We start from the raw sequence: 56,387 nt of genomic DNA, 5'->3' as shown, positions 1-56,387 counted from the left end.
GCAGCGCAGACGCCCCGGCCATTTCCCCCGCAGCTATCCAGCTGAAAAAAAGACGGATAGCCTGCCCTACCCGCTCCATCTCGCCTCGTATGGACACGGCATGCCCGCCTGTGTTTGGTTTGATAGTACGAAAATAGAAAAAAAGCAAAATTTTCCTACAATAAAAAATCACTGCCGTTCAGCCCATGCCACCAGGCTGGACCCTCCCCCCTCCCCGGGCAAGCCATGTCCAGGTGCTGTATCCCAGAGGGGCGAATACTATGACTTGCTGAAGATAAAATGTTATCGTCAGGAACGAAGCCTGCTGGCCTTGCTGCCTGCAACCATAAGGGAAAAATCGCGAATGGCCCCCAGCAGGTACCGTGTCAGACTGCAGGCCCTTGCAGATACCGACAGAGGAAAAACGGATTCCCGCCTCCACAGAAAGTGACATTTGCCTCCTGGCCGCAAGGTGGGCAGCACTGACCGGGCACGGCAGCCCAAGTATATCCGCTTCCTGAAAACGGACCGGGGCCAGTGCCTGCGCATGCCGGTTGTGCCATCCCCCAAACGACAACCGGACTAACAAAAAAGGCGGGAAAAAACCGCCCCGCCTTTTGCTGTTCCACTGCCGATACGCGCGCAAATTGCTGCCAGTAGCGCCGCAAACTTATTCAAGAGCACATGCGACCTTGATCTTGCTAGGACCTTTGACCGCTTCGATGCAACAAGAAAGGCCGGGAGGGGCATCCCCTTCCCGGCCGGCAATAAAAAAGCGATTTAGCACATGATGTAACACACGTCTAAACGACTTTCATGATCAGGAGATATTTTTGCATATACCCCCTCGCTCTCGTGATTTGGTGGGCAGTACAGGACTTGAACCTGTGGCCCCCGCCTTGTAAGGGCGGTGCTCAACCAGCTGAGCTAACTGCCCGGGCTGTCTTTTCCAGAGCGGAAAAGGCATGCCGTCTTCTAATATAACGTCGTATGCGTGTCAACCGCACTCGCGGATCAGCTGAACTGCAAGGGCTTTGCCATCAGCGCTGCCATGTCGCCGGCCAGCTTTTCCTTGAGGGCCGCCGCACGCACGGTATCCTTCATGATCATGTCCACCTGGCGGCTATGGATGAGCAGGTAGCCGATCAGGCGCGTCCGGCGCAGGGTCTCTTCGGCGTTGTACGCCTCCGCCACGGCAAACATCGAGTCGTTCTTGATGTCCACGCGGAAACCGTGGGTCTCCAGCAAATCGGCCAGCATCCTGGCGCGCAGGATGCGGCGGCTGACATCCGCTGCCCCGCCCTTGAACTGGAAGCTGACGAAGTTCTCGTGTTCATTCTCGCCCGCAAGGCATTCCACCGTGCAGAAATGATAGCCGTACCGGGCCTGCAGGATCATATAGCGCGAGGCGATGATGAAGAAGTTCTTGTCAGCCATGGCCGTGGGCGCCGTACTTTCCAGCTCGCGGTTCATGGTGCTCTCGAACACGACGCTCATGAAGCCCGAGGCGCTGGTCGCCGGCGGCCCGGCCCAGGGCACGGCCACCATGCCGTTCCACAAGGCGAGCATGGGCTTGCAGGCAATATCCCCCAGCTCCACCAGCGGCCCGCTGATGCTGCGCTTGAAGCCGTCATCCATGTCGATGACCCAGTACTGCAGCTTGACACCCACCTTGAGCTGTTTGCCCATGTTACGGCTGAGGGCCGCCTCGCTGTCGAACATGAGGCCCACGGCCTTTTCATGGCAGAAACGCGTGATGTCGTGCAGGCTGGTGCAGTTGGCCGGTGAAAAATCCGGCGAATCAGGATCCAGCAGGTGCAGGGGCGTCATCAGGGCCGCCAGTTCCTTGAGGCGCTGATAGACAGGGCTCCCGGCCATGAGGTTGGGAGGCGTCGTCCCCGCCGGGATCAGTTCGGGATGGCTGCCGGCCAGCACCGTGCCCCGGTCGGCCAGCAGCGTGACCTCACCGGCGTTTTCCAGCAAACGGCCGGCATTCTTCAGGCTGAACAAGGCCGGGAGCTTGTATTCCCGCGCCACAGAGGCCAGATGGCCGGCCATGCCGCCCGTTTCGCTGATCAGGCCCGCAGCCCGGGAAAGCAGCGTGGCCCAGCGGGGCTGGGCCCGCTCGATGACCAGGATGCCGCCCCGCGGGAAAGAAAGCATGTCCGCATCCTTGCGGGCCACGAAAACGGGCCCCACGGCGACCCCGGAACTGACGGCCATCCCCCCCTGGGCCAGGACGGGCAGATCTCCCGGAAGATCGTCCCCTGCCACTGCCGCCGGGGGCTCCGCCGCCTGGTCGGACACGCTTTCGAACAGCGGACGGCTTTGCAGGACCACGATGCGCGTGTTGCCTTCATAGGGCTCCAGCGCCCATTCCACGTCCTGCGGCTCGTTGTAGAATTCTTCCAGCGCCAGGGCCACCTGCGCCAGCTCGCGGGCCTGGGCATCCGTCAGACTGGGACGGACAGCTGCCTCGCCTTCCAGATCGGAACGGACGACGCCCTGTAGCGCCTCAGGAGCACAATCCAGGCGAAAGGCCTTGTGCGCGATGTGCTTTTCGAGCAATTCCGGCGGATTCTGACGGCTGAAGGCGAACACGTCGGGTGTGACGGCCCCGTCCACCACGGCCTGGGGCAGCCCGGGGACGGCATTGAGCGTCACCTGGCCCCGTCCCTGCCGGCTGGCCACGGGATCACGGCTGTAGGCCACGCCGCCGGCCAGTGCCTGCACCATGCTGAGCACGCCCACACTCATGGGGGCCGCCTCATCCGGGATGCCGCGCTGGAAACGGTAGCTCATGGCCGTGACGGCATATTTGCTGGCCACGATCTCCTTCCAGACCTCGCAGGCTTCTTCAGGCAGGACATTGAGTTCAGACCGGTACTGCCCGGCGAAGGTCACGCCCAGGGCATCCTCGCCCACGGCGCTGCTGCGCAGGGCAAGGCGCAGTTCGCTGCCGCAGCGTTCCACCATGCCCGCCACGGCCGCTTCAATGGCCTGTTCCAGCTGCGGCGGCAAGGGCGCGTTAAGGATGCACTGCTGCAATGCGGCCGACAGACTGAACAGGTCATCCATGCTCTCCATGTCCGCGCTCTGGATGCGGCGGGATATCTCGTCGCGCAAGCCATTGTATTCCATGAAGGCATGATAGGCATTGACCGTCACGGCAAAGCCGTCCGGCACGGCCAGCCCCACATTGGCGGACACTTCGCCAAGATTGGCCATCTTGCCGCCGACCTGCGGCATGTCCCCCAGGCGGATGTCCGGCAGGGGCAGCAGCAGGGGGCCGTCCGTGACCAGGCTCTTCCGTTCCAGCACGCCGGTGATGCGGCCGCTGATGTCATTGAAGGCGGCCTGCAGATCTTCGTACTGGTTGTCGGAAAGCGCATTCAGCTCGCGCACCATCTGGTATACGGCCGTCGCCGCCCGCGTACCGGCACCGCGAACATAACTCATGCCGAAGGGATGCGAACCGGCCAGGGCTTCTTCCACTTCGCTCATGATTTCGAGCGCGTTCTTGTTGGAGGACAGCAGGCGACGGAAACGGGCGCAACGCTCGCGGAGCTGCTTTTTCAGCTCTTCCTCGTGTGCCAGATCCTCGGGGCTCAGCTCTTTCTGCCCGCCCAGCAAGTGTCGCAGTCGTGTGAATATGGACATATCACGCAGCGGCGCGAACCGCCTCCTCCATCTTGATGATCAGCTCGTTGATGGCCACGGGCTTCAGCATGTAGTCGTAAGCGCCCAGATCCATACCCTGCACGGCCACGCCGAGGGAGGCATGGCCTGTCAGCAGCAGGACCGGCAGCTGGGGGGCGAGCTTTTTCATATGCCGCAGCGTTTCCAGTCCGTCCATACCGGGCATGCGCACATCCATGACCACCACCTGAAACATGGTCTCGGGCTGCTTCATGGCCTCCGTGACGATATCCAGTGCGCTCTGCCCGTCAGGAGCCGTCACGATGGTCATGCCGCGACGGGAAAGACGTTTTTCCATCAGCTGCAGGAATTCCACTTCATCATCAACAAAGAGTGCGTGCATGGCATTCTCCTAAGCGTCTTCACTGGTTTCAAGGGGTTGGCTCGGCGGTTCCGCGGGCAGGCTGATGCAGAACGTCGTCCCCTGCCCCACAACGCTGCTGACCTCGATACGGCCACCAAGTTTTTCCAGAATCGTAAAGCAGATGGCCAGGCCAAGCCCTGTACCCTCGCCCACTGCCTTTGTGGTGAAGAAAGGATCGAAGATGCGCTGCATGGTCTCTTCGTCCATGCCCGGCCCCGTATCCTTGAAGTAGATGCGTGCGCCATTTTCCCAGGGTTCGGTACGCACGGTGATGGAGCCATTCTTGCCGATGGCATCGATGGCATTGTCGATGATGTTGATGAACACCTGCTCCAGCTGGGCCGAATCGGAAAGGATGACAGGTACATCGGCAGAAAAATCCTTCGTGATGGTGATGTTGCGGCCGCGGGCCTCGGTCTTGAGGAATTCCGTCGCCTGATCCACCAGCACGTTGACCATGATCTCCGAACGGCCGGGGTTCATGCGCCGGCCAAAGCCCAGCATGCGCTGCGTGATCCCCTTGGCCCGCTGCACATGCTTTTCGATCTTGTCCGTGCTCTCCATGATCTCGTCATAATTGACCATGTTCCCGGGGTTCTCATCCTGCAGCAGGTCCCGGATCCAGCCGGCGTTTTCCTGGATCAGCATGAGGGGGTTGTTGACCTCATGGGCCACGCCCGCGGCCATTTTGCCGAGGGCCGCCATTTTGCTGGACTGCAGCATGCGGGCGTCGATATGGGCCTGCTTGCGGTCGGCAGCGGCCAGACAGGAAACGATGTACCGCGTTCCCAGAAAGGCCCCCACCGTGACCAGTACGGCGCCCAGGCCCACGAAAAGCAGGATGTAGATGCGCAGACGGTGCAACGGGGCGAGGCTTTCACGCACATCGTCCACCACCACCAGCAGCCACGGCATGGAATCCAGGTGCATCATGGCCGCCAGGGGCTCCTTGCTGCCGCTGTCCCCCGGCTGGGACGGCAGGGGCACCAGGGCGATACCCTGACGCAGCACATTGGGCAGCGTGACATTGAACTGCTCCATGATGCGGCCGTAGTCACGGGAATCCGTCTGCAGCACGCCCTGTTCATTTATCAGGAACGCATCGCTGCGCTCGCCGGAATAGACGCGCTGCAGCAGGCTGTTGATGGCCTCCATGTCGATGGTGGCGCGCATGATGAAGCTCTCGCCCCCTTCATGACGCAGGACGGCGATGATGAAGTGCGGCACATTGCGGAAGCCCATGAACACGTCGCTGACGAACACGCCCTTGCGCAATACCTCCGTGAACCAGGGCGCACTGACGTAATTGGCATCGCGCAGGTCGAACGGCCCCACATAGGAGATGTGACGGCCGTCCATGCCGATGATGCCAAGATCCACAAAGGAGCGTCCGCTCTGCTGCATGACCGTGAAGATGCGGCTCAGACGGTCGGGATCCCGCAATTCGGCAAGGCCATGCGTGAAGGCCAGTGTTTTTATCTGGGAAACACGCTCATGCAGAAAGGTATCCAGGGCCCGGTGCTTACTGCTGCACACGGCTTCGATACCGGCAGAGATCTTTTCATCATAGATGGAATTGATGCGGTCTATGCTGAAGATCCCCAATGCCACCAGCGGCAAAAGGGCAAGCCCCAGATGCGTGACGAACAGACGGCGGAAGATGCGTCTGTATTCCCGTGTGGAAGGCATCTACTCCTCCTTGGCTGAAATCTGGGAAAGGTCTCCGCCAGTCAGCAGGATACGGCAATGATTCAGCATGGTCTTGCGGGTCGCTGCCACCTTGGCGCTGTCCTGCATGATCATGTCCAGCTGGCGGGTGTGGATGGTCAGATATCCCGCCACAGCCAGCAGACACTGGCCTTCTTCCATATCCATGCCCTCAAGGCGGGCGGTCACGGCATCGTTGCGGACCACCGGCGTCAGACCGAATTCCCACAGCAGATCGGCCACAAAGCGCACCCGCAGGATACGGCGCTCGATGTTGGCGGCCCCGCCGCGCAGCTGGAAGGCCACATAATTTTCCGGCGTACGGTCCCCCAGCCGGGATTCCACGGACACGAAATGGAAGCCGAAGCGCGAATGCAGGCTGCAATAATCGCGCGACACCATGAAATAGTTCTTTTCCGTGAAATAGGCTGTCTGTGCCGCCGGATCCAGATTGGGATTGGCCGTAGCCTCGAACAGCACGGAAAGGAAGCCCTTGCCGTCCACCGGCGGGGGCCCCTGCCAGGGATAGGCGTTCATGCCGCGCCAGATAGCCTGCATGGGGATGGAGGTGATGTCCTCCACATCAATGACCGGCCCTGGCTGGACCTTGCCGAAACCGTCATTGAGGTTCACGACCCAGAACTGCTTGAGGACCTTGTCCCGCAGCTGTTTGATGCGCTGGGCCGCATACTGCTTGTCGGACCCCAGGGTGAACATGGCGCTGACGGCCTTTTCGTGACAGTAACGGGCGATATCGTGATACGTCTGGCAGTTGGCTGCCTTGAAGTCCACGCTGTCCACGTCGATGGTCAGCGGCAGGATATGCTCCGCCGCATGCTGCAGCACCCGGTAGACGGGGCTGCCGGGCAGGTAGTCACGGGGCGGACGGGCCTGGGCCAGGAGCTCGTCCAGCTGGCCGGTGAAAACACAGCCCATCTCCGTGCAGACCGTCACTTTTTCTCCCGGTGTCAGCTTTTCCGTGGCACCGGCCAGGCCGAACATGGCCGGGATGCCGAATTCGCGTGCCAGGGAAAAGAGGCGGGACCCCAGCAGGCCGTCCTCGGCGATGATGGCTCCGGCCCTGTCCACCAGCGAAGCCCACAGGTACAGGTCGCGCTGCACCACAAGGATGCCGCCGTCAGGGAAATCGAGCACATCGGACCACGAACGGGCGATGACCACCGGGCCGCAGGCCCGGCCGCGGCTGGTGGTGACGCCGCCGGTCAGCAGGGGCGCAGGCAGGCTGTCGTCCGCGCGGGACTCGGCCTCTTCCTCGCGTTCTTCCCGGGTCCGGGCCTTGATGACCATGGGGCGGGCCATGACCACCTGCGTCCGTCCTGAGGGGGTACGCAGCCAGACCATGGACTGGGGGCGGCCGGAAAGGCCTTCCAGCTCCATGGCCAGGGCGGTCACATCCGCAGCGGCCTGGTCGGAAAAGGAGCTGCCGTCCTCGGCATCATGCATACATCGGGCACTGACCCTGTAGGGCGGCGTCCGGGAAACGTGCATCACGTTGACGGGCACCAGGGAATATTCCATGTCCTGCGGCAGGCCGCTGCAAAAATAGATATGGACGTTGCCGCCCTTCAGGTCGATGGGATTGGCCGTATGCGCCATGCCCCCGAAGCTGCCCTCCTCCACGGCAAGACAGGTGATGCAGATGCGGGCATTGGTTTCCATCAGACCGCGGGCACGCCGGTAGACCAGGGCCTGGGCCTGCTGCTTGCGGGCCAGCGTCGTGTGCAGGCACGCCAGGATGTCCATGTCGGAGGCGTGCAGGGATACGGTGGGCCCCCAGACCAGCAGTCCGGGATCCGTGCCCTGCGTGTCTTCCCCGTCATCCATGCAGGGCCACAAACGTCCCTTGAACAGCAGGCGCATCTCTCCCGGACACCGTTTGCGCAGCGCCGCCAGTGCGGCACAAAATTCTTCCACCAGCCGCTCCGGCAAGGGCGTGCTTTCCGTCAGCTCGCGCAGGCTTTCCGAAAGCTCCTGCAATGTCTCGGGAAGACAGCCCCCCGCAGCCTGTATGCGCCGGTTTATCTCTTCCAGCATGCCCGTACCGGCAAACAGGCTCATGCAGCCCGCGGCCGTCACGACGAAACCGTCCGGGACCACATCGGGGTTCTGCCGGCGCAGCTCGCCCAGGCGGGCAGTGGACTTGTCGGCCAGATGGGCCTCCGCTGCCCGGCCCGCTTCTGCCAGCGGGATGACATACGGCCCCTCCAGCAACGGCACATGCGGGTAGACCTCACTGGCCACCGCGGTCTGCAGATGGTCGAAACGCTCATACAGCGCCTTGCACGGGGAAGGGTTGAGCCGTTCAAGGTGCTGGATGCACTGGTACACCTGCGTGGCCACGCTGGTGCACAGGGCCCGCACCCGGTGCAGGCCGAAAGGGTGGTCGCAGCACAGGGTATATTCCAGTGAGGTCATATTCTCCTGGAACTTGTTCCAGGCCGTCAGGAACAGCTTGAAGCGATGGTGGCGGACAGCAAAGGTATGCTCAGGACTGCCGTCGCTCGCGGAAGTGCCCTGTTTGTCACTGGCAAAGCGTTTGAAAAACTTGCTTAAAAACATTCTTCTCCTCGTCCGGGAAAACAAGGGATGACAGAGGTCCGCCGGTTTGCAGAAAACAGGGAAAGCGATCTGCAGAATATTGTGCATAATATCCCAAGCAAGCCGCAGATTCAAGCCCGGTCAGGGATTTCGGCAAATTTCCCGCCCGGCTTGCGCCATGCTGCCCGCCGGGTGGGCCGCCGCCCGCTGCAGATCCTGCGGAGTGTTGAGATTGAAAAAAACACGGGCATCTTCCGCACCGTACGGCTCGAAGCGCTGCCGCTCCGGGGGCACGGCCTCCCGCATCTTGAGGCGCCCCTGAGCTGCGGCGGCTTCCAGGAACGGCACGGCCTCCACCCGGTAGATGGCGGCCAGGGATTCCGTCCAGCCGTTGGGCGCCATGAAGGCCGTCATCAGGGCCTCTGGGGGAGAGGCGGCCGCTGCCGTCACCAGCCGCCGCAGCATCGCCGTATGCATGAACGGCATGTCGCACGAAAGCACCAGCACCGCCGGAATCCCCCCCGCACGGGCACGGACCAGCGCCGCATGGACACCGCAGATGGGGCCGGAAACCGGCAATATGTCCTGCACGCAACACTGGCCGGCAAACGTCTGCCCTGTCCGGCACGATACCCAGACCGGCGCGCACAGCGGCCGCAGTACGGCCAGGCTCCGTTCCAGCAGGGTCGGGGCCCTCTCCCCGCCCAGACGCAACAGGCTCTTGTCCCGGCCCATGCGCCGGGAACGCCCCCCCGCCAAAACGACACCGGCGATCCGTACCACGTTCCCTCCTGCCACTGGCGGCCACAAAAGGCCTTGCCAAGATGTCTTCCTGCCAGCATAATGCCCGCCGGAGAGGCTGGCAAGTCTGTGGTTGACAGACAGCTAAGTTCTTTACTAGGCTTTTTGAAAATCATTTTCGGATTTATCCTATGCACGCACTCGCACCCCGGCACAGCTCTCGAACGGCTGCAAGCCTCCTGATCCTGGCCCTCCTCTCGCTGCTGGGCCTGCCCGCGCAGGCGGCCTCCCGGCCCGTCCACGTTCTGGCCACGACATATCCTGTCTGGCAACTGGCCCGTCCCCTGGTGGCCGGACTGGAAAATGTCCGGCTCGACCTGCTCATCCCCGCCGCCACCGGCTGCCCGCATGACTATGCGCCGACCCCGGCCGATCTGACCAAGGTCGCCACTGCGGACGTGATCCTGATGAACGGTCTGGGGCTGGAAGCGGCCTTCGCGCCGGCGCTGGCCCAGGCGGACGCCCGCAAGGCCGACTGCAGTCAGGGAATCGCCCTGCTTGCCGGCCGCTCCGGCCATGAGGAGGAAGGGCACGACCATCCGCATGATGCCAACCCGCATATCTTCACTTCTCCTGCCGCCGCCGCCCAGATGGCCGGAAGCATGGCCGAAGTCCTGATCCGCGCCTGCCCGAAACAGACGGCGACCATTCGGACCAATGCGGCTGCCCTGCAAAAGAATCTGCTGGATCTGGAAAAACGGCTTGCTGCCCTGGGTGCCGCCCACCCCGGCGCCTGCGTACTGCTGCAGCACGATTCCCTGGCCTACATGATGCGTTCCGCCGGCCTGCACGTCATGGATGTCCTGCAGGAAAACGAAGAACAGGCCCCCTCCGCCGCCAGGCTGCTGGAGTGCATTGACCATATCAGGAAAGAGCGGCCCGTCCTGCTCATAGGCGAGCCCCAGTTCTCGCCCCGCCCCCTGGAAACGCTGGCCGCCGAGACGGGCATCCCCGTCATCCGGCTGGATTCCGTGGCATCAGGACCGGAGAATGCTCCTGCGGACTACTTTGAACAGCAAATGCGCAACAACTGCCAGATCCTTGAAGATGCCCTCTCCCGCTGATCAGGCTGCCGCCATCACCATCGCCCATGTGGACGTCCGCCGCGGGGATCTCCATATCCTGCAGGACATTTCCGCTGCCATCCCCCAGGGAAGCAGCACGGTTCTGGTCGGCCCCAATGGTGCCGGGAAAAGCACCCTGCTGCACTGCATCATCGACGAGATCGCCTATACCGGCGAGATCCGCATGCAGGGACGCAACGGCCGGCCGCGCCTGGCCTATGTGCCGCAAAACCTGCAGATGGACAGCGCCCTGCCCCTGACCGTGGCCGAATTCCTCTCTCTGGGGCATCAGCGCCGTCCCCTCTGGCTCGGCATCAAGGGCAGCGCCTCCCGGCGTGCCCGTACGGCGCTGGCGCCCGTCCATGCGGAACACCTTATCCGGCGCCGCATGAGCGATCTTTCCGGCGGGGAGCTGCGCCGCGTCCTGCTGGCGGCTGCGCTGGCCCGCGAACCCGAGATCCTGCTGCTGGACGAGCCTGCTGCGGGGGTCGATTTCCAGGGAGAGCGCCTTTTCTGGGAAGTCCTTGACGCTGCCCGGCGGCAGCAGGGCTTCACCCAGCTCATGGTGACCCATAACCTGCCCCTGGCGGCCCATTACGCCGATCACGTCATCGGGCTGAACAAAAAAATCATCGCCCAGGGACCGCCCCAGCAGACATTGCTGGCCCCTACCCTGATGAAGCTGTTCGGCGTGCCCATCCATCTTTATCCCAACCAGTGCGAACACCCTGAAGCCGCCTGCGACAAGTGCGGCGCCCTGTGCCACGCCCTGCGCATGGCCCCTTCGGGCAGGAAAGACAGGGGGCAGCGCCATGCCTGATATCTCCTCCATCTGTCATGTGTTTTCCCTGCTGCCGCTGGACTGCCTCAAGCTGGGGTTCATGCAGCAGGCCCTGATGGCCGTCCTGCTGCTCATGCCCATGACGGCGGCCCTGGGCGTGGAGGTCATCTCCTTCCGTATGGCCTTCTTTTCCGATGCCATCGGGCACTCGGCCTTTGCCGGTGTGGCCCTGGGCCTGCTCCTGTCCGTGGATCCGCACTGGTCCATGCCTGCGTTCGGCGTGCTGGTGGGACTGGCCGTCATGGCCGTGCGCCGGGGCAGCGCCCTTTCCTCGGATACGGTCATCGGCATCGTCTTTTCCGCTGTGGTGGCTTTCGGTCTGGCGGTTGTCAGCCGCCAGCCGGGCATGGCCCGCACCATGCAGCAATTTCTTTACGGGGATGTGCTGACCGTGAGCCAGGGCGAGATCCTGTGCCTGGCCATTCTTTTCATCGCCCTGCTGGTCTTTCAGATCATCGGTTACAACCGCCTGCTCTATATCGCCCTCAATCCTGTCATGGCGCGTGTCCACGGCATCAATGTCTGCCTGTGGCAATATGCCTTTTCCGGCCTGCTGGCCCTGGTCGTCATGTTCTGTGTCTGGACCGTTGGGGTGCTGCTGGTCACGGCCATGCTCATCGTACCGGCGGCGGCAGGCCGCAACTTTGCCCGGACGGCGGGCGGCATGTTCTGGTGGGCCCAGGTGGTGGCCATCACGTCCGGGATAGCCGGACTGCTGCTCTCGGCACAGGAATGGCTGTCCACGGCCAGCGGCGCCACCATGATCCTCGTGGCCTGCGTCTGGTTCGCCCTCAGCAGTATCTGGGCCCGGCTGCGTCGTCCCCACCGGCTCTCGTGACACAGGAGCCCTGTCCATGAGCATGCACGTTCTCGTTTTTACCGGCACGCGTTCACAATTGCTGCAACATGTCCCTGTGGAACGTACGGTACGAACGTTCCGGGCCTGGGAACCCCGTCTTGTCCTCTCCGCTGAAAAGGGGGATCACGCCCTCTGGCCCCCCTGCTGGAGGACTACGCCATCAGCCCCTGCCACCGGCTGGGCCCCGCCCCGGCATCCCTTTCCGATGCGAGCCTGCTGGCCCACATCATGGGCAGGGCCAGTCTGCTGATACAGCGAGAAGCCCCTGCCGCGGTGCTGGTCTACGGCCATTCCGTCACGACGCTGGCGGCGGCTCTGGCCGCGGCGGAACACGGCATCCCGGTCATCCACGTGGGAGCCGGGCAGCTGCCGAGAGACATGAACTGCCCGGAAGGGCGGCATGCCGGCCTCACGGACCGCCTGTCCAGCCTGCTCTGCTGCCTTGACCCTGCTGATGAGCAGCGCCTGCATGCCGAACTGATGGAGCGGGGGAGCTGCGTCACGGGGGACACCCTCTATGACCTGTTCGAAATGGACCGTCCCCGCCTGCGGCCCTTCGAGGAGGCGGAGCGCCACGGCATGGCTGCTGGCACGTTCATCCTCTGCTATCTCCGGCATCCGGCGACCCTCCGCAGCCCTGAGCGCAGGCGCCTCCTGCTGGAAGGCCTGCAGGCACTGCACGCCCGGCAGGGCCTCTCCATCCTGCTGGTACAGCATCCGTCCGCCCTTTCCTGTTTCCAGGATCCTGGCCGGCAACTCCCGTCTGGTATCCGCATCCTGCCCCCCTTGACGCATGTTGCCTTCCTTTCGCTCCTGTGTGCCTGCGTTTTTGCCGTGAGTGATTCTCCCTCGCTGCTGCGGGAGGCCCTGTATGCCGGCAAGCGTGTCCTGCTTCTGCCCCCGCTGCGTCCTGATCAGGTCGCTGTCCATGACGGCTGGCACAAGGCCTGCCCCTCTGCTGCGGATCTGGCCGCCGCCGGTGATGCGCTGCTCCGGCCCTGTCCGCATCCGGGCCTGCCCGGGACCAGCGGCCAGGCATCCCGTCGGGTCGCGGCCGCTGTGATGGCCATCCTCGCCGACATCGCCGACGGCATCCCCCACGGGGCCGGAGGGACCTCCCCACAGGGGGATTGATGCTCTCTGTTTTCGCAACCTGTTGACAATCAGTGAAAAAAACGAAAAAAGACTGCCCTGGTGTTTTCACCGGGCAATTTTTTTCGGGTCCCGCACAAAAGAGCACAATCCCCGGGAGGAGCGATGGATGCGCTTACGCTGAGTCAACCGGAAACCGTGGCCTTCGGTATAGCCGCGGGAGAAAAGAAGGCCGGAGCCTGCTGGCTGCGCCAGCTCGTACTGGGCTTCTGGGCCGGAGCCTTCATCGCCTTTGCCGCGGAAGGGTCAAACATGGCCGCATTCAACCTGCTCGCCCGCCCGGAGACCTATGGCCTGGGCAAATGTCTGGCAGGGACCCTTTTCCCCGTGGGCCTGATGCTGGTCATGCTGACAGGCATGGAGCTGTTCACCGGCAATACGCTCATGTGCATGGCCCTTGCGGAAAAACGCATCACCCTGACGGCCATGCTGCGCAACTGGCTGTTCGTCTACCTCGGCAACTTCCTGGGCAGCGTCTTCGTTGCCCATATGATCGTCATGTCCGGCCAGCTTGCCAGCGGCGCCGGACTGCTCGGCGGTGTGACCCTGCGCATCGCCGCAGGCAAGGTGGCTCTGGATTTCCTGCCTGCCTTTTACCTGGGTCTGATGTGCAACTGGCTCGTTTGTCTGGCGGTCTGGTTCTGCTGGAGCGCCCGCAGCCAGACCGGCAAGATGCTGGGCATCTTCTTTCCCATCTGGCTGTTCATCACTTCCGGCTTCGAACACAGCGTAGCCAACATGTATTACATCCCTGCAGGCATCATGGCAGCGGGCAATGAGCTTTTTGCCACGGCGTCGGGCCTGTCCGCCGACGCTCTGGCCAGCCTGACCTGGAGCAACTTCGCGCTCCGCAACCTCATCCCCGTCACCCTGGGCAATATCGCCGGAGGTGCCCTGTTCGTCGGCATGCTCCACTGGTGGACGCACCGGAACACGCTGCCGGCCGGGCAGGGCCACTAGTACAGCAGCCGTGCGGAAACCTGCCCGGGAGATGCCGTATCCTTGAGGCGACGAGGCGGTCCCTCTGCTGCCGGGCAGGAGGACTGGCGGTCCTGTTCCCGCGCTGCGGATATCCGCTGCGGCCTCCTCTGGCCCATCATAAAAACGGACAGGGCGCGCTCATCCACTCCCGACGGATGTCCGCCCTGCCCTCTGTCACAGTCTTTATGCCGGCAGGCCCCGGGCTGTGACGCCCGTGGCGGTGATGCGCCCCTGGTCAGCGCCCGAGCGGGGCAGGGACATGCCGGCGGCCGGAACGTGTCCTCCCCGCATGGCAGGAAAGGCACGGCTGCGGGGGCTTTCCCCGCACAGTTCATTGCCACTCTATGCTGTCGATCAGCTCTTCCATGGCGGCATGTCCTCCGGTGAGGGAGATCACGCGCAGGTCCGCGCCGGCAGCATGCACGACAGCCATGCCATCGTTCCCGAACGTGAACCTGTAGACGCCATCCTCTTCCACAGGCTCACTGCCTCCCAGCCCCCGGGCCATCTCCGCAGCGAAGGACGCCGGATCGACATCCCTGGCCGAGGCCACGGTCACGGTCACTACGGCTTCCCTGCCGGGCGACACAAAGCCCACCACAGCGTCCTTTTCCCCGATGACCTCCCATCCCGGAGGCACATCGGCCCTGAAGCCGTTGAAATCCCTGGCCATGCCGGCCACAGGCAGAAACAGCAGCAGGGCGACGAGGGCACGCAGTGTTTTTTGCATCGGCATCTCCTTGGCGGGGAAGGGAAAAAGACGGGCCGTCTGCCCGGACGGCCGCACACGCTCCTGAAAGCCAGCATAGCCAGCCCTCTGTTCCGTGGCAACAGCCAGACGCCAGATAGGCTTTGACAAGATAAGGACCTGCGCCTAGCATGACAGGGCCATCGGAATCAGAAATGACATGCCCTGCCGTCATGCGCCCGATGCCAGAAGCCGGATCACGTTTTTATGGACAGGTTGCTCCTTTCCCTTTGCCTCATTTTTCTCAGCCTTGCCGCGGGTCATGCCGTGCAGCATTTGCTGCGCATTCCCCGCCCCCTGCTGGAACGTGTCCGGCAACGCCTGCAGTCCCTTGCGGTTTTCTGCCTGATCCCCTGCTCCGCCATGCTCTCCCTGTGGGGCCTGCCCTCACCGGATTCCCGTCTGCTTGTCCTGCCCTTTCTGGGCATCGCGTCCTGGATCTGGGGCGGGATACTCTCCTTGCGGGTCGCCCGTGGCCTGCATCTGGATGGGCCGCGTACCGGCAGCTTCTACTGTTGCGGTACGTTCGCCAATCTGGGCGCGGTAGGTGCACTGGTCTCTGTCCTGTTTTTTGGCGAAAAAGCCATCGCCATCGTCGCCTTGTTCCGGCTCTGCGAGGAAATGTTCTACTTCGGCATTTCTTTCCCCGTGGCACGCCGGCTTGGAGGCGGCGAAGGGGTCTTCAGCCTGCGTTCCTTCCGGCCTGATCCCGTACTGCTGCTCATCCTGACGGCTCTGGGGCTTGGCCTGGCCCTCAACGTCCTGGGGGTGCCCCGGCCCGCTCCGCTGGGATCCCTGGCTGCGGCCGCCATGCTCCTTGCCACCGTGCTTTTCCTTTTTGCCATCGGGCTCGGGCTGCGCCTTTCCCGCGTGTCCTGCTACGCACGCGAGGCCGCGGCCCTGGCGGCCGTCAAATTTGTCGGCGTCCCCGTGCTGCTGGTACCGCTGGCCGCCCTGGCCGGACTCGGCAGCATAGACGGGGGGCTGCCGCTGCGGGTCGTGACGGTGCTTTCCTGTATGCCTGTCGCCATGACGGCCCTGGTTCCCCCGGCCCTGTTCGGGCTCGATGTGGACATGGCCAATGCGCTGTGGATCTTTTCCACCCTGGCCCTGGTCGTCATTTTGCCTGCGCTGTCTTTCGTCCTGCCGCTGTTGTGAGATGCTGCCGCGTGTCGTGGGGACCTGTGGCCACGACAGGACGTTCTATCCTGAGGAGGATGTTTCATGAAAGCTTTCTACCGCTGGGCAGTCATGGCCGTGTGTGCCTGTCTGCTGGCCCTGCCGGCGACGGCAGCCCCGTACAAAAGCGAGTACAAACTGAGCGTCGTGCCCGGCGCCACTTCCGGCTGGGGCATGACCGGCACGTTCTTTGCCGATCTGGTGCGCGAGCGCAGCCAGGGACGCATCAACATCAAGGTCTACCACTCCAGCCAGCTGCTGGCCGGCAAGCAGACCTCGGAATTTTTGCTGCTGCGCAACGGTGCCATCGATTTTGCCCTGGCCTCCACCATCAACTGGTCCCCCCAGATCAAGGAACTGAACCTGCCTGCCCTGCCTTTCTTCCTGGCCGTGCAGCCCGACCGCTACAAGGCCATGGATGCCATCCTGGCCGGCAAGTCCGGCAAGATGATGACCCAGGCTGTGGAAAAGAAAGGTGTCAAGATCATTGGCTGGACCGAGAACGGCTTCCGGGAACTGACCACCTCCAAGGGCCCCATCACCAGGCCTGAGGACCTCCGCGGCCTGAAGATCCGCGTGGTGGGCAGCCCCATCTTCATCGAAACGTTCCGCGCCCTGGGCGCCAACCCCGTGAACATGAACTGGAGCGAAGCCACCACCGGCTTCCAGCAGGGCGTGGTGGACGGTCAGGAAAATCCCACCAACGGCATCAATATCCCGCTCAAGATATGGGATTACCACACGTTCCACTGCGACTGGCACTACATCATCGACCCCCTGATGCTGGGCGTCAATCCCCGCGTCTGGAAGTCCTTCAGCCCTGAAGACCAGAAACTGCTGCTGGAATGCGCCGCCGAAACGGAAAAGTACGGCAAGGCCCTTTCCCGCCTGGGCATGGATGACGGTTCGGCCCTGGCCTATCTGAAGAGCATCGGCAAGCTGCCCGAGACCACGGATCCCTATGCGGTCATGGAAGCCAACGGCATGACGGTATCCCGCCTGAGCAACGAACAGATCGCCGCCCTGGCCAAGGCCACGGAAGGCGTCCGCAAGGACTGGACCGCCAAGATCGGCGCTGACCTTGTCAAGGCCGCCGAGGAGGACATGGCGTCTGTCCGTTAGGGAAAGCCCCCCGTACGGCAGGCATTGCTGATCGCTGTTTTTTTGTTTTGCGGGGGAGGGTCCGCCCTCCCCTTTTCAACCACCGGATGGATTCGATGCTGCGTTTTCTGGATACACGCCTGGAAGAGCTGCTGGGCGCGCTGCTGCTGGCGGTGATGGTGACCATCGCCTTTGTCAATGTGGTCGTGCGTTATTGCACACCGTTCTCGTTTGCCTGGACGGAGGAGCTGACCATCAACTTCTTTGTCTGGATCGTCCTGCTCGGTTCGGCCCGTTCCTTTCGCGACGGCAGCCATCTGGGCATGAGCATCCTGTATGATGCCCTGCCCAAGCCGCTACGCTTTTGCTGCTATCTGTTCTCCATAGCGCTCTGTCTCGTCTTTTTCGGGGCCCTGGCCTGGACGGGCTGGCTGGAAGTACGGGACGAGTACGAACTGGAGGTCATTTCCGAAGCGCTGGCCATCCCTGTCTGGTGGTATACCATCGCCACCCCGCTTTTTTCCGTACTGATCATTTTCCGCATGTTGCAACGTGCCTGCGCCGACCTGCGCAGCGGCAGCTATTAGGAGGCCCGTGTGGAAACCACATCCCTGCTGCACGATCCGGCTTTCTGGCTGCTGGTCCTGTTCGCCATCCCGCTGATCCTGCGTGTGCCCATCGCGCTGGCCCTGGGCTTTTCTGCCCTGGTCGTCGTCTGGCAATGGGACCTGGGCTTCAGCATGCTCTCCTACAACTTTTTTGCGGGCGTGGCCAAATTCCCTCTGCTGGCCATCCCCTTCTTCATCCTGGCCGGCTATATCATGGAGCGTTCCGGTATCGCCGCACGCATCGTGGCCCTCATGGAGACCCTGGTAGGCTCCATGACCGGCGGTCTGGCCCTGGCCACCGTGGCCGTCGCCACCTTCTGGGGAGCTGTCAGCGGTTCGGGGCCTGCCACGGTAGCCGCCCTGGGCCTGATCCTGATCCCGGGCATGGCCAGGGCCGGGTATGACAAGGCCTTTGCCGCGGCCACCGTCTCCGTCACATCCGGCCTTGCCATCGTCATCCCGCCCAGCATCGCCTTCATCGTGTACGGCAGCGTGGCCGATGTCTCCGTACCTGCCCTGTTTGCTGCCGGTTTCGTACCGGGCATCGTGGTGGCCCTGTTCATCATGGCGGCCGTGCTCACCATCTCCCGCAAGCGGGGCTACAGGGGGCACGCCAGCGGCAAGGCCGTGGGCACGGCCCTGAAAGAAGCCTTCTGGGGGGTCATGACGCCCGTGGTCATCCTGGGCGGCATCTACGGCGGCGTGTTCACCCCTACGGAAGCCGCTGCCGTGGCCGTGTTCTACGGCCTGTTCGTGGGAGTGTTCATCTACCGTACCATCAACAGCCTCAGCATCCTGATCGAGATCTTCGCGGCCAGCATCCGGGCCACGGCCGTGGTCATGCTGGTGGTGACCTGTGCGGGGCTCTTCTCCTGGGTGGCCTCCACTGTGGGGCTGGTGGAAAAGGGGTCCGCCGTGCTTCTGGCCGTTTCGGACAACCAGTGGGTCGTCCTGCTGATGATCAACATCATCCTGCTGCTGGCGGGCATGCTGCTGGATGCCATCTCCATCTATTATGTTTTCCTGCCCTTCATGCTGCCCATCATGGCCCATTTCAACTGGGATCCGGTCTGGTTCGGCATCATGATGACAGTCAACCTGGCTGTGGGACAGGTGACGCCGCCCGTGGCCGTGAATCTGTATGTAGGCGCCAATATCAGCGGCATCAGCATGGAACGCATCAGCAGGGCGGCCCTGCCGCTGATCTTCGCCTCCCTGCTGGCCCTGGTGGTCATCATCATCTTCCCTGATCTTTCGACCTTCGTGCCGCGCATGCTGGGACAGATGTAAACCGGCAGGCAGCCCTTGCTTTTCCCGCGGCTGCCTCCTGAAGGAGATCCAGAACATGAAATTTGCCATCATCTATTACAGCAAGACCGGCCATACCCGTGAAATGGCCGAAGTCATCGCCCGCGGCCTGGCCGCCGCAGGCGGCGAGACCCGCTTTTTTTCCGTGGAAGACACCGTGGATGCCGACTACATCGACCAGTGTGCCGGTGTCATTTTCGGCACACCCACCTACCTGGCCAATACCTGCTGGCAGATGAAACGGTGGTTCGATGAAGGCTGTCGCGGCATCAGGCTGGCCGGCAGGCTGGGCGGGGTCTTTGCCACGGCCCACTATGCCCAGGGCGGCGCGGATGTGGCCATCATGACCCTGGTGCCCCACATGCTGGTCAAGGGCATGCTGGTCTATTCCGGCGGTGCTGCCCACGGCAAGCCCTACATCCATCTGGGACCTGTGGCCCTGGATGCCGTGGGCAACCATTATGAAGAATGCAAGGCCGATTTCGAGATCTTCGGCCGCCGCTTCGCGGAAAAGGCCCGGGAGCTGTTCCCCGAAAAATAGCTCCGTGACCGGAAACAGCAAAACACCGCTTTATTCCGTATCCCTGCTGTAAACCTGCGCCGAAAGCGGCCTGCCCGTAGAGGCAGGCCGCTTTCGGCCTTCTGGAGGAACAGCCGCATAACCGCAAATTGTCTCCACCCGCATAGCGGGTGGTTTGCTCTGGCCCTGTAAGGGCCTGTTACCGGCTGCGCCTAAAGACGCTGGCTTTCACGCTGTTCAAGCCCAGTGCCCTTGCCGCCTTGGCTACCCCTTAAAGGGGTCTTGATATTCGCGTGATGTCAGCTTGTCTCTCATAATGTCGTGGCGTTCCTGATCCTGGATATATTTTTTGATCGTTGCCTCATTAAGCCCCACCGTACTGACATAATATCCTTCGGCCCAAAATTTTCTGTTGCCGAACTTATACTTCAGATTTGCGTACTTATCGAATATCATCAACGAACTTTTCCCTTTCAGGTAGCCCATGAAATTTGCCACACTGATTTTAGGAGGGATGGACACCAGCATGTGGACATGATCCGGCATCAGATGCCCTTCCAGAATCTCAACCCCTTTATATTTGCAGAGGCATTGCAGAATTTCTTTTATACTTTCACGGAGCTGTGTGAAGATTATTTTCCTTCTATATTTTGGAGTAAAGACGATATGATACTTGCACAACCATTTCGTATGCGCTAGGCTATGAGCCTTGGTTCCCATAACAAAAACACCTTTCCGTTAATGTTGCGATGGGCTTGAACAACTTCATCGTAGCGGAAAGGTGTTTTTGTGTGTATAACGTATTGTTTCCACCCGCATAGCGGGTGGTTTTTTGTTTCGCGCCTGCCAGGCGCTCACCAGGCTAAAGCCCATAAGAAAAGGGCCGCCCCCGAAGGGAGCGGCCCCAGTATCAGCTTTGAGCAAAAGCCTTATTTGAAGGCCTTTTCAAAGTTGGGCACGACCTGCTTTTTGCGGCTCATCACACCGGGCAGCCACACGCTGTCGCCGTCGGGCTTCACGCCGAAGGCCTTTTCGACCACGGCGGGATCGTCGGAGACGATCAGCATTTCAGAGCCTTCCTTCATGATGTCGGTCAGCAGCAGGAACACGCTGTGGCGGCCTTCGCCCTTGACCTTGGCGATTTCGGCTTTCAGGCCGTCTTTCACCTTGTCGAGGATGGACAGGTCGACGACTTCCAGCTGGCCGATACCGACCTTGTGGCCGTTCATGTCGAAGTCCTTGTAGTCACGGAAGACCAGGTCGGACATGGAGGCGCCGTCAACAGCGCTCTTCACGGTGAACATTTCCATACCGAGGGCCATGACGTCTTCCACACCGGCGACCTTGGCCAGGGCTTCCACGGCCTTCTTGTCAGCTTCGGTACAGGTGGGGGACTTGAACATCACGGTGTCGGACAGGATGGCGCACAGCAGGCCACCAGCGATGGCTTTGGGCAGTTCCACACCGTAGAAATCGTACATGTTCTTCAGCACGGTGCCGGTGCAGCCCACGGGCCAGATCCAGGCTTCCAGCGGGCTGGAGGTGGTCACATCGCCCAGCTTGTGGTGGTCAACGATACCCAGCACGGTGGCGGAGTCCATGCCCTTGGGGGCCTGGGCGAGGTCGGAGTAGTCGACCAGGTACAGGTCCTTACCGGCCACATCTTCCACGACCTGAGGAGCGGTCAGACCGAACTTTTTCAGCACGAATTCGGTCTCAGGGGTAGGAGCACCCTGGGCGGCGGGGGTGACTTCGAAGCCACGCTTGCTGTACAGGTCAGCAGCGGCGATGGCGGAAATGATGCTGTCGGTATCGGGGTTCATGTGACCAAGAACGAGTGCAGCCATGGTATATCTCCTCTTTGGGAATTTCGTTGCACAGTTACGTGTGTAAGTTGCCTTACGCTTGTTACCTTTAGCACAAGACCTGGGCCTTGCCAAGCCCCCCATAAAAAAAAACCTGACCGGATTTACTGAGAAATTATTGTTATTATCCTGATTTTCATTACTTTTTATTTTCAGTAACGAACTTGTGATTTTTTTATTTTTTTTGTGCCCGCGGATGCGCCTCATCATACAGGTGCATCAGTCGCTCCAGACTGACCCGCGTGTAGCGCTGCGTGGTGGTCAGGCGCTGGTGCCCCAGAAGCTCCTGCACGCTGCGCAGGTCGGCACCGGCATCCAGCAGATGTGTCGCGAACGAGTGGCGCAGGGCATGGGGCGAGACAGGGTCCACGCCCGCATTGCGGCACAGCCTTTCTATGCGGCGCATGGCTTCACGGCGGTCGAGACGGCCGCCCCGTGCCCCCACGAACAGGGCCTGCTCTCCCTCGGGCGCCAGTGCGCCCCGCTGCCCGAGCCAGGCCCGCAGCGCCGTCACGGATGTATCCGACAGCGGAGACATGCGCTCGCGCGCCCCCTTGCCGAAAACGCGGACGACGCCCTCTTCCAGCCGCAGATCCGCCATATCGAGCCCCAGGGCTTCGGAGATGCGCAGCCCGGAGCCGTACAGCAATTCCGCCAGGGCATGATCCCGGGCCGCAAGGGCATCCCCGGTGGCGGGGGAGACACGCGGGCAGCCGCCCCCGGCCAACGTATCGGGAGTGTCCAGCACGGCAAAGACCTGATCCACGTTGAGCACACGGGGATGGCGCTGCTCCTGTTTGGGATTGCGCACCTGGGCCGCCACATTGTTTTCCGTGCGCCCCATGCGCTGCTGATAGCGGAAAAACGTCCGCGCCGCCGCGAGCTTGCGGGCCATGGAGCTTTTGGCTTCGCCCAGCGCGTACAGGCGGGCCACCCAGGCCTGGATATGTTTTTTGCTCACCTCGGCCGGCCGGGCAAGGCAGGCGCCGCGCTGCGCGAGAAAAAGAGCCAGCTGGCGCAGATCCGTCCCGTAGGCGATCTGCGTCGTGGGCGAAAGGCCCCGCTGCACGTCCAGCCAGGCCAGAAAAGATTCTATCTCCAGAGTAGTGCGGGGATCAAGCTCCTCTTCCACCGTGCTCCTCCCGGTATGCCGTCCCATCTTATACAGCCTCGTAACGCGCGCCCGGCAGGCGCCGGATGCGGCCCATGATCTCCAGACCCAGCAGCACCGGGGCCAGCTCGGCGGGGCTGCGCCCCAGGGCGGCCCCCAGGGCATCCACATGCAGGGGGCCCTGCTCCCGCAACAGCGGGACGATATTGTCCTGTGCCGGAGAGGCGGCGTCCGCATCCCCGTCTTCCCCGTGCGCCGGCACTTCTCCTCCCCTGCCGGGGTCGTCCTTTCGTGGCGGTTCATCCGTCTCCGGCGGCATGCAGGCAAAAAGCGTGCGGGACAGGCCCGTGCCCTCGGCTTCGGCCCGGCGGCGGCGTTCCGCGGCTTCCCGTGCCAGATGTTCGGCCTGTACACCAAAATCACGCAATGCCCCGGCAAGATCCTCCAGTACGTCCTCCGGTGCGAACACCGGCTTGGCCCCCTGCCGGACAAGCTCCTGACAGCCGAGGCTCTGGCCGGACAGGGCCGCCCCCGGCACAGCATAGACCTCACGTCCCTGCTCCAGGGCCAGCCGGGAAGTGATGAGGGTCCCGGAGCGGCTGGCGGCCTCCACCACGACGACCCCCAGGGAAAGCCCGCTGATGATGCGGTTGCGGACAGGAAAATTCTCCCGCAGGGCCGGTGTACCGGGAGCGAACTCCGAGACCAGCAGGCCCTTTGCCGCCATCCTGTCATACAGGCGGGTGTTGGCCCGGGGATACGGGATGTCTATGCCGGTACCCAGCACGGCGATACTGCTCCCTGTCCTGTCCAGCGCGGCTTCATGCGCCGCCTTGTCGATGCCCCATGCCATGCCCGAGACCACCGTGATGCCCCAGGAGGCGAAGGCCCCCGCCATATGTCCGGCCAGAGCCTGTCCCCGGGGCGTCGCCTTGCGCGAGCCGATGACGGCCACGGCCGGATTGGCCAGCAGAGAAAGATCCCCCAGGCAGTACAGCAGCACAGGGGCGTCGGGCAGCGTGCGCAGCAGGGCCGGATAGGCCGCCTCATGCCACTGGACGACGACGGCATCCAGATTACGGACGGCATCCCACTCCGCCCGGGCCGTGACGCGCCACGAGCCCGTGGAGAGCTCGGCGCCCTTGCCCCTGTCCACCCCGGCATCGGCCCATCTTTCCCTGCCTTCCAGCGCAGCGAAGGCCGAGCCGAAATGGCGGAGCAGCCGGCAGCAGGAACGGGCCCCCAGCCCGCGGCAATGCCGCAGGGCAAGACCGGCCCAGTATTCACGCCGGGCGCGGTCATCCATATGGGCCCAGCGGGCGGACAGGGGCGCTGCGGCATCCGTCATGGCTGCACGAGTCCTTTTTTGCGGATGAGATCGGCCGCTGCGGACGAGGGGAAACGCTGCACCACCTGCCGAAAAGCCTTGCCGGCGCCTGCCGCGTCTCCCTGCCGCTTCAGGATCATCCCCGTACGCAGCAGGGCATCGGCATTTTTATGGTGCCGGGGATACCGGGCCTCCACATTACGGAAATGCGCCAGAGCCTCTTCGTTCCGGCCCTGGCTGGACAGGGCCTCTCCCAGCCAGTATTCGGCATTGGCCGCATACGACCCGGAAGGATACTGCTCCAGCAAGGCCTGCATACGGGCCATGCCTTCGTCCAGACGGCCCGACAATATAAGCTCCAGTCCCGCCTGATAGGCAGCCTTTTCGTCGATGACGGGCGCGGACGTGTCCCCCGCTGCGGTACCGGACGGGCTGTCTGTGCCGGATACAGGGGCCGCATCTCTGGCCGCAGCAGGCTTTGGCGCCGGCGCGGCCCCGGACACCGTGCCTGCCGCCTGTCTGGAAGTGGTGACAGAAGTGGCGGACTGCCTCTTTTCGGACGGATCCCCGGAGGACGTCTGCGTGGAGGGATCTCCCTTTGTCCGGGCCGCCATGCCCTTTCCGGCGGCAGCGGGACTGCCGGTCGCGGCGGTCGCGGATGGTGTTTTTGCCCGGGACGGGATTCCTTGCTCCGCATGTGCCTCCTGCCCTTTTGCAGCCGGCGGGCCCTTCTTTTCCCCAGCCCTGCCCCGCGCCACAGGCTCATCCTGCCGCAAGGACGCCGCAGGCGCCACGGCAGGCGGCAGCGCTCCGCCGGTTCCGCAGGCCGGGGCGGTTCCCTCATGGACGGGCAAAGGACATTGCCCCCGCTCACATTGCAGGAACTCTTCACGAACGGGCCCGCGATATGAATGCACGGGCCCGCTGCCGCCCTCTGCCCACGGCAGCTGCCAGCTTTCCTGCAGTTGCCGCGCATCCGCGGCCGGAACGGCCGGGGGATGCGACAGGGCAGGCAGGACCGCGAGCAACAAGGACAGACTGAGGGCATGTGCTTTCATGGAAGACTCCTGTCTTTTTTCTGCCCGATGCGCTCCGGCAATGCAAGCGCTGCTTGCAGCACGGCCATTTTTGAGGCACAACCAACACGAACCCGGCGTCTCCCCGCCAGAGGGCCGGGATCCGGTGAATCTTTGGAGGAACAATGGGGAACTTTTTAGAAAGCGTGCGCGCCTTCATCGCTGACAATCCGCTGCTGCAGACAGGGCTGGACATGGGGAGCATCATCGTGCCCTTTGCCCTGCTCTATGCCTATTTCGGTCTTACCTTCATCGCCATCTGCGGCGAGATTATAGCCCTGCGGCGCAAACGCTCCGCTTACAACAAATGCGCGCGGCAGCTGGCCTGCCTGAGCATGCTGCTGGGCTGGCTCATGCTGCTGGGGGGCCGGTTGTGGCTCATCCTGGCGCTGGACGGTTTCGACTCCTACAGCATCATCGTCCTGCTCAGTGAAGCCACCTGGATGATGTTCGGTTTTGCGGCCATCGTTTCCTGCTGCTACTTCATGCTCTGGAAATTCCTAGCCAATTATCCCGTACTGCACATCATCCTGGGCGCCATCGCCTTCCTGCAGGGCCTGATGACCTGCGCGGGGGTCATGGCCGTCACCCGCCTGTACAATGCCCTGTCCCTGCCCGAGGCCAGCAGCATCACCATCCCGCAGCTGTTCACGCCCCAGTTCGGTCAGGCCTACCTGAGCGCCCTGTGCTATACCCTGCCCCTGATCTTTGCCCTTGCCGGAGCCTTTGGCGCCGTATGGCTGCTCCTGCGCCGCAAGGCCGATGACTTTGGCCGGGACTATTACAATACCATGGTCCCCTGGTGCACGCGCTGGGCCCGCAATGCCTGGATCCTGCTCTGGCTGCTGCTGGTGGCGTCCAGCGGACTGGAGATCTGGCAGACCTGGCAGACCAGCGGCGTGTTCATGCAGCAGGATGCCGTTTTCCAGAGTGTCCGGGTACTGCTCTGGCTGTTGCCGGCCCTGCTCTGGACCCTGGTCGTGCGCAGTGCCACGCCTCTGCGCCAGAAGCCTGCCCTTGTGATCGGCCTGCTGCTGTCCATGGGCTTTACCCTGCCCTATTTCATGGAACTGATCCGGCTCTAGCCGACATGACAGCCAGCGTGCCATCTTTCTCTGATGGGTGAAGGCACGCTGGCTGTCGTGCGTCCGGGCCGCCGCCGGGAACATTGCCCATGTCTCACCAATCTTTGGAAAAAAATTTTTATCCCCTTTTTCTGGACCTGAGCGGCCTGCACTGCCTCGTGGCCGGACTGGGGGGGGTCGGCAGCCGCAAGCTCCAGGGGCTGCTGCAATGCGCACCGGCTTCGATCCTGGCCCTGGACATGGAAGCCCCTGCCGCCGGTCTGCTCCCGCTGCTGGAGCGGCCCTGTGTCCGTTTTGAGCAGCGGCCCTTCCGTGACGATGACCTGGCCGGCCGCCAGCTGGTCTTTGCCGCCACGGGAAATGCCGCGGTCAACAGGCATATCGCCCTTCTCTGCCGGGAACGCCACATCCTGTGCAACTGTATAGACGCCCCTGCGGAAGGCTCGTTCATCGTGCCCGCCGTGGCCCGCTCCGGCGGCATGGCGCTGGCCCTTTCCACCGGCGGGGCCAGCCCGGCCCTTTCCCGGCGCTGGAAGGACGAACTGGCGTCCTGGCTGGACGCCCGCCAGAAAATGGTCCGTCTGATGGGACAGTTGCGTCCCATGGTCCTTGCCTTGCACGACGAGACAGGGCACAATACGGCCCTGTTCCGCGCTCTGGCCCAGTCGCCCCTGCAGGATCATCTGCAACAGGGCGACCGGCAGGCGTGCCTGCGCTGTCTGCAGGCCCTGCTGCCGCCAAAGCTGCACGACCGCATCCCGGAGTTGCTTGATGTTATCGCCTGAGACCTCCACCCTCCTGACCCTGTGTTGTTACGGCGCTGCCACTGTGGCCGGCCTGGCCGGCATGCTGCTGCGCAATGCCTTCTGGCGGCGTCTGGGCTGCTGGCTGGCGGGGCTGGGATTCGTCTGCCAGACGCTTTCCCTCCTGCTCGGCTTCCACAAGACCATGCCCACGGGGCTGAGCCTTGGCGGCTATCTGCAGATGCTGGCCTGGTTCGTCCTGCTGTGCGGGCTTGTCAGCCGCCTGCGGTACAAGCAGGAGGCCCTGCTCCTGCTGGCCACGCCGCTGGCCCTCATCCTGTTTGCCGTTTCCGCCCCTTACCTTTCCGCCGTGGTGCAGGTGCCTCCACAGCTCAAGGGCTCCTTCTACGCACTGCATGTGGGGGCGCTCTTCCTCAGCATGGGCCTCATGACCCTGGCCTTCGCCGCCAGCTCCCTTTTCCTGTTCCTGGAACGGCGCATCAAAAACAAACTGCGCATGGAAGGTTTCTGGCAGGACATGCCGGCTCTTTCCCTGCTGGACAAGATCAATGCCTTCGGCGTGGCGGCCTCGTTTCCGCTGTACACGCTGGGTGTCGTCTCCGGCCTGTTCTGGGCCAAGCCCGTCTACGGGGCCACCTTCACCGGTGACCCCAAGGAAGTGGTCAGCATCATCGTCTGGCTGCTCATGGCCTATGTGTTCCACGGCCGCCTTGCCACCGGCTGGCGCGGCCGCAAGCCCGCCCGTCTGATGGTGCTGGTCTTCGGCCTGAGCCTTTTCTCCATCGTGGTCGTCAATACCCTGATGGAAACGCATCATTCCTTCATCAAACCTTAATCCACCGACGTTGCTATGGATTGTGATATCGTACTTGTTGGCCTGAACCATCGCACCGCCGGTGTGGACGTGCGCGAACGTTTCGCCCTTGTGGATTTTTGCAGCCGGGAAAACTGGGCCCTGCCGTGTGACGATGTCATCGGCGAAGCCATGATCCTTTCCACCTGCAACCGTGTGGAGCTGCTCGCCACCGGTCATGGGGACGTGGCGGGCCGTATCCTGGAGCGCTGGGCCGCCGCGCGCGGTACCGACCCCGAAGAACTCCGGCCCTATGTCTACGTCTACAAGAACATGGATGCCGTGCGGCACCTGTTCTCCGTGGCTTCCAGCCTAGACTCCATGATCCTGGGCGAGCCCCAGATCTTGGGGCAGCTCAAGAGCGCCTACCGCAAGGCCGCCGCCTGCCACGCCACCGGCGTGATCCTCAACCGTCTGCTGCACAAGGCCTTTTCCGTGGCCAAGCGCGTGCGCACCGAGACCGCCGTGGCCTCCAGCGCCGTTTCCATCAGTTATGCCGCCGTGGAGCTGGCCAAACGCATCTTCGGCGAGATGCAGCACCACAAGGCCATGCTGGTGGGTGCCGGCGAAATGGCCGAACTGGCCGCCACCCATCTGCTCCAGGCCGGCGTGGACGAGATCCTGGTGGCCAACCGTACCTTCTCGCGCGGTGAAGAACTGGCCCGGCAGTTCAACGGCCGGGCCCTGCCCTTCGAATCCCTGGCTTCCCATCTGACGGAAGTGGACATCATCATCACGTCCACCGGTTCGCCGGATCCCGTCATCCGTGCCCGCGACATCCGCGGTGTGCTCAAGGCACGCAAGAACCGGCCCATGTTCTTCATCGACATCGCCGTCCCCCGCGACATCGACCCCGACGTCAACGGCCTGGACAACGTCTATCTTTACGATATCGACGACCTCAAGGAAGTGGTGGAAGAGAACCTGGCCACCCGTCGCGACGAAGCCCAGAAAGCCGCCGAGATAGTGGGCGAGGAAGTGGACATCTTCCGGCAGTGGCTGTGCAGCCTGGATGTGCAGCCCACCATCGTGGACCTCATCCAGCACGGCGAGAACGCCGCCCACGAAGAAGTGGCCCGCACCCTGAAACGTCTGGGCCATGTGGACGACGCCACGCGCGAAGCCATCGAGGTCATGGCCCTGGCCCTGGTCCGCAAGCTGAACCACGATCCCATCATGTTCCTCAAGCGCGGTACCATGTCGCAGGAAGGCAGCGCGCCGCGCATCAGCCTCATGCGCCGCATCTTCAACCTTGACCAGGGCTGTACCTGTAGTGCCCGGAACAACGGAGAGCACGAATAATGCGCTATTTCCTCATTGATGACCTGCGGGCCGAAGAAACCAGGCGCCTGTGCGAACATCTGGACGCCATGGATCTGGGTGCCGGGCTGGACGGCATTTACTGGCTGCCCATCCCCGCCCATATGCTCAGCGCCGTGCAGAAGGAACACGAAAGCCAGTGCGGGCCCTATGTCATGGCGCTGGAATGCGAAGAGACCAGCCTGCGCCTGGAGCTGCTGGTACGCGCCCGGGGCCGTATCCGCTGCGAATGCGTGGCCTATGCGTCGCCCGAGCTGCAGCGGCACATGATGGACTACATCACGGATACCCTGAAAGAACTCCATATTCCCACCTAAGTGGCGATGCCCTGCGGCATGATCCCCGTCCCCGAACTGCGAACGCTCCCTTCCCGGCTGGCCCGCCTGTGCCTGGATGTGGAGCGTTTTTGCCGTGACCGCCTGAAGATGCAGGACAGCAGGGCCTGGCTGCTGGCTGTTTCCGGCGGTGCGGATTCTACGGCTCTTTTATGCATCATGACCCTTCTGGCGCCCCGGCATGGCTGGCTGCTGCATGTGGCGACGGTGGACCATCAGCTGCGGCCGGAATCCGCCGGGGATGCCACCTTCGTGGCCGGACTCTGCCGGACCTGGCACATCCCCTGCCGCATCCTGACGGCGGATGTGTCCCGACTGGCACGGCAAAACGGCCTGGGGACGGAAGAGGCGGCCCGGCGGGCACGCTATGCCCTGCTGGAGCAGGCCCGGCGGGCATGCGGCGCCACAGCCATCCTGCTGGGGCATCACCGGGGCGATGTGGCTGAAGACCAGATGCTCCGCTTCCTCCGCGGCACCGGCTGGCCGGCCTTGGGCGGCATGCGGGCCGAAGATGCGGAACGCCACCTGCTGCGCCCCCTGCTGTGTACGGAAAGCCGTGTCTTGAAAGAGCTGCTGCATCATTGCGGCATCACCTGGCGGGAGGATGCCAGCAATGCGGACATTCGCTATACCCGCAATCGCCTGAGGCATACCCTTCTCCCGCTCCTGCGCACGGAAAATCCCCGCCTTGAGGAAACCTGTCTGCATCTCTGGGAGCTGGCCGGCATTGACGGCGATTACTGGCGGCAGGAAATGGAGCGCCATCTTGCCCGCTGCCCCTGGCAGGAAACCCCCGGCAGCGTCACCCTGCCCCGTGCCCTGCTGCGGGGAATGCATGCGGCCCTGCGGCTGCGTCTTTACCACAGGGCTGTGGCCAGGCTGGCCCGCATCTTCGGCGGCCAGGCCCGTTCAGCCACCCTGCTGGCCCTGGATCAGGCCTGGCAGGAAGGCCGGGGCGGCACCACCTTTCAGCTGCCCGGCAATATCATGGCCCGTCTCAGCGGAGGCAGTATCCGCTTTTATGTCGAAAAACGGCAGGCAAGGCAGAAAAGCTGAGGAGCGGCAAGGGCCAGCCCTGCGGGACCGCCCTGCCCCGGGCCCTACGCAGCGCTCCCGTCTCCCGCCTGCGCTTTCCTAGGCCCCCTGGAGGGCCTTCTTCTGTCTCTCTGCCGGAACGTCATTCCCCCTGTGCTTTCCCCGCATCCAGAGGACCTTGCCTCCTCCCTCTTCCGCAGCATGCAAAAAAGGCGCACCCGCCACAGGTACGCCCCTTTCGTCTTCGTCGCCTCGGTAAAAGGCTCAGTCCTTCAGGACCAGTTCCCGAACGGCACGGATGATGTCCGGCGCCCGCAGGCCCACCAGTTCGCGCAGCTGGGCCTGGGTGCCGTGCTCCACAAAGGCATCGCCGATGCCCAGCCGGCGGATGCGCTGGCCGCGCAACAGGCCGTCGTCGGCCCAGCGCTCCAGCACGGCCGAGGCGAAACCGCCTGCCAGGCAGCCTTCTTCCACAAAGACGATACGATCGAACGCCCGGGCTATCCCGGCCAGCTGCGCCGCGGGCAGCGGCTTGAGCCAGATGGGATCGAAGACCAGCGGCCGGAAGCCGAATTCCTTTTCGATGGCCGCCGCAGCTTCCAGGGCCGGGCGCACACGGTTGCCTACGGCCACGATGGCCACCCGCTCCCCTTCCTGCATGATCTCGCCACGGGCGGAGGGCAGCAGGCGCAGTCCGGCTTCCAGCGGGACCCCCATACCGGCACCGCGCGGATAACGGACGGCACAGGGCAGGCCGGATGTGGTGGCCGTCAGCAGGCAATGGCGCAACATGTTCTCATCCCGCGGGGCCAGCAGGGTCATTTCGGGGATATGGCGCAGATAGGCGATGTCGAAGACGCCATGATGCGTGGCCCCGTCCTCGCCCACCAGACCGGCCCTGTCCACACAGAAGGTCACGGGAAGTTTCTGCAGGCAGACATCATGGACGATCTGGTCATAGGCCCGCTGCAAAAAAGTGGAATAGATGGCCACCACGGGATGGAAGCCGCTGGCCGCCAGACCGGCGGCAAAGGTGACGGCGTGCTGTTCGCAGATGCCCACGTCCACGAAGCGCTCCGGGAACCTCTCCTCAAAAAGGTTCGTCCCGGTACCCTCGGGCATGGCCGCCGTGATGGCCAGCAGGCGGTCATCCTTTTCCGCCAGCTCCACCAGTGTCTTGCCGAAGATGCCGGTAAAGGAAGGCGTCTTGTTGCCGCTGGGGATGAGCAGGCCCGTTTCCGGCTCGAAGTGGCCCACGCCATGGAAATGGGTGGGGTCTTTCTCCGCCGGGGCATAGCCCTTGCCCTTGCAGGTGCGCACATGCAGCAGCACCGGCCCGTCCTCCACGGCCGCCGCCATCTGCAAATGACGGCACAGGGCGGGCAGGTCGTGCCCGTCCACAGGCCCGATGTAGGTGAAGCGGAAGGCCTCGAACAGCATGCCGGGCGTGAAAAAGGACTTGAAGCTCCATTCACCGCGCATGGCGTACAGGGCCAGTTTCTGCCCGATGCGGGGGATGGAGCGCAACAGCTGGAGCACATCCTTGCGCATCTGCCGCACCCAGCGCCGGGACAGGGTCCGGCTCAGGAACAGGGACAGTGCCCCCACATTGGGCGAGATGGAGATCTCGTTGTCATTGAGCACCACGATGAGCCGGCGCCCCATATGCCCGGCCAGGTTCAGACCTTCAAAGGCCTCGCCCGCCGTCAGGGAGCCGTCACCGATGACGGCCAGGACATGTTCCTTGCCGCCGGCCAGATCGCGGGCCATGGCCATGCCCAGGGCCGCGGAAATGGAGGTGGAGGAATGCCCCACGCCGAAGCGGTCATAGGGGCTCTCGCTGCGGCGCGGGAAGCCCGCGATCCCTCCCAGGGTACGCAGGGTATGGAACCGGGAAGCGCGTCCGGTCAGCAGCTTGTAGGCGTAGGCCTGGTGCCCCACGTCCCAGACGATCTTGTCCCTCTCCATGTTGAAGGTATGCAGCAGGGCCAGGGTCAGTTCCACGACCCCCAGCGAAGGCGCCAGATGCCCGCCGTTCTTGGACACCACGTCTATGATGCGCTTGCGCAGCTCCGCGGCCAGCAGCGGGAGCTGTTCGTCAGAAAGATCCATCACCTGTTTCGGTGATGTCAGGCTGTCCAGCAGGGACTGTGCAGTGTTCTCCGTCATGTCTCAGGCCGCTCTCGTGATGGTGTACCCGGCAAGGGCACGCAGGAATTCGGCTTCGGGCCCGCGGAAACCGGTCAGCGCGGCGCAGGCGGCATCCGCCTGCTCACGGGCCAGGCGGCGGCTCTCGTCAAGCCCCACCAGCGCCGGATAGGTGTTTTTGCCCTGTGCGGCATCACTGCCGGCAGGCTTGCCCAGGGTGGCCGTGTCGGAGACGACATCCAGGATATCGTCCGCGATCTGGAAGGCCACCCCCAGCGCGGCACCGTACCGGCCGATGCGTTCGCACACATCGTCGGCAGCGCCGGCCAGCAGCGCACCGCATACGCAGGAGGCCCGCAGCAGGGCCCCGGTCTTCATGGCGTGCATGCGGCGCAGCTCCGCCATGCCCACAGGCGGCAGGCCGGTATAGAGCATGTCCCATTCCTGCCCGCCCACCATGCCGGACGAACCGGCGGCACGGGCAAATTCCGCCACGGCCCGCAGCACCTGGCCGACGGGCAGCTCCACCCGGCACATGTGGGCAAAGGCATCCGTCAGCAGGGCATCCCCGGCCAGGATGGCCGTAGCCTCGTCGAACGCCTTGTGATTGGACGGCTTGCCGCGGCGCAGGTCATCGTCATCCATGGCGGGCAGGTCGTCGTGGATCAGGGAATAGGTATGGACCATCTCGATGGCGGAGGCGAACGGCAGCACGGCCGCCGGCTGCAGGCCGCACAGGGCGGCACAGCTCAGGCACAGCACAGGACGCAGGCGCTTGCCGCCCGCCTGCAGGCTGTACAGCATGGATTCCCGCAACCGGGGCGGCATCTCCTGCCCGTCAAGGCAGGTCGCCAGATAGCTTTCCACCAGCTTCCCTCTTTCTTTCAGCAGGGCTTTCATGGCTTCTGTAGACATCATCATCGTTGCTCCACACTCTGTTGCAGGGGATCTTCCGCGCTCTCTTCCGGCCGGAACGCCCGGACCTGTCCGTCCTGCCAGACCGTCAGCTGTTGCCGGGCCTGCTCCAGCTGGCGCCGGCATTGCAGGGAACATTCCATGCCCTCCCGGTACAGGGCCATCCCTTCTTCCAGTGACGGCTGTCCGTTTTCCAGGGTTTCCACTATCTCCTGCAGGCGCGCCATGCGCTCTTCAAAAGTCAGGTTTTTCTTGCTCGTTCTGGCTTTCATGATGCGTTATCTCCGGGCAGCGGGACGGTCTTCCAGCAGGGGTTCCGGGTCCACCGCCTGCCCCAGGACGATCAGGGAAAGATGCAGATGCGGCCCCGTGACCCGTCCCGTGGACCCAACTTTACCGATGACCTGGCCACGCCGGACCACATCGCCCGGCCGGACAAGGATACGGGACATGTGCAGGTAGGAAGTGAACACTCCCTGCCCGTGGTCAATATATACGGCATTGCCGGAAAAATACAAATCGTCGGCCAGCACGACCCGGCCGTCGGCGCAGGCCAGGATGGGCGTCCCTTCCGCACCGCGCAGGTCGAGCCCGCGATGCACTCCGCGCGGCTGGTCATTGAAGACCCGCCTGAGTCCGAACCTGCTGGACACGCCCCCCGGCACGGGCCGCGCAAAAGGAGCCGTCCACAAACGTTTCGGGCTGTAGTTGTCCAAAGCCTTGCCGGCCTTTTCCCGATCCCTGCGGATACGCTCCTGCACCTCTGCCGGTGGATCCACATATTTTTTGTCCACCCGCAGGGCCTGCACCGGACGTTTTTTATCGAACAGGACCACACGGGCCTCCGCCTGCTGTCCGTCGTGCGTCCGTACTTTCAGAACAAGGCTTTTGGCGCTGCTGTCCAGCGGCACGGGCAGCAGGAATGCCGCCTGCCAGCCGCCCTCTGACGGCTGCGCCGCCATGACATGCTCCCGCTCCAGCCAGGAGACGGTCACAGGCAGGACTGGCCCGTCACCGGAGGTCTGCACGCGGATGGCATCGCCGCGGGCTGCCCTCGCGGGAAGCTCCAGATGCATGGCCGCCACTGCCGGGACGGCCCACAGCAGGAGCAGGATCACGGTCCCCAGGATGCCGCTGCCCGGCCGCTGGAAAAAAGAAGACTGCTCAGACATGTTCCCCTCCCTGTCCGTCATACGGATGCACAGCGGTGACCCTGGCTTCCAGTTCCCCGTCCCGCAGCAGGATACGCACGTCCTGCCCGGCACTGCCCTGCCCGGTCGAAGACAGCACACGCCCTTCGGCCGTGCGCACCACGGCATAGCCGCGCCCCAGCGGCGCCAGAGGATTGCAGGCCGCCAGGCGCAGCTCCAGACATTCCAGCTCGTGCCCGCGACGCGAGACGGCTTCCTGTCCCAGACGTGCCAGATCACGCGTACAGTCCCGCACGACCTGCTCACGTCCGCGCACCATCAGATGCGCGGCGTTGCCAAACTTCTGTTCCAGCAGCGCAAGACGCTGCTGCAGATGTGCCAGCCGTCCCGGCCCCGTGAGGGCCCGCAAACGTTCCTGGTGGTGCTGCAGGCGGAGTTCGCGATCCCGCAGCAGGCGTTCCCCGGCCTGGAGCAGGCGCTGCTGCCACTGCTGCCATTGCAGCGCCGCCCCTTCAAGACGGCGGGCGGGCGAACACAGGCGCAGGGCACGCTCGCAACGCTGGAGCCGGTCTTCCTGCCGTTGCAGCCATCCCTGCCGTGCGCGTTCCAGTGCGAGGGAAAGTTCATCCAGCCGCTGCCAGTATTCACGCCGCAGGGGCCAGAGCAGCTGGGCCGCATGGGACGGGGTGGCCGCACGCACATCGGCCGTCATGTCGGCCAGGGTCACGTCCACTTCATGGCCGATACCGGCCAGCACCGGGATCTTTGAGGAAAAAATGGCTGTCGCCACGTCTTCCTCATTGAAGCACCAGAGGTCTTCCAGCGAGCCGCCGCCCCGGATGATCACCACGACCTGCGCCCAGGCCTGACGGTTGATCTCGTCCAGGGCCCGGCAGATCTGCCCGGCAGCGCCCTCCCCCTGCACCCGCACCGGGAACAGGCGCACTTCGGCCCCCAGGCCCCGTACGGAGGCCAGTTCCATGAAGTCATGGATGGCGGCCCCGGCAGGCGACGTCACCAGCGCCACGCGGCTGGGGCAGGCAGGCAGCGGACGCTTGCGCTCCGCAGCGAAAAAACCTCGGGTAGCCAGCGCCTGCTTGCGTTCCTCAAAGGCCTGGGCCAGCAGGCCCTGCCCCCCGGCCTGCACCAGTTCCACGATCAGCTGGTACCTGCCGCGCGGCCCGTAGACACTGATCTGTCCGGCACAGAACAGTTCGGAGCCCTGCCGCAGCAGACGCACGGGATCCGGCCGGGGCTCGGCAAAGATCTCGCCGGTCAGAGGGTCGAAGTTCCGGCCGCGCATCTGGCGGTCCCGGAACCAGACGCATTGCAGCTGGGCACCGGCATCCTTGAGGGTGAAATAGACATGCCCGGAGCCGGGGAAAGACAGTTCGCCTATCTCGCCCCGGACCCAGACGAAGGGAAATGTCCCCTCCAGAGTACGACGCATCCTGTCCGTCAGTTCGGTGACGGACAGGATGCGCTCTTGTTCGCACGCAGCGGGCATGCAGGGGCTCCGCTGTCAGCCGTCCTAGGCGCGGCGTTCGGCCCAGGCCTTGCGCACGCCTTCCATCCACTGGGGCAGCGCGGTTTCCAGGGCATCCACGGGCAGCTCGCCCTTTTCGCCCGTACGGCGGTCCTTGCATTCCAGCACGCCGCGGGACAGGCCCTTGCCGCCCAGCACCAGCTGCATGGGCGCGCCGATGAGGTCGGCATCCTTGAACTTGACGCCGGGACGTTCTTCGCGGTCATCCAGCAGCACGGTCACACCGGCCCTGCACAGCATGGCGTAGATCTCTTCGGCCTTGGCGCTGACCTCTTCCTTGCCGGGGTCGAGGTTGAGCAGGATGCATTCCACAGGAGCCACGGCGGGCGGGAAGATGATGCCGTGCTCGTCGTGGTTCTGCTCGATGGCAGAGGCCACCACACGGGAGATGCCGATGCCGTAGCAGCCCATGATCATGACGTTTTCCTTGCCGTTCTCGTCCAGATACACGGCATGCATGGCGTCGCTGTACTTGGTGCCCAACTTGAAGATGTGGCCCACTTCGATGCCCTTGGGCAGCTCGATGGCGCCGCCGCAGCGCGGGCAGGGGTCGCTCAGGGTGATGCAGCGCAGGTCGGCGTAGGCCGTGACCTTCACGTCACGGCGCAGGTCCACGTGCACCAGATGCGCGTCAGCGGCATTGGCGCCCACCACGTAATCGGTGGCACCCTGCAGCTCAAGGTCGGCGTAGACGGGCACATCCAGGCCCACAGGACCGGCAAAGCCCAGAGGCGCGGCCGTGACTTTTTCCACAACAGCGGCCGGAGCCAGTTCCACGGTGGTGGCGTTGAGCAGGTTCTTGAGCTTGATGTCGTTGACTTCACGGTCGCCGCGCACCAGCACGGCCACGGTCTTGCCGTCCACCACGAAAAGCATGGTCTTGACCACCTGCGAAGGAGCCACCTTGAGCATGGCGCTCACTTCTTCCACGGTGTGGGCCGCAGGCGTGGCGACCTTTTCGTAGGGGGCGCAGGTCTCGGTGCAGGGCGTGCCGTTCCAGACCACTTCGGCGCGTTCCACGTTGGCGGCGTAGCTGCATCCGGTGCAGGCGGCGATGGTGTCTTCGCCGGTATCGGCCAGCACCATGAACTCGTGCGAGAAATTGCCGCCGATGGAGCCGGTGTCCGCCTCCACGGCGCGGAAGCGCAGGCCCAGGCGCCTGAAGATGCGGCAGTAGGCGTCGTACATCAGCTTGTAGCTTTCGCCGGCACCGGCATCGCTGGCATCGAAGGAGTAGGCGTCCTTCATGACGAATTCACGGCCGCGCATCAGGCCGAAGCGGGGGCGGATCTCGTCGCGGAACTTGGTCTGGATCTGGTACAGGCGCACGGGCAGCTGGCGGTAGGAGCGCACTTCGCCGCGCACCAGGTCGGTGATGACCTCCTCATGCGTGGGGCCAAGGCAGTAGTCGCGGTCGTTGCGATCCTTGAAGCGCAGCAGTTCCTTGCCGTAGTACTCCCAGCGGCCGGTCTCTTTCCAGAGGTCGCCGGGGATGACCATGGGCATGAGCAGCTCGGAGAAACCGGCGGCGTCCATTTCCTCGCGCACCACGCGCTGCACGTTTTCCAGGGCCTTCAGGCCCAGAGGCAGATAGATGTACACGCCGGAGGTGAGCTTGCGGACCATGCCGGCGCGCAGCAGCAGCTTGTGGCTGACCACTTCCGCTTCGGACGGGGATTCCTTGAGCGTGGGGATGTAGGTGGAGCTGAAACGCATCAGTGAGCTTCCTTTTCTTTAAGCAGTCGTTGAAGTTCTTCCATAAAAGCCGCGAGCAGGGCGTCCTGTCCCCTGACGGAACGGATGACTTCCCCCTTGCGGAAAATGATGCCTTTGTCGCGGCCGCCGGCCACGCCCAGGTCGGCCTCGCGGGCCTCACCGGGGCCGTTGACCACACAGCCCATGACCGCGACCTTGATGTCCGCCGTGGACTCGGCCAGCGCATCCTCCACGGCACGCGCCAGGCCGAAAAGGTCGATCTCCGTGCGGCCGCAGGTAGGACAGGAGATGATCTCCGGCCCGCGACGGCGCAGGCCCAGGGCCCGCAATATCTCCCAGGCCACGGTCACTTCCTCGGCAGGATCGGCCGTGAGCGAGACGCGCAGGGTGTCGCCGATGCCCTCATGCAGCAGGATGCCCAGGCCCACGGCGGACTTGACCGTGCCGCGCATGAGCCCGCCCGCCTCGGTGACGCCGATGTGCAGCGGATAATCGCAGGATCTGGCCAGCAGGCGATAGGCCGCGATGGTATCGAGCACCGAAGAGGACTTGAGGGAGATCTTAGTATCGTAGAAGCCCCGGTCCTCCAGCATGCGCACATGGCTGAGCGCGCTCTCCACCATGGCTTCCACGCAGGGGCCGCCGTATTTCTGCAGCAGATGCTTTTCCACGGAACCGGAATTGACGCCCACCCGGATGACGGCGCCGTTGGCCTTGGCGGCATCCACCACACGGTCCACATGCTCGCGTGGCCCGATGTTGCCGGGATTGATGCGCAGCCCCTCCAGCCCGGCCTCCAGGGCAGCCAGCGCCAGACGGTAGTCGAAATGGATGTCCGCGATGAGGGGCACGGGCGAACCGTCATGCAGGGCCCGCAAGGCCCTGGCCGCCGTCATGTCGGGCACGGCCACGCGCACCGCTTCGCAACCGCGGCGCACAAGGCGGTCGATCTGGGCCAGCGTGGCTTCCACGTCACGGGTATCGGTATTGGTCATGCTCTGCACCATCACCGGCGCGCCGCCGCCGATGGTCAGCTTGCCCAGCCTGATGCCCCGGCTGATACGTTTTTCCTGCATGGCAGACCTCGAAAATTTGGGTTTGCAGCAAAAGTGCCGCCAGTGTCTTATGCTATTTCAGCAGGCAAGCCAAGTCCTGTCCGGGGCGGAAACACGGCGGCGCCACTTTCCCGCCCGCCGGGCTGCCGCACCACGGCGTGCACCCGGTACCGGCTGCCCCGCTCCGGTACGGACTGTGCGGCTCCCGCTGCCGCCATACTTGCCAGCCGTACGGCTTTTGCCTATAAACTCCCCATTCCAACGACATGTTCCGGGCGCTCCTGCGCCTTTTTCCGCCTGCGCCACCGGCGCATGGCCCTGAACTTCCAAGCCCGCAAGGAGAGGCCATGTCCCTCAGCATCGGCATTGTGGGTCTGCCCAACGTGGGGAAATCCACCCTGTTCAACGCCCTGACCAAGGCGCAGAACGCGCAGGCCGCCAACTATCCTTTCTGTACCATCGAACCCAACAAGGCCACCGTGGCCGTGCCCGACGAGCGCGTGGACGCGCTTTCGGCCAAGGTCTCGCCCAAAAAGACCATCCACGCCAGTGTGGACTTCATCGACATCGCCGGCCTGGTGCGCGGCGCCAGCAAGGGCGAAGGCCTGGGCAACCAGTTCCTGGGCAATATCCGCGAATGCGCCGCCATCGTGGAAGTTGTCCGCTGCTTCGAGGATGAGAACATCACTCATGTGGACGGCAGCGTGGACCCCCTGCGCGACATCGACACCATCGAGACCGAACTGCTGCTGGCCGACCTGCAGAGCGTGGAACGCCGCCTGGAAAAGCTGCAGAAGATGGCCAAGGGCAGCAAGGACGCCAAGGCCGCCGCAGAGATCATGCAGGGCCTGCTGGAGCACCTCAATGCCGGTAACGGCGCCCGCTCTTTCGAGCTGCCCGACAACGAGACCTTCCTCCAGTCCTGGCGTGAACTGGGCCTGCTGACCGCCAAGCCCGTCATCTACTGCGCCAACGTGGACGAAGCCGCCGTGGCCGACGGCAACGACTTTGTGGCCCGCGTGCAGCAGCTGGCCGAAGAACGCCATTCCGGTTTCGCCTGCATCTGCGCCAAGCTGGAAGAAGAGCTGCAGGGCCTTTCCGCCGGGGAACAGGCAGAGATGCTTGCCTCCTATGGCATCTCGGAAAGCGGTCTGGTGCGCATCATCCGCACCGGCTACGACACGCTGGGCCTGTGCAGCTACTTCACCGCCGGTCCCGACGAAGTGCGCGCCTGGACCATCCACAAGGGCTGGAAGGCTCCCCAGGCCGCCGGTGTCATCCATACCGACTTTGAACGCGGTTTCATCCGTGCCGAAGTCATCTCCTATGCCGACTACATGAGCCACGAAAGCGAGGCCGCCTGCCGTTCCGACGGCGTGCTGCGCGTGGAAGGCAAGGAATATGTGGTGCAGGACGGCGACGTCATGCACTTCCTGTTCAACGTCTAGCCGCATCAGGCCAACGATCTTCACAGGGACGGCAACAGCCGTCCCTTTTTTATGCCGCCCGGCGGCCGCCATACAGGCGCCCATCCCCGCCCCGTGAGCGGATGGCCGCCTTTCCTTCCTTTTTTCCGTCTTTCCTCCGTCGTTGCGACGATCAGACAATTTTTAGCGTCGATCGGATATTTCCCCCCCGCCGCGGGCGCGCTAGGTTCGTTCCATGATCTTCCTCAAGGAGCTTGCCATGCGACGCAGATACCTTCTTCCCCTCCTGGTCATCCTCATGTTCCTGTTCCCGCTGCTGCAGGCGGAGAACAGCCCGGCCAAAGGCCTTGACGGGCGGCAGCAGAGCATGGTGCTCGTGTCCGCCTACACCGCCCGCGGCGATCTGGACCGCCTGCGCCCTGCCCTGGACCAGGCGCTGGATGCCGGGTTGAGCATCAATGAGATCAAGGAAGTCCTGACCCATCTGTATGCCTACATCGGCTTTCCCCGCAGCCTGAACGGGCTGCAGGTCTTCATGGAAGTCCTGGAGCAGCGCCGTGCCCGGGGCATCACGGACACCGAAGGAAAGGCCGCCTCTCCCCTGCCGCCTGACCTGGACCGGGAGGCGTACGGCGCCCGTGTCCGGGCCGACCTTGGCGGACAAAAGGAGATCCAGCCCCCGTCCGGCGTCCTGGCCTTTGCCCCGGTCATCGATACCTTTCTGAAGGAACATCTTTTTGCGGACATCTTCGCCCGTGACGTGCTCGACCGCAAAGAACGCGAACTGTGCACCATCGCCGCCCTGGCCAGCCTGCCCGGGCTGGGAGGCCAGCTGCAATTCCATATGGGGGCAGCCATGAACTGCGGGCTGGACCAGCAGGAGCTGGAGGGCTTCCTTGACCTGCTGGCGGCCCGTGTCGGCAGGCAGGAGGCGGATGCGGCCCGCGTTGTGGCCCGCAGGGTGCTCGCCTTACGCTGATGTTCCCACACCCAACGACGGAGGAAATACCATGTCCGTGAACAGACGACAGTTCATCAAGGCGGGCGGCCTTGCCCTGGGTTCCCTGGCTGTCCACAGTCTGCCGCTGCAGGCCCGACCCTCGGAAACGAAGGCCACCGTGTACTTCACGTCCGAGATCACGACGGAGAGCCTGCTGCGCATCTATGAAAAGGTCTGTGCCCCGTTGCAGGGGCGCATAGCCATCAAGCTCCACACCGGTGAGCCCCACGGCCCCAACATCCTGCCGCGCGACATGGTGCGGGCCCTGCAGGCCCGCATCCCGGACAGCACCATCGTGGAGTGCAACGTCCTCTACCCCAGTCCCCGCCAGACCACGGAAGGCCATCGCGAGACCCTGCGGACCAACGGCTGGACCTTCTGCCCGGTGGACATCATGGATGCCGACGGCGACGTCTCCCTGCCCATCCCCGGCGGACGGCACCTCAAGGAAGTGGCCGTGGGCAAGAACCTGCTCAACTATGATTCCATGCTGGTGCTGACCCACTTCAAGGGCCATACGATGGGCGGTTTTGGCGGTTCGCTCAAGAATATCGCCATCGGCTGCGCTTCCGGCAAGACCGGCAAGGCGCAGCTGCACAGCGACGGCACCAATCTGTGGGCGGGCGGCCCGCTGTTCATGGAGCGCATGGTGGAAGGCGGCAAGGCCATTACCACCCACTTCAAAGGACATATGGCGTACATCAATGTCCTGCGCCGCATGTCCGTGGACTGCGACTGCGCGGGGACCGGCGCCGCCGAACCCACCGCCCCGGATATCGGCATCCTGGCCTCCACCGATCTGCTGGCCGTGGACCAGGCGTCCGTGGACATGGTCTATGCCCTGCCCGAAAGGCAGCGCCATGATCTCGTGGAACGCATCGAAAGCCGCAGCGGTCTGCGCCAGCTGGAATACATGGAGGCCCTGGGCATGGGCCATGCCCGCTACGATCTTGTTTCCCTGTCCTGACAGGAGGTCATGTCATGCGACGTTTCCTTTCCCTGCTTGCCCTGTGCGGCGGCCTGCTGGCCGCTGTCTGCACCGAGCCTGCCAGCGTATCCGCCCAGGAACGCGGCCAGACGATCATCCGCTGCGGGCAGCAGACGCCCGTCAAAGGTTCTCCCCGCTTTTTCACCGGGACCGTGCGCATCGATCCCCTGTACGCCGCCAACAACGCCATGCGCTCCAGCGGCGGCAGCGTCACCTTTGAGCCCGGCGCCCGGTCCCACTGGCATGTCCACCCTGTGGGGCAGGTGCTCATCGTCACCGCCGGGATCGGCCTGACCCAGGAATGGGGCAAGCCCATCCAGGAGATCAGGGCCGGAGACGTGGTCATCTGCCCGGCCAAGGTCAAGCACTGGCACGGAGCCGCCCCCGGCAGCGCCATGACGCACATCTCCATCTGCGAAGAAACAGAGCCCGGCAAGGTCGTGGAATGGCTGGAACCCGTTACCGACAGCCAGTACGCCGGCCGTTGAGCACAAAGGAGATCGACATGGAAAAGCACACCAACGGACGCCGTCAGATCCTGATGGCCCTCGCATCCCTCGCAGGCGGCCTGCTCCTTCCGGGCACGGGCCGCGCTGCCCTTCAAACGCAGGAGGCACACCACATGCTTGTCGTCTTTTATTCCCATACGGGCAATACACGCGCCATCGCCCGGCATATCCAGGCCCTGACCGGCTGTGACCTGCTGGATCTGGAACCTGTCACGCCTTATCCCCGCGACTATGACACGGTCGTCAGCCAGGCCAAGAAGGAAAAGCAGCAGGGCTTCCTGCCGCCGCTGAAAAATCCGCTGGACATGGTCAGCCGCTATGACGTCATCCTTGTGGGATCGCCCAGCTGGTGGGGCACCTTTGCCGGTCCGGTACGCACCTTCCTGTCCACGGCGGCCCTGGACGGAAAAACGCTCGTCCCCTTCATCACGCACGAAGGGTCCGGCCTTGGCAGCGCTCCTGCCGACCTGCGCCGCCTGTGCCCTGCCTCGCAGATACGCGAAGGGCTGGCCGTGCGCGGCAGCCGGGTGGATGGCGCCCGCCAGCAGGTGGAATCCTGGCTGCGGAAGACGGGACTGCTGTCCGCCCAGTAAGGATGCCTGCGGGACATCCCCTGCTGTTCCGCGCGCCTCTGCCCCGGAAAAGCGGAGGACAGCGGGCGGATACCGGCCATTCCGGCAAGAACCGGCATGCCTGGACAAAAAAGGATGCCGTCCTCCTGAAGAGGAAGGGCGGCAGGATGTCTCCTGCCGCCCTCTTCGTCACAGTTCCATGCTTTTGGAAAAAAGATGCATGACGGCCACTCCGGCGATGATGAGGCCCAGTCCGATCATGGCCGGTGCATCCAGCTTCTGGTGGAAGAAAAACCAGCCCACCAGGGAAACGATGACCACGCCTATGCCTGACCACAAGGCATAGGCGATGCCCACGGGCACATATCTGACCACCACCGAAAGCAGATAAAAAGCCAGGGCATACCCGCCGATACAGAGCAGCGACGGCAGCAGGCGGGTAAAGCCCTGCGTTTCTTTCAACAGCGATGTGGCCACGATCTCCGAGCCGATGGCCAGCAGGAGCAGCAACCAGTGCACGGCCCTTCCCTACCCCTCCTGTGCCAGCAGCGCGGCCTCATACAGGCCTTCGGCCAGCGTGGGATGGGCATGGATGGTATGGGCCACCTGCTCCAGGGTCAGGCCGTTGGCCACGGCCAGGGCGGCTTCCGCCACCAGGTCCGAGGCATGGGCACCCGCGATGTGCGCCCCCAGCAGACGGCCGCTGTCCGTGGCTGCCACCAGTTTGAAGAAGCCCGGCAGCTCGCCCATGGCCTGGGCCTTGCCCAGCTCGCGCATCTGGAAGGTGACGCAGCGCACGTCCAGGCCCTGTTCACGGGCCTGCTGCTCGCTCAGGCCCACGCTGCCCACTTCGGGCGAGGTGAACACGCCGGACGGCACGGCATCATAGCGCATGGCACGCGGCTTGCCGCACAGGCTCTCCACCACGCACAGGCCTTCCATGGCCGCCACATGGGCCAGCATCACCCGGGAGGGGCCCAGCAAATCGCCGATGGCGTACACTCCGGGCAGGGACGTCTTCAGGGCATCGTCCACCACGACCCAGCCGCGGCGGTCGGTCGCAATACCGGCCTCGGCCAGTCCCAGGCCTTCCGTGGCCGGGCAGCGACCCACGGTCACCAGCACCATGTCGGCTTCAACGGGCACTTCCTTCTGCTGGGCGGGCGTGGGCTTGTCCACGAAGGGAGAGGCCGTCAGCGTGGCGCGCACCACGCCCTCCTCTACCCGCACATCCCTGAGGGTACGGCCCAGCTCACAGGCGATGCGGCGCTTCTTCATCTCGCGCTGCAGCAGGGTGCTGACATCGGCATCCATGGACGGCATGGGCAGCAGGCGGTTCTGGCCTTCCACCACGGTCACCTGCGCGCCGAAGGCGCGATAGATAAAGGCCATCTCGCAGCCGATGACGCCGCCGCCCACGATGACCAGGCGCCGGGGTACACGGTCCAGCTGCAAGGCATCGTCGCTGCTCAGGATGTGGGTGTGGTCGAACGCCAGGCCGGGCAGCTCCGCCACCCGGGAGCCGGTCGCCAGGATGAGGGCGTCGTTCTCCACCACTTCCACGCTGCCGTCGGCCATGCCCACCTCCACATGGCGGGCATCCAGCACCCTGCCGTGACCAGTGCACAGGCGCACTTTGAGGCGGGCACAGGTCTTTTCCAGACCGCCGCGCAAAATGTCGACGACCTTTTCCTTGCGGGCCAGCACAGCGGCCGGATCCACGCGGGGCGTGCCTTCGCAGGTGATGCCGAACTCGGCCAGACGCAGGGCGGTCTCCAGGGCCTCGGCCGAAGCCTTGAGGGTCTTGGTGGGGATGCAGCCGGCATTGAGGCAGGTCCCGCCCAGACGGGCGGCCTCCACCAGCGTCACTTCCATGCCCGCACGGGCAGCGGCAAAAGCCGCCGTATAGCCGCCGGGGCCACCACCGATGACGGTCAGACGTTTCATGCAGCCTCCTGTTGCGCTGATTTGTCTTTTCAATATCCTGAATTTTATAAATTTCACTGCAAGGATAGTGACCCATCCCATCTGCCCGGTCAAGGCCCGCGGCAAAACGGATGCCCCCATGCGGTGCGCGCTGGCATGCGGCAGCCCGCTGGATGCCATGCCCGCAAACGGACCGCCAGGCCGGCGTCATGCGCTCGCCCGGCGCATGGTACCGTATGAGAAGCGGAAAGCCATCCACATGCGGGGCCCCCGCAGCCATCACCTACTTGCCGTGCCTGGCATGCCACTGGTCGGAATTGGGGAAGAACAGGGGCTGACCGTACGTGTCCTTGCCGAAATCACGGATGATGGTCTGGGCTTCATCCTCCACCAGCCAGTCCGCGAACTTCAGGGCGGCATCCTTGTGGACCTGGGGGAACTTGTCGGGATTGACCCGGATGATGGCGATGAGATTGAGCATGATGGGGTCGTTCTCCACCAGCGGCACCACCGTGACCGTATCCTTGAGGGTCAGCCAGGTGGCACGATCCATCAGGGTGTAGGCCTGCTTTCTGTCCGTATACAGCGTCGTGGCCTTGTTGCCCTTGGCACCGTCGGCATAGACCTCATACCAGGTGCCTGCGGGCTGGATGCCGGCAGCCTGCCAGATGTCCATTTCCTTGACGTGGGTGCCGGACCTGTCCCCGCGGGAAACGAAGGGGGCACCGGCCCTGGCGATGGCGGCAAAGGCTGCGGCAGCGCTCTTCATGCCCTTGATGCCCGCCGGGTCACCGGCAGGTCCCAGGATGACGAAGTCATTGTACATGACATCGCGACGATCCACGCCGAAACCGGCGGCCACAAAGGCGTCCTCAAGCTTGCGGGCGTGGACCATCACCAGGTCGAAGGCCCCGCTCTCGGCCTTTTTCAGGGTCTTGCCGGTCCCGGCTTTTTCCATGCTGATGGTGATGCCGGTCTTTTGGCTGAAGGTGTCGGCCAGCAGCGGCAGGATGCCGGCATCCACCGGGCCGATGGTGCTGGAGATCCTCAGGCTGTCCGCAGCCTGGGCGGGGATGGAGAAGGGGAACAGACACAGCAGGCAGACCAGGCTGGCCATGCGGGAAAACTTCATGCTTTTCCTCCTGATGGGCTTGCAGCCGGACGGGATGCCCGGCCTTCCGTCACTTCCGGTCACTGTGCCCCAAAAAAAACTTTCGGACAATACGCCGGTCGCATGCCGGCTCATGACCGGCAGGGACACGGGGGCATTCATGTATCCCTTCCGGCTTTGCCGGTCCGGGCAGCTGTGCCCGCAGGCGATACATTCATGCTCTTTTTTTGCCAAATCCTCTCTTTCACTGTTCAGGTCACGGCAACTTGCTTATATTTGAAACGTTACGGCCTTTTTCAACGAAGGATGTCCCCATGCTCGACCCGCACGCCGAACTGCTCCGCATCAATGCCCGCATCAAGGAGATCCTGCTCCGGCACATGCCCGACACGGGCACATATGACAGTCCCGTGCCCGGCCTGGTCACGCGCAGGCTCGAAACCTGCCACACCACCACATGCCTCGGCAAACCTTCAGCATCCATCATCGTGCAGGGAGAAAAGATCGCCATGCTGGGGGACAGGGAGATCCATTACGGAGAAGGACAGTGCCTGGTCACGGGTATCGACATGCCCAACGCCTTCCGCGTCCTCAAGGCCTGCCGTGAGCATCCTTTCCTGGCCATGTCGCTGGAGCTGGACAGGAGCCTGACCGGCCAGATGGTCAAGGACATGGCCGATGCCGCCCCGCCCCCGGCCCGCCCGGACAGCGGTGTCAGCCTGGGGACGAGCAGCCCTGAACTTCTGGACGCTTTCCTGCGGCTGGCCCGGCTCCTGGACACACCGGAAAGGATCCCCATCCTTGCGCCGCTGGTCATCCGCGAGATCCACTACCTGCTGCTCATCGGCCCGCAGGGAGCCGGTCTGCGCCAGCTCAACACCCACGGCACCCAGGCCAACAGCATCGCCCGGGCCACGGACTGGCTCCGCAAGAACTACCGCACCCCCCTGCTGGTGAGCCAGCTGGCCCGCCAGGTCAATATGGGGACATCGACCTTCCACCGGCATTTCAAGGAGGTCACGGGCATGAGCCCGCTGCAGTACCACAAACGGCTGCGCCTGTATGAAGCCCAGCGCCTGATGCTGGCCGGCGAGATGGACGCGGGCAGCGCGGGACTGGCCGTAGGCTACGAAAGTACGGCACAATTCAACCGGGATTACAAACGCCTGTTCGGCGAACCGCCCCTCCGCGACCTGAAAAGGATGCGCCGCCACGACGCCTGCCTGCCTGACAACTCCCACTGAGCGCCGAAAAACGTATTGCAAGGCTCGGGGAAACTGCGTAAGAAAAGTTCCTGCCTCTCACGGCAGGATTCAACGTTTTTTGCGCTATGCGCACACAGAGCACAGAGGAGTGCACCCATGTCTTACGCTCAACGAGTCATTGAAGGCCTGAAACAGAAGTACGCCAGCGAACCTGTCTTCCTCCAGGCCGTGGAAGAAGTGCTGATGACCCTCCAGCCCCTGCTGGACAAAGACGCCAAGTACGAGAAGAACAAGATCCTCGAGCGCATCACCGAGCCCGAACGCATCATCAGCTTCCGTGTGGAATGGGTGGACGACAAGGGTGAGATCCAGGTCAACCGCGGCTACCGCGTGCAGTACAACTCCGCCATCGGCCCCTACAAGGGCGGCCTGCGCTTCCATCCCAGCGTGAACCTGGGCATCCTCAAGTTCCTGGGCTTCGAACAGATCTTCAAGAACTCCCTGACCGGTCTGGCCATCGGCGGCGGCAAGGGCGGCTCCGACTTCGATCCCAAGGGCAAGTCCGAGAACGAAGTCATGCGTTTCTGCCAGGCCTTCATGACCGAGCTGCACCGCCACATCGGTGCCACCATCGACGTGCCCGCCGGTGACATCGGCGTGGGCGGCCGTGAAGTGGGCTACATGTTCGGCCAGTTCAAGCGCCTGACCCGCAGCTATGAAGGCGTGCTGACCGGCAAGAACCTGCTCTTCGGCGGTTCCCTGGCCCGTACGGAAGCCACCGGTTACGGCGCTGTGTATTTTGCCCAGAACATGCTGGAAGACCGCGGCGAAAACCTGGAAGGCAAGGTCTGCGCCGTTTCCGGTGCCGGCAACGTGGCTACCTACTGCTGCGAAAAGCTGCTCCAGCTGGGCGCCAGGCCCGTCACCGTGTCCGACTCCCGCGGCATGATCTATGATCCCGAAGGCATCAAGGTCGATGTGCTCAAGCAGGTGAAGGAAGTGGAACGCGCTTCCCTGACCCGCTACGCCGAACTGGTGCCCACCGCCAAGCACACCCCGGTGGCCGAATACCCCGAAGGCCGCAATGCCGTGTGGTCCGTGCCCTGCTTTGCCGCCTTCCCCTGCGCCACCCAGAACGAACTGAACCTGGCCGACGCCAAGACCCTGCTGGCCAACGGCTGCAAGTGCGTGGCCGAAGGCGCCAACATGCCTTCCACCCTGGACGCCGTGCACGCCTTCCTGGAAGCCGGCATCGCCTACGGCCCGGCCAAGGCTGCCAACGCCGGCGGCGTGGCCACCAGCCAGCTGGAAATGCAGCAGAATGCCGGCATGCAGAGCTGGACCTTCGAGACCGTCGACGGCAAGCTGAAGGACATCATGGGCAATATCTACAAGAACGCTGCCGCGACCGCCAAGGAATTCGGCCAGCCCGACAACCTGGTGCTGGGTGCCAACATCGCCGGCTTCCGCAAGGTGGCCGATGCCATGATCGCTCAGGGCGTCTGCTAGACCTGTTTCCCGACTCTCATGAAAAAAGCCCGGCATGGCCGGGCTTTTTTCATGGCTCTCCTCCGCAGCCGCCGCAGCCGTACGGGCGTCCCGGCCTACCAGTCCTCGTTATGGACGCGCTCGGCGCGGAAACGCTCAACGGCCTTGAATTCCTGGTCCGTATGCCCAAGGACGATCAGGCTCAGGGGCCGGACACTTTCCGGCATATGGAAGATCTCGCGGAACGGCCGGGCCCTGTCCTCGACGGGGTGCAGGCCGCACCAGACCGTGCCGATGTTCAGGGCACGCGCCGCCAGCATGAAATTCTGCGTGGCCGCCGAACAGTCCTGGACCCAGAAGCCGGGGGTCTTCTCTTCGTTCAGGTCGGCGCAGATGATGACGGCTGCGGCCGCCCCTGCCGCCATCTTGGCATAAGGATGGACCTCCGCCACCCTGCGCAGCATCTCGCGGTCACGGATCACGACGAAATGCCAGGGCTGGCGGTTGTTGGCGCTGGGGGCGCACATGGCAGCCTCCAGCATGCGGTCCATGTCTTCCTGGCTGACGGGTTCCTCAGTGAAGGAACGGATGCTGCGCCGGGTCCTGATGGCTTCAAACACGTCCATAAGTACTCCCTTGCGGCTTTGGCCGCCTTTTTTTATGATGGCTCCCTTGCAAACGGCATGCCCAGCCGGTCCGGGAGCGACGCATGCCGTGCGGGTTCGCACCTGCACCGGAGGTACACATGCATTTTGAACTGCTTGATGAACTGGTCATCATTTTCCTGCTTTCCATCGTCGTCAATCTTGTATGCAACAAGATAAAGCTGACGGCAACCGTGGGATTTCTGCTGACCGGTGTTTTGTGCGGGCCTTCCCTGCTGGGCATCGTGGACAGCCAGTCCATCAGCGACGTGGCGGAACTGGGCGTGGCCATGCTGCTGTTCACCATCGGCATGGAACTGTCCGGCGATGCCCTGAGCCGCCTGAAACGCCCCGTGTTCCTTGGGGGCAGCCTGCAGATCGGCCTGACGGTCCTGGCCGTAGCCGGGCTCACCACCTTGCTGGACGGTACCAGCCTGCCCAGCGGCATCTTCTGGGGCTGTCTCGTGGCCCTGTCCTCTTCGGCCATCGTCCTGCAGATCTTCCAGCAAAAAGGCATCACCAGCACGCCGACGGGGCGCCTGTCCCTGGCCATCCTCGTTTTTCAGGACATCATGGTCGCGCCCATGATGCTCTGTGTGCCCCTGCTGTCCGGGCATTTCCACATGGCTCCCCTGGACATGCTGCTTTCGGTGCTGAAGGTAGGGGGCATCCTCGGGGCCGTGCTGCTGGCCGCGCATCTGGGCCTCAACCGTTTCATGGAAGCGGTCATGCGCACCCGTTCGCGCGAGCTGCTCTTCCTTTCCACGCTGGGAACCTGTTTCGGCATGGCCCTGCTGACCCACAGCCTGGGCCTTTCCCTTTCGCTGGGGGCCTTTCTGGCGGGCCTCATGCTGGCCCGTTCCCAGTACAGCATGAGCGTCATCTCGGGCATCATGCCCTACCGTGACGTGTTCATGAGCCTGTTCTTCATCTCCGTGGGCATGATGCTGGACCTGTCCTTCTTCCTCCAGCACGTCTGGGCCATCCTGTTCAATACCCTGCTGTTCATCCTGATCAAGAGCCTGCTGACCATGCCCGCCGTCCTGGTGCAGGGCTACCCGCTGCGCACGGCCATCCAGACGTCCCTCAGCCTCGCGCAGGTCGGGGAATTTTCCTTCGTGCTGGCCGCCTCCGGTCTGGCCGCCGGCCTGCTCAACGATATCGGCTACCAGTCCTTCCTGGCCCTGAGCGTCATCACCATGATGCTCACGCCCTTCCTCATCAACCTGGCTCCCCGCGCCGCTGCCCTGCTGACCAGAGGACGCGGCAAGGAAGCCGCCAGCCCGGAAGACGAACAGCAGAAGACAAGCAGCCTCAAGGATCATCTCATCATCGTGGGCTTCGGCATCAGCGGCAAGCATCTGGCCCAGGTGGCCAAGGAGTCCGGCATCCCCTACATCATCCTGGAGATGAACCCCGAGACCGTGAGCCGCTACAAGAACAAGGAGCCCATATCGCACGGGGATGCCTCACAGCCCGTCATCCTTGAGCATCTGGGAGTCTATACGGCCCGGGTCCTGGCCATCATCATTTCCGACCCGGCGGCCGTGCGCGCCATCACCCTGGAAGCCCGGCGCATGAACCCCGACCTCTATATCGTGGCCCGCACCCGGTTCATCACCGAGGTCGCCCCGCTGCGCCGCCTGGGAGCCAATGTGGTCATCGCCGAGGAGTTCGAGACCTCCATCGAGGTGTTCAACCAGGTGCTGACCCAGTATCTGGTGCCCCGTCAGGACATCGACGCCTTCTCCGCCCGCCTGCGCCAGCAGAACTACCGCATGATCCGGCGCATGAGCAGTGCCGCGGACAGTCTGGAAAGCGTTGCCAGCCGTCTGCCCGAGATGGGCGTGCAGACCATGCGCCTGGAAGCGGGCTCGCCCCTGTGCGGGCTCAGCCTTGCCCAGAGCAATCTGCGCCGGGAACATGCCGTGACCGTGGTGGCCGTGGCCCGCGGCGAGCAGGACGTGATAGCTTCCCCGCCCGCCGACTTCGTCATGGAGGCCGGCGACTTGCTCTACCTGTTCGGCAAAACGGACAAGCTCTTTGCCGTCAAGCCGGTCATCTGTGCGGCACCCGCCGATCCCGGCGCTGCGGGCGCACAGAAAGTTCCCCAGGCCTGATGCCGCGGCAGGGACACAAGTTTCCGCCATGTCCGGGCCCAGGCTTGCACTTGTCCCTGTCAGCCCGTATATTCGACTTTCCGCCGGCTGTGCCGGGACAATCCCTTATGGAGGGCATGGATGCTTTCTTTCACCGCCATCCGGGACGTACTCCAGCGATCCCGCAGCATCGCCATCGTTGGCGCCAAGGACAGGGCCGGCCAGCCCGTGGACAGGGTGGGACGCTACCTGATGGACAAGGGCTACACCATCTTCCCGGTACATCCCGTGCGCAAGACCGTCTGGGGCCTGACGGCCTATCCCGATCTGGCGTCCCTGCCCCGGCCGGTGGACATCATCGACCTTTTCCGCGCTCCCCGGTACTGTCCCGCCCATGCGCAGGAGGTGCTGGCCCTGCCCTGGAAGCCCCGCTGCTTCTGGATGCAGGAAGGCATCCGCTCCACCGAGGCACGGGCCCTGCTGGAACCCGAGCATATCCTTGTGGTGGAAGATCTCTGCATCATGGTCGAGCACACCCGCCTGCTTCCTTCGCCAAAACAATTCTGAGGATATCGAAATGAGCCAAGAAACCCAGGCCTTTTCCTGCAAGATGTGCGGCCACTGCTGCAAGGGAAAAGGCGGCATCGTCGTCAGCCCGTCAGACCTGAAGCGGCTCTGTGCCACCCTCCACATGGAGGCGGAAGAGGTGATACGCCGGTTCGGGGAATATGCGGGGAGCAAGCTCAAGATCCGCGTGGGTGAGGACGGCTACTGCATCTTCTTCCGGGAAGGCAAAGGCTGCATCGTCCATGAAGGCAAACCGTCCATCTGCAAAGCCTGGCCCTTTTTCCGGGGCAACATAGAAGATCCCGTCAGCCTGCATCTGGCCAAGGAGTTTTGCCCCGGCATCCCCAAAGAGATCAGTCATGCCGACTTTGCCGCCCAGGGAAGACGGTACCTGCAGGAGAACGGCCTGCTGGCCAATGACGGCAGCTGTGAGGCCAATGCCCTGATCCTGGACAAATAAGCGCCCTGGACCTGACTCAGACTGCAGCAGCCCGGAAGAGCATCTTCCGGGCTGTTTTTCATGATCCGGGCCGCTGTTCCGCCGCTTTTGCCGCATCCAGATCCGCCTGCATGCGCTCTGCCTGCAACTGCCGCACACGGCGCAAAAAATCGTCGCGATATCCGGCCGCCTGCCCGGGAGACGGCGCTCCATCGCGGAGGCGCCGTTCGACGGCGGACCGCCGTGCTTCGGGAACATGCTCCAGCAGGGCCGTGCGCACGGCAGGTCCGCACGCATGCAACACACCGGCCAGAGCCTCGCCGGACGTTTCCTCCAAAGCTTCTTCCAGCAGGCCGTCCTCCAGTGTCAGGCAGTCCTCGGGACTGTGTACCATCCTGCCCAGCAGCGAAGGCAGGCGGGAAGCCTGCTTCTCCAGAGCCGACAGCAGCTCCGTACCCGCATCCCTGCCGGCAGCCGCCACGATCTCCGCCGCCACCTGCAGGCCGGGCTGCCAGTCCTGTGCGGATCGTTCCGCAGCCTGCCGGGCGAGCACCCTGTCCATCTCATCCAGTATGTCCGCATCCACCGGGGCCAGGCCGCCGATATGTTCCAGCAGCAGGGAACGCATGTCCGTCGGCAGGCGCATGAGCAGACCCGCCGCCTGGGATGCGGAAAGGTGGCCAAGAATCAGCGCCAGTGTCTGGGGATGCTCCTGCCGCAACAGCTGATAGAGCTGCCCCGGGCGCATCCGCTCCAACGTTTCGAACGGACGCACAGCCTTCTCCGGGGACCAGCCGCGCATGGCCTCCCGGGCCTCACGCTCTCCCAGACAATAGGCCAGCAGGCGCCCGGCCAGCTCCCTGTCCGCACCGATACCGCCAGCCTGCATCTCAAGGAATACACGGGCTTCCCTCAGGGTGGCCCGCACACCGCTTTCAGGTATATGCGGCAGGCAGGCCATGGCCGTCGTGATCCGGGTCACCTCCTGCCGCTGCATGCCGCCCAGCATGGCTGCGGCCACCTCCTCGCCCACGTCCAGCAGGAAGACGGCACAGCGCTGGCTGCCTGTCAGTTGCGGCCCCTGCCCTCCCGCTGGCCCTGACGGCCCTTTGGACGCCGCATCTTCCTGTGCCAGCCAGTGCCGCAGCAAGGCCGCCCCGTGCCCGGGATGCTCCCTGACACAGGCTTCCGTCTGCTGGCGTACGCTGCCGTCGTCGCCTGCCTCCCTGCCATCCGCCCCTGTCCCGCCCGGCAGGAAGGTTTCGGACACCCCGGAAGGCGCGGAAGGGCAAGGCCCACGGCGACGCAAGCAAAAGAACGCGGCTGCACAGGCCAGAGACAGGACAAGGCAGGCCAGGGCCAGGCCCCGCAGGACAGCCCCGTCCCGCCGGGCAGGCAGGAAACAGACCCGCAGCGTATCGCCCCGCTCTTCTTCCAGCGCGCAGGCCTGCCGCAGCAGGGCCTCAAGATGCGGTCGCACGGCTTCCGGGACCGCATCTTCCTCCAGCAGCACCGAGACCGTACGGCTGGCCCGGCCCTTTCCCGTTTCTGCACCATTCCGGCTGACGAGCACATCTGCCCTGCCGCAGTCCAGCAGGGGGCGCAAGACCCGCAGGGCCTGCCGTTCAAGAGCCAGTTCCTGTTCCCGGAGGGCCGTTTCGTCTGTCTCATCCGCGGGATACAGGCGCCGCCCCTCCGGGTCGAAGACAAGGACATGGCGTTTGTCCGGCCCGTCCGGCACCAGAGCCAGGGCATCCAGCATCCTGTCCAGCGCCGCCGCATCCGGCATGGCCTCCGGCCGGACAGGCTCCAGGACGATGACTACCCCGGGCTGCCAGCTCCGGGGAGAAAGTTGCACCCGCGCCTGGCGGATGCAGGAAAATTGTTCCAGCTGCCGGGCCAGCAGCGTCTCCCGCTCATGGCGAAGGGCGACCGCCCTTTCATCGGCGGAACACGCGCCCTTTCCCTGCAAGGACAAGCCCCCCAAAAGCACGGTCAGCAGCAGGAAGACGAACGCGGCCACCGCAACGGCGGCCTGCCGGGCACGTCCTGTCGCCCTGTGGCGCTCCTGAATGTTGCTGCTGTCCGACACGGTCAGATTTCCCCCTGGATAGTTGTATCCACACTCAACTAGCAAAGAGGATGCCATTTATAAATAATCATTAATTACAGTATATTGAATATCTTTCTCATAATGACTGCGCGTGAACATTCAAAAAAATGACGCACTCGGCTTCCCGGAACAGCTCCACGCTGTCCGCCTCATCTCCCGGCAGACAGCCGGCGCCGCAGGTACACCATATCACGCAAAAGAACGCCCTCTTCCACGATGGGCCGGGGATAGTTGCGGGTGAAGAACGCAGGGATGCGGTCAAACGGCACAAAACCACAGGCCCGGTAAAATGCCAGCGTCGAGGGGACTTCTCCTGTGCCCAGCTGCAGACTGTGGCAGGACGAGGCATAGCGCGCACAGACAAACTCTATCAACGCCTTGCCGTAACCGCGTCTGCGCCAGGCGGCTGCCACGGCCAGGTTCTTGATCTCCGCCACGCCCCCGCTCTCCCGGGTCACGACGCAAAGCCCCCGGGCATCCGGGTCATGGAGGACGAACAGCTCCCCGCGCTCCAGATAACGGTCTATCATGGCCTCGCTCTCATCCCCTACGAGCAAGAGCGGCAACCAGATTTTTTTATGACTGCGGACATGGACGATATCCATCTCTCCTCCCGTATCCCTGTCTTTCCTTACGGTCGCGCGGCCTCGCCCATCCGCCCGTGTCCCGTTCGCCATCCTTCCGCCATAAAAAAAGGAGGCCATCCGTCCAAGGGGGCCTCCTCTCCGTGCCGTCCGGCAACCGTCACAATTTCATCTGGCCGTCCGTGACCCCCAGGCCGCGAAGGCGCAGATAGATCTCCGCGCAGGCCCGGGCATCGGAGCCGGCGTGATGGTGGTCCAGCGGGATGCCGAAGTAGTCACAGACGCTGTCCAGCGCCCGCGACGCCAGCGGCAGGCTGCGGCGTGCCCCTTTGAGCGTGCACAAAAAAGGCAGCTGCGGCTGTACAAGCCCCAGAGCCTGGCAGGACGCATGCAGCACCCTGCGGTCGAAGCCGGCATTGTGGGCCAGAAGGGCCTGCGCGCCTTCCATAAAAGCAGCGAGTTGCGGCCACAGTTCCGTGAAGGTCGGGGCATCCTTCAGCAGGGGCCAGGTCAGGCCGTGCACATGGGTGAACAGAACACGGGAGGACGGCGGACGGATCAGGCTGTAAAAGCGGTCCGTCACCACACCGCCCTCGATGCGGCAAAGGCCCACAGCGCAGGCGCTGTGGGCCGCATAGCCGGAAGTTTCAAAATCAAGGGCCACATACCGGCCTGTCATCATACGGGGCTACTCCTTGCCCTCCGCCGCGCTGCGGGCAGCCTCGGCGATGCGGTCGGCGATGTAGGCACGCATGGCGTCATCATCTTCATCCAGATTGAAGCAGCAGGCATCCTCGCCCATGAGCCCGGCCGGCACATAGTCGCCCAGCTCGTCAGGATCCTGGATCATGTCGGCATAAAAGCAGACCGACAGCCAGCGGCTTTCCGGTTCGTCATCCACCACATCCACCAGAACGAACAGCTCTCGCCGTTTCTGGGCGGC

The 56,387-nt window shown here is 63.8% G+C and carries 52 protein-coding genes and 1 tRNA gene (1 of these 53 running past the window's edge); 26 read left to right on the top strand and 27 right to left on the bottom strand.

The genetic code is table 11. The features are described from left to right. Positions 1–840 precede the first annotated feature (840 nt). The 6 genes from DESPIGER_RS02785 to mobA all read right to left on the bottom strand — a co-directional run bounded on the left by DESPIGER_RS02785 (position 841) and on the right by mobA (position 9,091). A tRNA-Val gene (locus DESPIGER_RS02785) sits at positions 841–916 on the bottom strand. 77 nt (positions 917–993) lie between these two features. Continuing rightward, positions 994–3,639 carry a PEP/pyruvate-binding domain-containing protein gene (locus DESPIGER_RS02780; RefSeq protein WP_072332787.1) on the bottom strand — a complete coding sequence of 882 codons (2,646 nt, stop codon included), beginning with the start codon at positions 3,637–3,639 and terminating at the stop codon, positions 994–996. Position 3,640: 1 nt separating this feature from the next. Beyond that, positions 3,641–4,021, bottom strand: coding sequence for a response regulator (locus DESPIGER_RS02775; protein WP_072332784.1), 381 nt, complete (start codon positions 4,019–4,021; stop codon positions 3,641–3,643). A gap of 9 nt (positions 4,022–4,030) precedes the next feature. Continuing rightward, a complete protein-coding gene (locus DESPIGER_RS02770) occupies positions 4,031–5,731 on the bottom strand; it encodes a sensor histidine kinase (RefSeq protein WP_072332781.1) in 1,701 nt (566 codons plus the stop codon). Beyond that, positions 5,732–8,329: a PEP/pyruvate-binding domain-containing protein gene (locus DESPIGER_RS02765; RefSeq protein WP_072332778.1), complete on the bottom strand. Its 2,598-nt coding sequence runs from the start codon at positions 8,327–8,329 to the stop codon at positions 5,732–5,734. It abuts the gene before it with no gap. A 120-nt stretch (positions 8,330–8,449) separates the two neighbouring features. Further along, on the bottom strand, positions 8,450–9,091 hold the full coding sequence (mobA, locus tag DESPIGER_RS02760; RefSeq protein ID WP_156831615.1) for a molybdenum cofactor guanylyltransferase: 642 nt from the start codon (positions 9,089–9,091) through the stop codon (positions 8,450–8,452). A 149-nt stretch (positions 9,092–9,240) separates the two neighbouring features. Here mobA and DESPIGER_RS02755 point away from each other — a divergent pair, with 149 nt between their 5' ends. The 5 genes from DESPIGER_RS02755 (at position 9,241) to DESPIGER_RS02735 (ending at position 13,985) form a co-directional block, all read left to right on the top strand. Continuing rightward, positions 9,241–10,173, top strand: a complete 933-nt coding sequence (locus tag DESPIGER_RS02755) for a metal ABC transporter substrate-binding protein (protein WP_072332772.1) — start codon at positions 9,241–9,243, stop codon at positions 10,171–10,173. Next, positions 10,157–10,993 (top strand): metal ABC transporter ATP-binding protein, encoded by an 837-nt coding sequence (locus DESPIGER_RS02750; RefSeq protein ID WP_072332769.1) that lies wholly within the window; start codon positions 10,157–10,159, stop codon positions 10,991–10,993. The genes DESPIGER_RS02755 and DESPIGER_RS02750 overlap by 17 nt, the downstream gene beginning before the upstream one ends. Then, positions 10,986–11,852 (top strand): metal ABC transporter permease, encoded by an 867-nt coding sequence (locus DESPIGER_RS02745; protein ID WP_072332766.1) that lies wholly within the window; start codon positions 10,986–10,988, stop codon positions 11,850–11,852. The genes DESPIGER_RS02750 and DESPIGER_RS02745 overlap by 8 nt, the downstream gene beginning before the upstream one ends. A gap of 153 nt (positions 11,853–12,005) precedes the next feature. Next, complete coding sequence (locus DESPIGER_RS02740; RefSeq protein ID WP_331712406.1) at positions 12,006–13,007, top strand: UDP-N-acetylglucosamine 2-epimerase; 1,002 nt, start codon at positions 12,006–12,008, stop codon at positions 13,005–13,007. A gap of 123 nt (positions 13,008–13,130) precedes the next feature. Beyond that, positions 13,131–13,985: a formate/nitrite transporter family protein gene (locus tag DESPIGER_RS02735; RefSeq protein WP_072332759.1), complete on the top strand. Its 855-nt coding sequence runs from the start codon at positions 13,131–13,133 to the stop codon at positions 13,983–13,985. A gap of 352 nt (positions 13,986–14,337) precedes the next feature. Here DESPIGER_RS02735 and DESPIGER_RS02730 read toward each other — a convergent pair whose 3' ends face one another. Further along, positions 14,338–14,736, bottom strand: a complete 399-nt coding sequence (locus tag DESPIGER_RS02730) for a hypothetical protein (RefSeq protein WP_072332756.1) — start codon at positions 14,734–14,736, stop codon at positions 14,338–14,340. A 225-nt stretch (positions 14,737–14,961) separates the two neighbouring features. On the opposite strand from DESPIGER_RS02730, the gene DESPIGER_RS02725 reads away from it, so the two are divergent. From DESPIGER_RS02725 to DESPIGER_RS02705, 5 genes are all read left to right on the top strand, one after another. Then, entirely contained in the window at positions 14,962–15,912 is a 951-nt protein-coding gene (locus DESPIGER_RS02725; RefSeq protein ID WP_072332754.1) for an AEC family transporter, read from the top strand. A 66-nt stretch (positions 15,913–15,978) separates the two neighbouring features. Continuing rightward, positions 15,979–17,055, top strand: coding sequence for a TRAP transporter substrate-binding protein DctP (dctP, locus tag DESPIGER_RS02720; RefSeq protein WP_072332751.1), 1,077 nt, complete (start codon positions 15,979–15,981; stop codon positions 17,053–17,055). Positions 17,056–17,150: 95 nt separating this feature from the next. Beyond that, complete coding sequence (locus DESPIGER_RS02715; RefSeq protein WP_072332748.1) at positions 17,151–17,621, top strand: TRAP transporter small permease; 471 nt, start codon at positions 17,151–17,153, stop codon at positions 17,619–17,621. 9 nt (positions 17,622–17,630) lie between these two features. After that, positions 17,631–18,932, top strand: a complete 1,302-nt coding sequence (locus tag DESPIGER_RS02710) for a TRAP transporter large permease (protein ID WP_231927620.1) — start codon at positions 17,631–17,633, stop codon at positions 18,930–18,932. Positions 18,933–18,987: 55 nt separating this feature from the next. Continuing rightward, entirely contained in the window at positions 18,988–19,491 is a 504-nt protein-coding gene (locus tag DESPIGER_RS02705) for a flavodoxin family protein (RefSeq protein ID WP_072332745.1), read from the top strand. Between the two features lie 243 nt (positions 19,492–19,734). Here the strand turns inward: DESPIGER_RS02705 and tnpA are convergent, their stop codons facing one another. The 5 genes from tnpA to ybgF all read right to left on the bottom strand — a co-directional run bounded on the left by tnpA (position 19,735) and on the right by ybgF (position 24,387). Then, entirely contained in the window at positions 19,735–20,190 is a 456-nt protein-coding gene (gene tnpA, locus DESPIGER_RS02700; RefSeq protein ID WP_072332742.1) for an IS200/IS605 family transposase, read from the bottom strand. Between the two features lie 209 nt (positions 20,191–20,399). Next, entirely contained in the window at positions 20,400–21,317 is a 918-nt protein-coding gene (locus DESPIGER_RS02695) for a manganese-dependent inorganic pyrophosphatase (protein ID WP_072332739.1), read from the bottom strand. A gap of 193 nt (positions 21,318–21,510) precedes the next feature. After that, positions 21,511–22,494 (bottom strand): tyrosine recombinase XerC, encoded by a 984-nt coding sequence (locus tag DESPIGER_RS02690; protein WP_083575261.1) that lies wholly within the window; start codon positions 22,492–22,494, stop codon positions 21,511–21,513. A 1-nt stretch (position 22,495) separates the two neighbouring features. Next, entirely contained in the window at positions 22,496–23,794 is a 1,299-nt protein-coding gene (dprA, locus tag DESPIGER_RS02685) for a DNA-processing protein DprA (RefSeq protein ID WP_072332736.1), read from the bottom strand. Next, positions 23,791–24,387, bottom strand: coding sequence for a tol-pal system protein YbgF (gene ybgF, locus DESPIGER_RS13250; RefSeq protein ID WP_231927619.1), 597 nt, complete (start codon positions 24,385–24,387; stop codon positions 23,791–23,793). The genes dprA and ybgF overlap by 4 nt, the downstream gene beginning before the upstream one ends. A 587-nt stretch (positions 24,388–24,974) precedes the next feature. Here ybgF and DESPIGER_RS02675 point away from each other — a divergent pair. From DESPIGER_RS02675 to tilS, 6 genes are all read left to right on the top strand, one after another. After that, positions 24,975–25,934 carry a hypothetical protein gene (locus tag DESPIGER_RS02675; protein WP_072332730.1) on the top strand — a complete coding sequence of 320 codons (960 nt, stop codon included), beginning with the start codon at positions 24,975–24,977 and terminating at the stop codon, positions 25,932–25,934. An 89-nt stretch (positions 25,935–26,023) separates the two neighbouring features. Continuing rightward, on the top strand, positions 26,024–26,719 hold the full coding sequence (locus tag DESPIGER_RS02670) for a precorrin-2 dehydrogenase/sirohydrochlorin ferrochelatase family protein (RefSeq protein WP_072332727.1): 696 nt from the start codon (positions 26,024–26,026) through the stop codon (positions 26,717–26,719). Further along, on the top strand, positions 26,706–27,533 hold the full coding sequence (locus DESPIGER_RS02665; protein WP_072332724.1) for a cytochrome C assembly family protein: 828 nt from the start codon (positions 26,706–26,708) through the stop codon (positions 27,531–27,533). Before DESPIGER_RS02670 ends, DESPIGER_RS02665 begins: the two co-directional genes overlap by 14 nt. A 15-nt stretch (positions 27,534–27,548) precedes the next feature. Continuing rightward, a complete protein-coding gene (gene hemA, locus DESPIGER_RS02660; RefSeq protein WP_072332721.1) occupies positions 27,549–28,853 on the top strand; it encodes a glutamyl-tRNA reductase in 1,305 nt (434 codons plus the stop codon). Beyond that, positions 28,853–29,188, top strand: coding sequence for a hypothetical protein (locus DESPIGER_RS02655; protein WP_072332718.1), 336 nt, complete (start codon positions 28,853–28,855; stop codon positions 29,186–29,188). The genes hemA and DESPIGER_RS02655 overlap by 1 nt, the downstream gene beginning before the upstream one ends. 6 nt (positions 29,189–29,194) lie before the next feature. Continuing rightward, positions 29,195–30,262, top strand: a complete 1,068-nt coding sequence (tilS, locus tag DESPIGER_RS02650) for a tRNA lysidine(34) synthetase TilS (RefSeq protein WP_231927655.1) — start codon at positions 29,195–29,197, stop codon at positions 30,260–30,262. Between the two features lie 243 nt (positions 30,263–30,505). Here tilS and dxs read toward each other — a convergent pair whose 3' ends face one another. Genes dxs through ispG form a run of 7 tightly spaced genes read right to left on the bottom strand, consistent with a single transcriptional unit; the run spans position 30,506 to position 38,793 of the window. After that, positions 30,506–32,410, bottom strand: a complete 1,905-nt coding sequence (gene dxs / locus DESPIGER_RS02645) for a 1-deoxy-D-xylulose-5-phosphate synthase (RefSeq protein ID WP_072332715.1) — start codon at positions 32,408–32,410, stop codon at positions 30,506–30,508. Positions 32,411–32,413: 3 nt separating this feature from the next. After that, positions 32,414–33,307, bottom strand: coding sequence for a polyprenyl synthetase family protein (locus tag DESPIGER_RS02640; protein WP_072337494.1), 894 nt, complete (start codon positions 33,305–33,307; stop codon positions 32,414–32,416). Further along, positions 33,307–33,576 carry an exodeoxyribonuclease VII small subunit gene (gene xseB / locus DESPIGER_RS02635; RefSeq protein ID WP_072332713.1) on the bottom strand — a complete coding sequence of 90 codons (270 nt, stop codon included), beginning with the start codon at positions 33,574–33,576 and terminating at the stop codon, positions 33,307–33,309. The genes DESPIGER_RS02640 and xseB overlap by 1 nt, the downstream gene beginning before the upstream one ends. Before the next feature lie 6 nt (positions 33,577–33,582). Then, positions 33,583–34,476: a M23 family metallopeptidase gene (locus DESPIGER_RS02630; RefSeq protein WP_231927618.1), complete on the bottom strand. Its 894-nt coding sequence runs from the start codon at positions 34,474–34,476 to the stop codon at positions 33,583–33,585. Then, positions 34,469–35,962, bottom strand: a complete 1,494-nt coding sequence (xseA, locus tag DESPIGER_RS02625) for an exodeoxyribonuclease VII large subunit (protein ID WP_072332707.1) — start codon at positions 35,960–35,962, stop codon at positions 34,469–34,471. The genes DESPIGER_RS02630 and xseA overlap by 8 nt, the downstream gene beginning before the upstream one ends. Positions 35,963–35,986: 24 nt before the next feature. Beyond that, positions 35,987–37,717 (bottom strand): proline--tRNA ligase, encoded by a 1,731-nt coding sequence (locus DESPIGER_RS02620; protein WP_072332704.1) that lies wholly within the window; start codon positions 37,715–37,717, stop codon positions 35,987–35,989. Next, on the bottom strand, positions 37,717–38,793 hold the full coding sequence (ispG, locus tag DESPIGER_RS02615; RefSeq protein ID WP_072332702.1) for a flavodoxin-dependent (E)-4-hydroxy-3-methylbut-2-enyl-diphosphate synthase: 1,077 nt from the start codon (positions 38,791–38,793) through the stop codon (positions 37,717–37,719). Before ispG ends, DESPIGER_RS02620 begins: the two co-directional genes overlap by 1 nt. 326 nt (positions 38,794–39,119) lie before the next feature. Here ispG and ychF point away from each other — a divergent pair, with 326 nt between their 5' ends. The 5 genes from ychF (at position 39,120) to DESPIGER_RS02590 (ending at position 43,289) form a co-directional block, all read left to right on the top strand. Next, the gene (ychF, locus tag DESPIGER_RS02610; protein WP_072332699.1) at positions 39,120–40,220 is read left to right on the top strand and encodes a redox-regulated ATPase YchF; all 1,101 of its coding nucleotides are present in this window, start codon (positions 39,120–39,122) and stop codon (positions 40,218–40,220) included. 238 nt (positions 40,221–40,458) lie between these two features. Then, the gene (locus tag DESPIGER_RS02605) at positions 40,459–41,178 is read left to right on the top strand and encodes a carboxymuconolactone decarboxylase family protein (protein WP_072332696.1); all 720 of its coding nucleotides are present in this window, start codon (positions 40,459–40,461) and stop codon (positions 41,176–41,178) included. 31 nt (positions 41,179–41,209) lie between these two features. Beyond that, positions 41,210–42,166 (top strand): DUF362 domain-containing protein, encoded by a 957-nt coding sequence (locus DESPIGER_RS02600; RefSeq protein ID WP_072332693.1) that lies wholly within the window; start codon positions 41,210–41,212, stop codon positions 42,164–42,166. Positions 42,167–42,180: 14 nt separating this feature from the next. Then, positions 42,181–42,675 (top strand): cupin domain-containing protein, encoded by a 495-nt coding sequence (locus tag DESPIGER_RS02595; protein WP_072332690.1) that lies wholly within the window; start codon positions 42,181–42,183, stop codon positions 42,673–42,675. Between the two features lie 134 nt (positions 42,676–42,809). Then, positions 42,810–43,289: a flavodoxin gene (locus DESPIGER_RS02590; RefSeq protein ID WP_231927617.1), complete on the top strand. Its 480-nt coding sequence runs from the start codon at positions 42,810–42,812 to the stop codon at positions 43,287–43,289. Positions 43,290–43,457: 168 nt separating this feature from the next. Here DESPIGER_RS02590 and DESPIGER_RS02585 read toward each other — a convergent pair whose 3' ends face one another. From DESPIGER_RS02585 to DESPIGER_RS02575, 3 genes are all read right to left on the bottom strand, one after another. Next, complete coding sequence (locus DESPIGER_RS02585) at positions 43,458–43,787, bottom strand: DMT family transporter (protein WP_072332684.1); 330 nt, start codon at positions 43,785–43,787, stop codon at positions 43,458–43,460. 9 nt (positions 43,788–43,796) lie between these two features. Continuing rightward, positions 43,797–45,215, bottom strand: a complete 1,419-nt coding sequence (gene lpdA / locus DESPIGER_RS02580) for a dihydrolipoyl dehydrogenase (RefSeq protein WP_072332681.1) — start codon at positions 45,213–45,215, stop codon at positions 43,797–43,799. Between the two features lie 262 nt (positions 45,216–45,477). Continuing rightward, positions 45,478–46,326 (bottom strand): substrate-binding domain-containing protein, encoded by an 849-nt coding sequence (locus DESPIGER_RS02575; protein WP_072332678.1) that lies wholly within the window; start codon positions 46,324–46,326, stop codon positions 45,478–45,480. A gap of 293 nt (positions 46,327–46,619) precedes the next feature. Between DESPIGER_RS02575 and DESPIGER_RS02565 the strand changes: the two genes are divergently transcribed. Beyond that, on the top strand, positions 46,620–47,549 hold the full coding sequence (locus DESPIGER_RS02565; RefSeq protein ID WP_072332673.1) for an AraC family transcriptional regulator: 930 nt from the start codon (positions 46,620–46,622) through the stop codon (positions 47,547–47,549). 117 nt (positions 47,550–47,666) lie between these two features. After that, positions 47,667–49,019 (top strand): NADP-specific glutamate dehydrogenase, encoded by a 1,353-nt coding sequence (gene gdhA, locus DESPIGER_RS02560; RefSeq protein ID WP_072332671.1) that lies wholly within the window; start codon positions 47,667–47,669, stop codon positions 49,017–49,019. Positions 49,020–49,114: 95 nt separating this feature from the next. Here the strand turns inward: gdhA and DESPIGER_RS02555 are convergent, their stop codons facing one another. Beyond that, positions 49,115–49,624, bottom strand: coding sequence for a nitroreductase family protein (locus DESPIGER_RS02555; protein ID WP_072332669.1), 510 nt, complete (start codon positions 49,622–49,624; stop codon positions 49,115–49,117). 119 nt (positions 49,625–49,743) lie between these two features. Here DESPIGER_RS02555 and DESPIGER_RS02550 point away from each other — a divergent pair, with 119 nt between their 5' ends. The 3 genes from DESPIGER_RS02550 (at position 49,744) to DESPIGER_RS02540 (ending at position 52,768) form a co-directional block, all read left to right on the top strand. Further along, entirely contained in the window at positions 49,744–51,762 is a 2,019-nt protein-coding gene (locus tag DESPIGER_RS02550; RefSeq protein ID WP_072332667.1) for a cation:proton antiporter, read from the top strand. 120 nt (positions 51,763–51,882) lie between these two features. Next, positions 51,883–52,308 carry a CoA-binding protein gene (locus tag DESPIGER_RS02545; RefSeq protein WP_072332664.1) on the top strand — a complete coding sequence of 142 codons (426 nt, stop codon included), beginning with the start codon at positions 51,883–51,885 and terminating at the stop codon, positions 52,306–52,308. A 10-nt stretch (positions 52,309–52,318) separates the two neighbouring features. Further along, complete coding sequence (locus tag DESPIGER_RS02540) at positions 52,319–52,768, top strand: YkgJ family cysteine cluster protein (RefSeq protein WP_072332660.1); 450 nt, start codon at positions 52,319–52,321, stop codon at positions 52,766–52,768. Between the two features lie 58 nt (positions 52,769–52,826). On the opposite strand, the gene DESPIGER_RS02535 is transcribed toward DESPIGER_RS02540, so the two are convergent. From DESPIGER_RS02535 to DESPIGER_RS02520, 4 genes are all read right to left on the bottom strand, one after another. Next, positions 52,827–54,839, bottom strand: a complete 2,013-nt coding sequence (locus DESPIGER_RS02535) for a hypothetical protein (protein ID WP_156831613.1) — start codon at positions 54,837–54,839, stop codon at positions 52,827–52,829. A 170-nt stretch (positions 54,840–55,009) separates the two neighbouring features. Next, positions 55,010–55,417: a GNAT family N-acetyltransferase gene (locus DESPIGER_RS02530; RefSeq protein ID WP_231927616.1), complete on the bottom strand. Its 408-nt coding sequence runs from the start codon at positions 55,415–55,417 to the stop codon at positions 55,010–55,012. Between the two features lie 187 nt (positions 55,418–55,604). Beyond that, positions 55,605–56,126 (bottom strand): 3'-5' exonuclease, encoded by a 522-nt coding sequence (locus tag DESPIGER_RS02525; RefSeq protein WP_072332651.1) that lies wholly within the window; start codon positions 56,124–56,126, stop codon positions 55,605–55,607. 6 nt (positions 56,127–56,132) lie between these two features. Next, a protein-coding gene (locus DESPIGER_RS02520) for a hypothetical protein (RefSeq protein WP_072332648.1) crosses the window boundary here: on the bottom strand, positions 56,133–56,387 show its 3' portion. Its footprint extends 174 nt past the window's final position; the window shows 255 of its 429 coding nt (coding positions 175–429); its start codon lies off the right edge, out of view; its stop codon occupies positions 56,133–56,135.

Origin of the sequence: Desulfovibrio piger, assembly GCF_900116045.1 — a bacterium.
GTDB classification, from domain to species: domain Bacteria; phylum Desulfobacterota; class Desulfovibrionia; order Desulfovibrionales; family Desulfovibrionaceae; genus Desulfovibrio; species Desulfovibrio piger_A.
This window is presented reverse-complemented; position numbering and strand designations above follow the sequence as displayed.

What these genes read in the sequence shown, in the direction of transcription:
- DESPIGER_RS02780 (WP_072332787.1), bottom strand. Translation starts at nt 3,639, where the DNA reads ATGTCCATATTCACACGACTGCGACACTTGCTGGGCGGGCAGAAAGAG.
- DESPIGER_RS02775 (WP_072332784.1), bottom strand. Translation starts at nt 4,021, where the DNA reads ATGCACGCACTCTTTGTTGATGATGAAGTGGAATTCCTGCAGCTGATG.
- DESPIGER_RS02770 (WP_072332781.1), bottom strand. Translation starts at nt 5,731, where the DNA reads ATGCCTTCCACACGGGAATACAGACGCATCTTCCGCCGTCTGTTCGTC.
- DESPIGER_RS02765 (WP_072332778.1), bottom strand. Translation starts at nt 8,329, where the DNA reads ATGTTTTTAAGCAAGTTTTTCAAACGCTTTGCCAGTGACAAACAGGGC.
- DESPIGER_RS02755 (WP_072332772.1), top strand. Translation starts at nt 9,241, where the DNA reads ATGCACGCACTCGCACCCCGGCACAGCTCTCGAACGGCTGCAAGCCTC.
- DESPIGER_RS02750 (WP_072332769.1), top strand. Translation starts at nt 10,157, where the DNA reads ATGCCCTCTCCCGCTGATCAGGCTGCCGCCATCACCATCGCCCATGTG.
- DESPIGER_RS02745 (WP_072332766.1), top strand. Translation starts at nt 10,986, where the DNA reads ATGCCTGATATCTCCTCCATCTGTCATGTGTTTTCCCTGCTGCCGCTG.
- DESPIGER_RS02735 (WP_072332759.1), top strand. Translation starts at nt 13,131, where the DNA reads ATGGATGCGCTTACGCTGAGTCAACCGGAAACCGTGGCCTTCGGTATA.
- DESPIGER_RS02730 (WP_072332756.1), bottom strand. Translation starts at nt 14,736, where the DNA reads ATGCAAAAAACACTGCGTGCCCTCGTCGCCCTGCTGCTGTTTCTGCCT.
- DESPIGER_RS02725 (WP_072332754.1), top strand. Translation starts at nt 14,962, where the DNA reads ATGGACAGGTTGCTCCTTTCCCTTTGCCTCATTTTTCTCAGCCTTGCC.
- dctP (WP_072332751.1), top strand. Translation starts at nt 15,979, where the DNA reads ATGAAAGCTTTCTACCGCTGGGCAGTCATGGCCGTGTGTGCCTGTCTG.
- DESPIGER_RS02715 (WP_072332748.1), top strand. Translation starts at nt 17,151, where the DNA reads ATGCTGCGTTTTCTGGATACACGCCTGGAAGAGCTGCTGGGCGCGCTG.
- DESPIGER_RS02705 (WP_072332745.1), top strand. Translation starts at nt 18,988, where the DNA reads ATGAAATTTGCCATCATCTATTACAGCAAGACCGGCCATACCCGTGAA.
- tnpA (WP_072332742.1), bottom strand. Translation starts at nt 20,190, where the DNA reads ATGGGAACCAAGGCTCATAGCCTAGCGCATACGAAATGGTTGTGCAAG.
- DESPIGER_RS02695 (WP_072332739.1), bottom strand. Translation starts at nt 21,317, where the DNA reads ATGGCTGCACTCGTTCTTGGTCACATGAACCCCGATACCGACAGCATC.
- DESPIGER_RS02690 (WP_083575261.1), bottom strand. Translation starts at nt 22,494, where the DNA reads ATGGGACGGCATACCGGGAGGAGCACGGTGGAAGAGGAGCTTGATCCC.
- dprA (WP_072332736.1), bottom strand. Translation starts at nt 23,794, where the DNA reads ATGACGGATGCCGCAGCGCCCCTGTCCGCCCGCTGGGCCCATATGGAT.
- ybgF (WP_231927619.1), bottom strand. Translation starts at nt 24,387, where the DNA reads ATGGCGGCCCGGACAAAGGGAGATCCCTCCACGCAGACGTCCTCCGGG.
- DESPIGER_RS02675 (WP_072332730.1), top strand. Translation starts at nt 24,975, where the DNA reads ATGGGGAACTTTTTAGAAAGCGTGCGCGCCTTCATCGCTGACAATCCG.
- DESPIGER_RS02670 (WP_072332727.1), top strand. Translation starts at nt 26,024, where the DNA reads ATGTCTCACCAATCTTTGGAAAAAAATTTTTATCCCCTTTTTCTGGAC.
- DESPIGER_RS02665 (WP_072332724.1), top strand. Translation starts at nt 26,706, where the DNA reads ATGTTATCGCCTGAGACCTCCACCCTCCTGACCCTGTGTTGTTACGGC.
- hemA (WP_072332721.1), top strand. Translation starts at nt 27,549, where the DNA reads ATGGATTGTGATATCGTACTTGTTGGCCTGAACCATCGCACCGCCGGT.
- DESPIGER_RS02655 (WP_072332718.1), top strand. Translation starts at nt 28,853, where the DNA reads ATGCGCTATTTCCTCATTGATGACCTGCGGGCCGAAGAAACCAGGCGC.
- tilS (WP_231927655.1), top strand. Translation starts at nt 29,195, where the DNA reads ATGCCCTGCGGCATGATCCCCGTCCCCGAACTGCGAACGCTCCCTTCC.
- dxs (WP_072332715.1), bottom strand. Translation starts at nt 32,410, where the DNA reads ATGACGGAGAACACTGCACAGTCCCTGCTGGACAGCCTGACATCACCG.
- DESPIGER_RS02640 (WP_072337494.1), bottom strand. Translation starts at nt 33,307, where the DNA reads ATGATGTCTACAGAAGCCATGAAAGCCCTGCTGAAAGAAAGAGGGAAG.
- xseB (WP_072332713.1), bottom strand. Translation starts at nt 33,576, where the DNA reads ATGAAAGCCAGAACGAGCAAGAAAAACCTGACTTTTGAAGAGCGCATG.
- DESPIGER_RS02630 (WP_231927618.1), bottom strand. Translation starts at nt 34,476, where the DNA reads ATGTCTGAGCAGTCTTCTTTTTTCCAGCGGCCGGGCAGCGGCATCCTG.
- xseA (WP_072332707.1), bottom strand. Translation starts at nt 35,962, where the DNA reads ATGCCCGCTGCGTGCGAACAAGAGCGCATCCTGTCCGTCACCGAACTG.
- DESPIGER_RS02620 (WP_072332704.1), bottom strand. Translation starts at nt 37,717, where the DNA reads ATGCGTTTCAGCTCCACCTACATCCCCACGCTCAAGGAATCCCCGTCC.
- ispG (WP_072332702.1), bottom strand. Translation starts at nt 38,793, where the DNA reads ATGCAGGAAAAACGTATCAGCCGGGGCATCAGGCTGGGCAAGCTGACC.
- ychF (WP_072332699.1), top strand. Translation starts at nt 39,120, where the DNA reads ATGTCCCTCAGCATCGGCATTGTGGGTCTGCCCAACGTGGGGAAATCC.
- DESPIGER_RS02605 (WP_072332696.1), top strand. Translation starts at nt 40,459, where the DNA reads ATGCGACGCAGATACCTTCTTCCCCTCCTGGTCATCCTCATGTTCCTG.
- DESPIGER_RS02600 (WP_072332693.1), top strand. Translation starts at nt 41,210, where the DNA reads ATGTCCGTGAACAGACGACAGTTCATCAAGGCGGGCGGCCTTGCCCTG.
- DESPIGER_RS02595 (WP_072332690.1), top strand. Translation starts at nt 42,181, where the DNA reads ATGCGACGTTTCCTTTCCCTGCTTGCCCTGTGCGGCGGCCTGCTGGCC.
- DESPIGER_RS02590 (WP_231927617.1), top strand. Translation starts at nt 42,810, where the DNA reads ATGCTTGTCGTCTTTTATTCCCATACGGGCAATACACGCGCCATCGCC.
- lpdA (WP_072332681.1), bottom strand. Translation starts at nt 45,215, where the DNA reads ATGAAACGTCTGACCGTCATCGGTGGTGGCCCCGGCGGCTATACGGCG.
- DESPIGER_RS02575 (WP_072332678.1), bottom strand. Translation starts at nt 46,326, where the DNA reads ATGAAGTTTTCCCGCATGGCCAGCCTGGTCTGCCTGCTGTGTCTGTTC.
- DESPIGER_RS02565 (WP_072332673.1), top strand. Translation starts at nt 46,620, where the DNA reads ATGCTCGACCCGCACGCCGAACTGCTCCGCATCAATGCCCGCATCAAG.
- gdhA (WP_072332671.1), top strand. Translation starts at nt 47,667, where the DNA reads ATGTCTTACGCTCAACGAGTCATTGAAGGCCTGAAACAGAAGTACGCC.
- DESPIGER_RS02555 (WP_072332669.1), bottom strand. Translation starts at nt 49,624, where the DNA reads ATGGACGTGTTTGAAGCCATCAGGACCCGGCGCAGCATCCGTTCCTTC.
- DESPIGER_RS02550 (WP_072332667.1), top strand. Translation starts at nt 49,744, where the DNA reads ATGCATTTTGAACTGCTTGATGAACTGGTCATCATTTTCCTGCTTTCC.
- DESPIGER_RS02545 (WP_072332664.1), top strand. Translation starts at nt 51,883, where the DNA reads ATGCTTTCTTTCACCGCCATCCGGGACGTACTCCAGCGATCCCGCAGC.
- DESPIGER_RS02540 (WP_072332660.1), top strand. Translation starts at nt 52,319, where the DNA reads ATGAGCCAAGAAACCCAGGCCTTTTCCTGCAAGATGTGCGGCCACTGC.
- DESPIGER_RS02525 (WP_072332651.1), bottom strand. Translation starts at nt 56,126, where the DNA reads ATGATGACAGGCCGGTATGTGGCCCTTGATTTTGAAACTTCCGGCTAT.